Here is a 54,219-nt window from a genome sequence, read left to right as displayed (position 1 = left end):
TTCAGAACGTCGTGAGACAGTTCGGTCCCTATCTGCCGTGGGTGTAGGAGTATTGAGAGGATCTGTCCCTAGTACGAGAGGACCGGGATGGACATACCTCTGGTGGACCTGTTGTGGCGCCAGCCGCATTGCAGGGTAGCTAAGTATGGACTCGATAACCGCTGAAGGCATCTAAGCGGGAAACGAACCTCAAAACCAGTGCTCCCTATCAGAGCCGTGGTAGACCACCACGTTGATAGGCCGGGTGTGGAAGCGCAGCAATGCGTGAAGCTTACCGGTACTAATAGCTCGATCGGCTTTATCGCTCTCATTATCCCTGTCCATCCCAAAAGGATGAAACAAGGAACACACCAACACGATCCGGCCCTCAAAAGCCGCCAAAGACCATACATTCTTCGCTCATGACACAGCCCACAAAGCCGTGCCACGAGCTCTTGCCCTTCGCCGGCCTGGTGGTCATGGCGGGGAGAAATGCACCCGATCCCATCCCGAACTCGGCCGTGAAACTCCCCAGCGCCAATGGTACTCCGTCTTAAGACGCGGGAGAGTAGGTCGCTGCCAGGCCTGCAAAGTGCAAGACACAAGATACAAACCAAACCACACGATCAAAACCTCTTCACACAAGACAAACACGACAGACAACACAAAAGCCCTCACCGAGAAATCGATGAGGGCTTTGTTGTATTTGGACCGTGGAAAGGTGAGCCTGCTGGCGCTTTCGCGGCCGATCAAACGCTTCCCTCGGTCGTTCTGGTCGCCACGAAGGAAAGCAGCTCCTTTTCCCTGTAAGGCTTGAGAATGATGCGCGATCCCTCGAGGTCCGGCGGCAGAAGGTCAGGCGCTACCAGCCCCGTCATGAAGGCGTAGTCTATTCCCAGCCGCTTCAGTTCACGCGCCACGTCGAAGGATGTGCCGTTGAAGAGATAGATGTCGAGCAGCGCCGTATCGGGCTGCGTCTGAGCCAAGCTTTCAAGAGCGTCCGCTGCTGTGGAAAAAGGGCCTACGACCTGGTATCCCTTTGTGATCAATAGATCTTCAAGGTCCATGGCAATCAGCGGCTCGTCCTCAAGGACGAGGACTTGCGTCTCGCCTGTCATCTGGCACCTCGTGATCTCGTGATCGCTTGAAATCAACTTTACTTTGGGATTAAGGATACTACCGGCTCGGTTCGCTTCTGTATGTCCAAAACTGAACACAACTAAAGAACTTCTGCGATTTTTTACGCCCGTAGGAACACTCATGGCCGCCATTTCGACCTTCGAGGGCAAGACCGGCAACAATCTGATCGATGCGCTGCGTCCTCGTGAATGGGAACTTCTGGTCTCGCATCTGCAACCGTGGGCAGGGGAGGTTGGCCGGGCGATGCAGACGCCGGGCAGTCGGGTAGAATGGGCCTATTTTCCGATCGGCAAGGCCATGGCCTCTTATCGGGTGTCGTTCAGCGACGGCGGCGAGGTGGAAACGGCGCTGATCGGGCGCGAGGGAGCGGTCGGTGGCATCGTCAGCCGTGGCCATCTGCCGGCGTTCGCACTGGCCGTGGTGCTGTTCGGCGGAACCTTCGCGCGCATATCCCTCAACGACCTCGACGCTCTGAAGGCCGCGGAGCCGGCCATCGACTCGCTGTTCAACCGTTATGCCGACTGTCTGTTGGCGCAGGTATTCCAGGCGAGTGCCTGCAACGCCTCCCATTCCATTCAGCAGCGAGCCGCCCGCTGGCTGGTGGCCGCCAGCGAGCGAACGGGCTCCGACGAACTGACGCTGACCCAGGACCAGCTCGCCGGCATGCTTGGCGTCGGTCGCAGCTATACGACGCGCGTCATCGGTCACTTCAAGGCGGAGGGCGTGGTGGACACGCAAAGAGGGCGGCTTACCGTCCTCGACCATGCCAATCTCACGGCCATGGCCTGCAATTGCAACGATATCGTCCGTGGCCACTTCAATACGGTGCTGAAGGGCGTCTATCCCGAGCCCTAGGCGTCCGCCGTCGGAGCAAGCGACAGCCGGCCCGCGCGTCCAGCGAGGCATACTCCCTAGAGCACCCGCAGGCCGAGCTCCTTCAGGAGCGACGTTGCCTGGGCGCGGGAGATGATGGCGCCGCGAAAGTGCGCCGCGTCGTCGAGCCGGATGCCACCGAGATCGGCACCGCGCAGGTCGGCCCCCTCGAAGCGGGCGCGGATGAGCTGCGCATCGCGCAGGCTGCAATTCTCGAACACCACGTCGCGGAAATCGGCCCCCTCCAGCAAGGCGCCGGACAGATCGACCTGCGTCAGTGTCTGATCGCGGAAGGACACTTTCGGCAGGCGCGCATCGACCGCCAGCACTTCCTCCAGCTTGAGATCGACGGTGCGGGCATCGGTGAAATCGGCGCCCGTCAGCTTGGAGCGGCGGAAGGCGACGGAGGTGAGAATCGTCTGCCGGAATATCGCGTTGTTGAAATCCGACGCGACGATCTCGGCGTCGATGAGGTCGGCGCGGCCAAAGTCGGCGAAGGCACCCTTGCAGTTCGACCAGCGTGTTTCAGCGAGCCGGGTGCGGATGAGCTTGGCGTGACCGAAGGTGCAGGCTTCGAATTGCCAGCCGTTAAGGTCGGCCTCACCGAAGGAAAGGCCGCTGAAATCGGCGCCAACCAGACGACGCGGTGCATTGGCGGCAATGAGCTTGCTCAGACCGGCCTGATCGACGGCCTTGCCGGTGAGGTCGATGGTCGGAATGTCGCTCATCGCAGCCACCTTCGTGCCAGACGGAAACGACGCCACCGTGGCGGCTGTCGATCACTCGCCCTCGAAGGCGATCAGCGTGCGGACGTTGATGTCGAGTGCCCGGAGCTTGTCGGCACCGCCGAGCGCCGGCAGGTCGACGATGAAGCAGGCTGCTTCGAGTTCGCCTCCCATCTGGCGGATCAGGTTGGCGGCGGCGCTGGCCGTACCACCGGTGGCGATCAGGTCATCGACCAGCAGGACGCGCTCGCCGGGCAGGATGGCGTCCTTGTGCATCTCGATCTCGTCAACGCCGTATTCCAGGCTGTAGACCATCGACACCGTTTCGTGCGGCAGCTTGCCCTTCTTGCGGATCGGCACGAAGCCGGCGCTGAGCTGGTGGGCGACGGCGCCACCCAGGATGAAGCCACGCGCCTCGATGCCGGCCACCTTGTCGATCTTGCCGCCCGCCCAGGGCTGCACCAGCTCGTCGACGGCGCGCCGGAAGGCCCGGGCATTGCCCAAGAGGGTGGTGATGTCGCGGAAGATGATGCCCGGCTTGGGATAGTCGGGGATCGCGCGAATGGTGTCGGCCAGATTCATGGAAGGGCTTCCTGAAGAAGTTACGGCTCGTTCTAGACGGCTCGCCTTCGGGCCGCAACAGTTTCGGCCTTCCAACAGCCGTCTGACGGCGGCTTTCCCGGGTTTTGTCGGCAAACATGAAAAAGGGCCCGGTGAGGGGCCCTTTTCCGAGCATTCGCCGCGAGGCGGTCAGTGGGCAACGTCGCGCCAGACCTGCCGCTTCACGAAGTAGAGGATGCCGGCGAAGACGATCAGGAACAGCATCACCTTGAAGCCGAGCGCCTTGCGGGCGTCGAGATGCGGCTCGGCTGCCCACATCAGGAAGGCCGAGACGTCCTTGGCATACTGTTCCTTGGTCTGCGGCGTGCCGTCGGAATACTGGACAACGTCGTTGTCGAGCGGCGGCGGCATGCGCAGGGAGATGCCGTTGATGAAGTGCGGGTTGTAATAGGTGCCCTCGGGCACCGTCACGCCCTCCGGCGGGTCCTGATAGCCGGTGAGCAACGAGACGATGTAGTCCGGGCCCTGTTCCTGATAGGGCCAGAACATGTCGAACACGAACCAGGGGAAGCCGCGATGAACGGCGCGCGCCTTGGCCAAGAGCGACATGTCCGGCGGCAGGGCGCCACCGTTGGCGGCCCGCGCCGCGTTGTCGTTGGCAAACGGCGAGGGGAAGGCGTCGGACGGCAGGCGCGGCCGCTCGAACATCTCGCCGGCGTCGTTGGGGCCGTCCTGGATGGAATAGGTGGAGGCCAGCACCTTGACCGCGTCCTCGGTGAAGCCCGGCCCGCCCTCGTCGGCGAGGTTGCGGAACTTGACGAGCTTCATCGAGTGGCAGGCGGAGCAGACTTCTTTATAGACCTGATAGCCGCGCTGCAGCTGCGCCTGGTCGTAGTGGCCGAAGATACCGGCGAACGACCATTCCTGACGCGTGGGTTTCAAGAGCGGGTACTCGACCGCCGCTTCTTGGGCAACGGCGATCGAAGAGGTGAGGGCGATGCCGGCGGCAAAAGCGGCGGCGGCCCAACGGATCATCTTGGCAGTCATGATTTCTCTCCGTCGGGCGTCAGTGGACAGAACTGGGAGCCGATTTCGCCAGGATCGCGTCGTTGATCGACACGGGCAGCGGCTTCGGCTTCTCGATGTAGCCGAGCACCGGCAGGATCACCAGGAAGTAGAGGAAGTAGTAGAGCGTGCTGAGCTTTGCCCATACCACCGCCTGGAACCCCATGATGATGTCGTCGGTCTTCACCGAGCCGAGGAAACCGAGGAACAGGGCGTTGAGGCCGAACAGCCAGAAGGCGACCTTGAAGATCGGCCGGAAGCGGCCCGAGCGCACCTTCGACGTGTCGAGCCAGGGCAGGAAGGCCAGAACGGCGATGGCGCCGAACATGGCAAGCACGCCGCCGAGCTTTGAGTCGATCGGCCCGAGGTTGAAGTCGATGGCCCTGAGGATGGCGTAGAACGGCAGGAAGTACCATTCCGGCACGATGTGGGCCGGCGTCGCCAGCGGGTTCGCCTCGATGTAGTTGTCGGGGTGGCCGAGGAAGTTCGGCTGATAGAAGACGAACCAGCCGTAGAAGATCATGAACAGCACGATCCACATCAGGTCCTTGGACGTGGCGTAGGGCGTGAAGGGCACGGTGTCCTTGTCGCTCTTCACATCGATGCCGAGCGGGTTGTTCTGGCCAACCACGTGCAGCGCCCAGACGTGCAGCACCACGACGCCGGCGATCAGGAACGGCAAGAGGTAGTGCAGCGAGAAGAAGCGGTTGAGCGTGGCGTTGTCGACCGAGAAGCCGCCAATCAGCAGCGTCTGGATCGGCTGGCCGACGATGGGCAGCGCCGTGAAGAAGTTGGTGATGACGGTGGCGCCCCAGAAGGACATCTGGCCCCAGGGCAGCACGTAGCCCATGAAGGCGGCGGCCATCATCAAGAGGTAGATGATCACGCCGAGGATCCACAGGATCTCGCGCGGCGGCTTGTAGGAGCCGTAGTAGAGGCCGCGGAAGATGTGGACGTAGACGGCGATGAAGAACATCGACGCGCCGTTGGCGTGGAGATAGCGGATCAGCCAGCCCCAGTTGACGTCGCGCATGATGCTCTCGACGGAGCGGAAGGCGACGGTGCTGTCGGCGGCATAGTGCATGGCGAGCACGATGCCGGTGACGATCTGCACCACCAGCATCATCGCCAGGATGCCGCCGAAGGTCCAGAGAGCGTTGAGATTGCGCGGGGTCGGATAGGAAACGGCGGTGTCGTGCAGGAGGCGGACGACGGGAAGGCGCGCCTCAAACCACTTCCCGAGGGCCGTCTTCGGGACATAGGTCGAATGACCGGACATGGATAACCTCGTCGGGAAGGGCGATCAGCCGATGCGGATCTTGGAGTCGGAAATGAAGGCGTAGGGCGGGATCGGCAGGTTTTCCGGCGCCGGACCCTTGCGGATGCGACCGGCCGTATCATACTGCGAGCCGTGGCAGGGGCAGAACCAGCCGCCGAATTCGCCGGACTCGTCAAGCGGAATGCAGCCGAGATGGGTGCAGACCTTGGTCATGACGAGGATGTTCTCCTTGCCCGCCGCGGCACGGTTGGCGTCGGTTGCATCGGCATTGGCGTCGCCATTGGCGTTGCGGGCCAGCGGATCCTTGAGATCCTCGAGCTTGACCGCCTTGCCTTCCTCGACTTCCTTCTCGGTGCGGTTGCGGATCACCACCGGCTTGCCGCGCCACATGATGGTGACGGCCTGCCCGGGCTTTACACCGGAAATATCGACCTCGACAGACGCCAGCGCACGGGTGGAGGCGTCGGGATTCATCTGGTCGATGAAGGGCCAGGCCGCAGCCGCCACGCCGACTACGCCGAAAGCACCGGCAGCATGCAGGAGGAAATCGCGGCGCGTTGGTTCTGCCGGTGTATCACTCTCAGCCAAGATCGCTTCCTTTCGCGTGGGTAGCGGCCGCCACCGATCGGCATACGACCGCTTCAACATCCTCGCCGACGCCACCCCGTCCGTGACGGTCGAGGCGAGGTTGAAGAAAATGGTTTCAACAACTTGCGCGGCTTCCGAAGCGGGCATGACTACGCCTTGCTACGGATGCCTTTCCGGCCCCCTTTATGCATCAACGCCGGGCATTGTCCAGTTGGTCCGCTTGAGTTTTTGGTCTGATTTTTGGATTTGTTCCAAAAAGTTCGGGCGCCGTTACCGGCGCCCTACAGCTCGCTTATCAGTGGTTTTACTGCGGTCATGGCGACTGCCGTCGAGATCGAGGAAAATGCACCGCCATCGACGCAAGCGCCGACTTGGGTCGGGAGTGCGCAACAGAGCGCCGATCTCACTCAATCAGATCGAACGCCGCTCTATCTGGACGTAAATCGGTATCGACGCTGCATCCAGCCGCCGCGGCCGGCAATTAAAGCCGGTATGCCCCAGGTGTTCACAAGCCGAGTGAACGGCAAGACCAGCATGATCGTCATGCCATTGATCATGTGCAGCTTGAAAATGAATGGGATTTCGTTTGCGTAGCCGGCAGCCGCCCCCGGCTTCAGCGCCACGATGCTCTGCGCCCACCACATGAACGGCAGCGCACCACAGCCGCTGGGGTATTCGGCCACGGCATAGGCGATCGTGCCGAGACCCAGCCCGAGCTGGATCATGATGAGAAGCAGGATCGCAACGTCGCCAAGCGACCTCCTTGGCCGTTCCCGTGCCCCGCTCCGGCCATGGCGTACCATCAGAGCGAGACCGATCAGGGCGATGCCGCCGGCTGCGCCGCCGATCACATTCGCCATCGTTTGCTTCATCCCATGCGAGATGCCGATAGCCTCGAAGGCTTCGATGGGGGTGAGCAGACCGACAAGATGGCCGAGAAGGAGGGTCAGGATGCCGGCATGGAAAAGCGCTCCGCCCGATGCCAGCGGTCCGAAGCTCCAAAGCCGGCTCGGACTTTCATGCTGCCAGTGGGGGGCGCCATCGAAGCGCAGCCAGCCGCCGAGAAGAAAGATCGAAAGGCTGACGTAGGGATACCAGCCAAACACCAGGCTGTTGATCCAGACGTTCATCTGTAACTCCCTGACAAGAGGGGCGAGACCAAGCCCCCGCATCGCTTCGGTCTGTCAGATCCGGACCAACGGTCCGACATGGATTGGCCGGGCGTTCGCCCAAAGCGGCCGGCACGCCGGCCACTGAGGGACGCTCTTAGAGCCTGTTGTCGCATTGTTTTTGCGGAAAACCGGTTTCCACTTTTCCGCACAATGCTCTAGGTTCAGGAGGCACCTCTTGCTACGAGCCAGTCTCCATCGAGTTTTGAAAGCGACAGCTTCTGGCCCGGCGCGAGGCACTCGTGATCCATCATGGCATGGTTATGGATGACTTCGATCTCGCTTCCGTTGGCCAGGGTAATGATGTTGTTGCAGTGACTGATGCCCTGGGCGTCGGGCGTGCAATTGGAATCCGACTCGACGACACCGGACACTGAAAGGCTGCCCACCGGCAGGGCGCCTCGCACAAGCTGCACGACGCGTTCGCCGTCTTTGCCATTGTCGGCCCAGGATGAGAAATGGGCTCCGGCCGGAATCGGCAGCTGGGCTCCAATGGCTGACCCGGTCAGCGCGGACAATCCCACCTTGATACCGCCGCCGAGCACGACGGCGACGGCGGCAAACACCAACCACCGGCGGGAGCGAGATAGACGTGATTTCGAGTTCGGCGTGGTCTTCATTTCCTATTCTCCTATTTTCCAAGCTACGGGTTTCGAACCATCTCGATCGGGGCGCATCGCCGCGCGAATTGATGGCTTCTTGCCTTGGTCAGTGAACCTTGCTCCACCCGACGCCGGCGATGTCGTTCCAGGAGTTGGTAAGATGGCAGGCCTGGCAATCTTCCACCTTGGCGTCGGGGCGCCGCGCAATCTGCTGCGACATCATGGTGAAGTGTTCCATGTAATGGCTGGGTGGCGCCTGATGGCACTGGTTGCAATCGCGCGAGTTGGGCGAGGGGTGGACGAACTCGGGGATCGACCAGACCTTGGTGCTGTGGCAGGTGGCGCATTCGGAGCCGAACTGGTTCTGGTGAGGGTCCTGCTTGGCATGGCAGGACGAGCATTGCAGCACCTCGGCTTCCGGCGATCCGCCCGCCTTGCCGTGCTCGATGCCGGCGAGATAGGCCTTGAGGTCGGCAAGAAGAGGCGAGCTGTCGTGCGCTGCCGCCGCCGTCTTGTCGGGCGAGGCTTCGGAGAGCTTGTTCGACCAGGTGACGCCGGCCTTGGCCAGGACCTCGTGATCCATGTTGATCGGTCGGCGGTCTGCGCCCTGATGCTCGACATGGCAGCCCGAGCAGGTGCTGATGTTGGCGTGAAAGGCCGTGTTCTGCATTTCGAGCAGGCGCGGATTGTCGGCGTGGCAGCTCAGGCAGGCGGTCGGATCCGGCCCCTTGTAGGGCGTGTGGCAGCTCTCGCACTTGTCGGCCAGGAAGGCATGCGCCTTGGACAGAGGGGCGGGATTGACCCAGCCCTTCCACGGGATCGATGTCGCCTGGGGCGCGGCCGCCGGCTTGGTGCCATCAGGCACCGACTGGGCATAGGCCAGCTGACCCAGCCAGCTGCCGGCGAGAAACAGGGCGATGGTCAGGACCAGAACGAGCGTTCTCATAGCGGCAGCCACCTCAGTCCAAAATAGAGCACCTGCCAGACGTGCAGTCCCAGCAGGAGCATCAGGGCAATCGACAAGACGATGTGAACGACGAGCCAGCGCCTGAACGCGGCCCTGATGGTGCCATAGGCGACGATCGCCGATTTGACGTCGGCAATGGCAGCCGCTACCTGGCGCGGATGCGGCGGCTCCTCGGCATGGGATCGGTGCCAGGGAGTCAGCAGCCGGCCGAGATAGGCGGCGAAGCTGCGCGCCGCCGGTTCCGCCGGTGCTTCGTTCTCCAGGAGCTCGTCGAAATTCCGGCTTAGCCCGTGCAGCAGCTCCTTCTTGTCGCGCAACTGCTCGGCTATGCGGCTCAGGATGTAGCGGCCGACATAGCCGCTCAGCGCCGTTGCCAGCATCAGCGCCGTCAGGGCGATGCCGAGGCCATGTTCGAAGCGTCGTCCGGTGTGGATCAGCCCGAGGATCGGGCCGATCAGGCCGGCGTAGATATGGATGGTCAGGACGACGCGAAGGCCGCGTACACCGCCGAACAGGCGCTTGATGGCGCCTATTCTCCGCATGGGCGTGTAGAGCATCGCGACAAGCATCAACAGCGCACCGGCAATGCCGATCGCGCTGCCGCCGAGGCTGCCCGGGAAGCGCGGCTGCGGCTCGACGAAGAAGCCGAAAGCCAGCAGGACGAGCAGGACGATCAAACCCCAGGCCAGGATGCGTTCGCGGTCGCCCATCTCAAGCCCTCACGATGACCTTGCCGCGCGGATGGGACTGGCATGCCAGGACCGTACCGTCTTCGACGTGGTGAGCTTCCTGCTCGCCCTCGGTGACGACATCGCCCTTGATAACCGTGATCTTGCAGCCGCCACAGGTGCCGGTGAGGCAGCTGCCGGCGATCTCCACCTCGGCCCGCTCCGCCGCGTCATAAAGGGTTTCTCCCGGTTGCAGGATAACCGTCTTTCCAGATCGGGAAAACACGACTTCGGCCGTCTCCGGCGCTGTCGGCGCTGTTGGCATGGTCGCGGGTTTGGCTTGCGAGGTTGCGGCGCCCGCGGCCGGCTCTGCCGGTGAGGAGGCCGGTTGGGCAGGCGGCACAGCCGGTTCAGCCGGGGGCGGCGTGGAAGACCGGTGGGTGAGGTGCGGCAGGTGCGGCATGTGGGAGCTTATGCGGCGGACAAGCTGGGCAGCGGCACCCATGCGATAGACGTAGGTGGCCACCAGGGTGATCGAGGCGAGGATGAGCGCCAGCATCACGGTGAGATGGAACGGCGTCAGGCCGTAGATGACCCATTGATCGCCGGCTTCCACCAGGCTGGGCATGTTCATCTGGCGGCGAAACCAGCCAAGCGCGACCTGCTGGGGCGCTTCTCCGGTCAGCACGCGTTGCCCGGAAAGGCCGGCTTCGGTCAGGGATGCCCCCTGCTTGATTTGGTCGAGGGCGTTGCGGACCGCAACGGCATCGACGTCGGCCGTCCGACGCGACAGTTGGACCAGGCCATCCGTCATCAACGCGGCACCGGCCGATATCGACTGGTGGGATTGCATCTCAAGGGAGAGGCGCTGCTCCGGGCCGACCTGCGGCATCGCCATCAGGCTCGGGTAGAAAGCGGGCTGCGGCATGCCCATTTCGCCCATCATCGCCATCATCTGGCCGGCGCCGGGCGCCGACCCCATCGAGCCGCCGGACATCGGCGGGGCAGCCGGAGAGGGCGCCGGCATGGTGGCGAACGCCGTCTTGGGAATGTCGGACGGCGCCGCATATTGGCCAGCCGCATAGGCTGGAACGTAGGTGAGGCCCAGCGTTGCCATCGGTGTGGCTTGGGTCATCGTCGGGGCAGGATGATGGGCGGTGTGATCGGTCGGCGACAGGTCGGCCCAGGCCGGCGAAGCGCCGGACAGGACGAGCGCCAGCACGACCGGCAGCCAGCCGGCAGGCTTCGAGAAGAGGTGAGTTCGCTTGCTGTCGCAAGCAATCGGCGTCAGAGGCACAGGAGGATCCTCGATCGGAAGGGGAGCGAGAGTGGTCCGGAACCCGGCGCCGCGAAGGACGCCGGGTTCCGGTGCGCCGCTTACTTGATGACGTGGGTGGTGTGAGCGCTCTGGTCCGCCGACGGAACGGCGGCCGGATTGACCGTCTGGGCGGTAGCCTGACCCCAGGCCAGGGTCTTCAGGCTTTGAAGTTCGGCCTCATGCGAAGCGACCACCTGCTCGGCAATCTTCCGCACCTCCGGATCGGTGCCATGCAGCAGTTCGATCCGGGCAAGGTCGATACCGGCTTCGTGCTGGGCGACCATGCCCTGCAGGAAGTCCTTGTCCGGCGCGCCGGTCAGCGGCTGGTTCAGGTTGTTGACCAGGCGCGAGTAGGTCCAGGCCGTGGCCTGGGCGGCCGGCGTCGGCGGCACCTGAACCTGCGGTGCCGGATACTGAGCCGTCTGCGACCAGGCAGCACCCGGCGCTGCGTTGGACATCGGCTGGCCCATCGGCATCATGGGCTGGCCGGGCTGCATCGGCATGTTCTGCGGATTCATGCCCGGCATGGCCTGTTGCATCTGCTGCGGCGTCATCATCATGCCCTGCTGCGGCATGCCCTGCGGCTGCTGCTGAACTCCGGGCTGGGCCTGGCTCTGCTGCTGGTCGCCGGCCTGCGGCGTCTGCATGCCGGGCTGCTGCATGCCCTGCTGCGGCGTGTTGCCCATCTGGCCGCCGCTCGGCATCGGCATTTCCATCTGGTCCATCATCATGCCGCCCGAAGACGAGCCCGAGGGCATCGAAGAGCCACCGCCCATCGGCATCATCATGGCGAAGGACGGAACGGCGAAGGCGACAGTGGCAAGGGTGACGGTCGCAAAAAGCGTGGAACGAAGCTTAGTCATGGTTTTCCTCGGATTCTGAACGCAGAACGAGGCTCCCCTTTGGGGCTGCCGGTTTCGTCTGCGGGATTTCAGGATGTTTCGGCCGTGGCCGAAAAAGCTGATCTTGCGTCAATCCGCCGGATACTCGCGCCAAGGCGCGGCCATCCCGACGAATGGGAGGTGCAGGATCAGGACCGAGGGGGCTCCATGGGCGGTTCCGGCCCATAAAGTGCGATCGTCACCTCATCGGATGGGATGAGATGGCTGCCGAATGCCTTGGTCGCCGCCTTGGTGATCAGGGCGGCGGTGCCGGGTACGCATTTCGCCATGCAGCCGATTGCGCCGACGCAGGCGACCTTGCCGCATTCGGTGGTGCCGAACTGATGGGCGGCGCAGCAGGGATCGGAATCGGGAGCGGTCAAAACCGGGCCTTGCTGGGCCAGGTCGACAGTCGCCGTCCGGCCGTGGTCGGCAGCCATCGCCGTTGCCGCTGCCAGAGGCAACGACAGCATGCCCAGGATCGCAATCCAGGCAAACAGCCAGCGAAGGTGAGACAAACGGCGCATAGGCTATAACGTGGCATAGGCGCTGGCAGTCCGCCATTGATATAAAATACGTAGCAGCCGATCGATGTCGGTGGCGGCGCAGTGACTGAAAACCGGCTTGCGCTCGTTAGCTTCCGTCCGGAACGGCGCTGTGCTGTCAGATCGCACCCAGCGTGAGCGTCTTGACCAAGCGATTGCCGAACCACATAATTGCCACCTTGGACGTTCACTTAAGGCGTCGATGCCCTTGATACGCTCCTTCACAATGCTCATTGCCGTTCTTGCCCTGCTCCTGGCCGTCGCGCCGGGGCCGCGCGCCTATGCCGCCGGCATGGGGACGGATATGGGGGCGGCTTTCTCCGCGCAGCAGGACGCCGACGGCTGCGCCTCGGCGATGATGCTGCAAGGCCAGTCCGGCAAGCACGATGCCGGCGGCTGCGCCAAAATGAACTGCTGCCTGGGCGCGATCTGCACCTTTGCCGGCCTGCCGGTGACGGCGGCCGTGGCAAAACCGATGTCGGCCGCAACGCTCAGCCTTTTCGCCGCCACCGCCGCCCTGACGGGCCGCAACGTCGCCCCACCTCTCGATCCTCCCAGATCGTTCGCCTGATCGTTTCGCGGGTTTCCCGCCAAGGCTTTCACTCGAACACTCGCTTTTGGCGAGCAGCGCGCCGCTGGCCGCTGTAATTTATGGATCGATCATGAACCGCAGAACTCTCCTCAAGACTGCCCTCGGCGGTGCCGCCGTCCTTGCCATGCCGACTTTCCGCGCCTTTGCCGCGACGGGGAGAACCCTGACGCTGGCATCGCGGACCCTCGACGTGAACGGCCGCGCCGCCACCGTCTATTCGCTTACCGGTCCCGACGGAAAGCCGGGCCTGTCCTTCGATGCCGGCGCCGACTTCGACGTGGCGCTCGCCAATACGCTCGGCGAGGACACCATCATCCACTGGCACGGACTGACCCCGCCCTGGAACCAGGACGGGGTGCCCGATGCGCCGATGCCGCTGATCAAGGCCGGTGAAACCCGCGCCTTCCGCTTCCCGGTGGGGGGCGGCGGCACCCACTGGATGCATGCTCATACGCTGCAGGAGCAGAACTTGCTGGCGGCCCCGCTGATCGTGCGGCGCCCGGAAGAGAAGTCCGCCGACGAGCAGGAAGTCGTTGTGCTGCTGCACGACTTTTCCTTCACGCCGGCGGCCGAATTGCTGGCCAAGCTGAAGGGCGGCGCTTCGGGCGACCACGCCGCCCAATCCAGCATGAATATGTCCGGGATGAACATGTCCGGGATGAGCGGCAAGGGCCACGACATGGCGGCGATGCCCAGCATGCAGGGCATGACCGGGATGGACATGGGATCGATGCCGGGAATGGCCGGCATGGCCATGGATCTCAACGACATCGAATACGACGCCTATCTCGCCAACGACCGGACGCTCGACGATCCGGAGGTGGTCAAGGTGGAGAAGGGCGGCAACGTTCGCCTGCGCATCATCAACGGCGCCACGGCGACCGCCTTCACCATCGATCTCGGCGCCCTCAAGGGCCAGGTGGTGGCCGTCGACGGTCAGCCGATCCAGCCGGTCGAAGCCCAGCGGTTCCCGATGACCATGGGGCAGCGGCTCGATATCCGTCTGCGCGTTCCCGCCGAAGGCGGCGCCTTCCCCATCCTGGCCTTGCGCGAGGGCGGGCCGCAGCGAACCGGCATCGTCATCGGCACGGCCGGATCGACGGTGCCCAAGCTGTCGCCGGTCGGCGAGGCGGCGGGCCCTGTTCTCGACATCGCCTACGAGGTTGGTCTGCGTGCCGTCACGCCGCTCGCCGATCGGTCGGCCGATGTCCGCTACGCCATCGATCTGACCGGTGACATGGCGAGCTACAGCTGGGCGATGCCCGGCAGCGAGGCGATCAAGGTGAAGAAGGGCCAGCGGGTGGAAATCGACATGCGCAACGCGTCGATGATGGCCCACCCGATGCATCTGCACGGCCACCATTTCCAGGTGATCGGCCTCGACGGTGGGGCGCGCTTTGCCGGTGCGGTGCGCGACACCGTGCTGGTGCCGCCGGGCCGGACGGTCACCATCGCCATCGATGCGGAAAACCCCGGTCGCTGGGCCTTCCACTGCCATCACCTCTACCATATGGCAGCGGGCATGATGGCAACCTTCGCCTACGAAGGCGTGTGACGGCAGATCCGCATGGAGGCGCAGGGCAATCCTTTGCCTTGCGCCGCCACGCCGGGCGCCGATGCTTCAGCCTTCGGCGAACCGCAAGGACGCGGCGATGTCGGCGATCGGCCGGAACAACATCAGCGCATCGTCCCTCGAGGGCAGAAAGCCGTGCCGGCGCCAAAAGGTTGCGGCTTCGCCATCGATGGCGTTGACCAGCAAGGCGCGGCCGCCGATTAGGTTCGCGGCGGCGACGCAACGCGTCAGCGCATGCTTGAGCAAGCCCGATCCGATGCCTTGGCCGGCATAGGCAGTGTCGGTTGCCAACTGCCCGAGCAGCAAACATGGGATGGGATCGGGCGGCTGACCGGTGCGGATCGATCGGGGCATGACAGCCGGCACAACGGCGGTGGGGGCAAGACCGTAATAGCCGACCACCCGGCCCGCGTCGTGAACGACGATCACGGCGGTGAAGCCCTTTTGCTGGTTCGACAACGCCCGCGTTTTCAACCAGTTGTCGAGGGCGGGCTTGCAGCAGGCGAAGGCGGAAACGTCATGCTGGGCGGTGAGCGGTTCGGGAGCCGAGAGGAGCATTCGTCAGCGCTTATCGCTTTCGGACGTTTCCCACGGCGCCGGGCGCTTCAGCAGTTCGACCATTTCGGGAACTGGCCGTGCCGGCTCCGACAGCACCTCGACGAAGGCCTGAAAGCCTTCCGGACTCATGCGGATCGGGAGTGTCTGGAGAACGACCTCTTCAGCCGCCTGCATGGCGGCTTCGCGCACGAAATCGGTCCTGGACCGGCCGCGCAGCCTTGCGGCGCGATCGATCAAGGCGAGATCCGCCTCGGGGAGGCGCATTGATACCGGGTAGTCTTTCCGCTCGGTCGTGCTCGACATCATCGACTCCTTATCGGCTCCATGATAGTGAGTGTAGTGCAAATTGCAATACGACTGATTGAGGTCGAGCCTCGTTTCCGGCTTGACGTGTTCTAGAGCTCGCTGGCAACGGGCCGCTTTTCAGCCACCGGTTCGACATCGTCGATGTTCAGGAAGCCCCCGGTCTGGCGGGTCCAGAGGCCGGCATAAATACCACCTCGGGCGATGAGATCGGCGTGGCTGCCCATCTCGACAATGCGGCCGGCATCCATCACCACCAGCCGGTCCATGCGGGCGATGGTGGAAAGGCGATGGGCGATGGCGATCACCGTCTTGCCTTCCATCAGCACGCCGAGGCTGTCCTGGATGGCCGCCTCAACGTCGGAATCGAGCGCCGAGGTCGCTTCGTCCAGCACCAGGATCGGCGCGTTCTTCAGCAGCACGCGGGCGATGGCGATGCGCTGCCGCTGGCCGCCGGACAATTTGACACCGCGCTCGCCGACATAGGCGTCGAAGCCGATGCGGCCCCGGTTGTCGGTCAGCTCGGGAATGAACTCGTCGGCATGGGCCATGCGGGCGGCCGCCAGCATCTCCTCGTCGCTCGCCTCGGGCCGGCCGTATTTGATATTGTCGCGGATGGACCGATGCAGCAGCGAGGTGTCCTGTGTCACCACGCCGATCGTCGCGCGCAGCGAGTTCTGCGTGACGGCGGATATGTCCTGCCCGTCGATGCGGACCGAACCTTCGCTGATGTCGTAGAGACGGAGGAGCAGGCTGACCAGCGTTGACTTGCCGGCCCCGGAATGGCCGACGAGGCCGATGCGCTCGCCCGGTGCGATGCTGAGCGTCAGGTCGTCGATGGCCAGCCGGCCGGAGCCATAGCCGAAGCTGAGGTGATCGATGTCGATGCCGCCGCCCTTGACGATCAGCGGCTTGGCATGGGGGCGGTCGGTGATGAGCTGTGGCTTCGACAAGGAGCGCACCGTGTCGTCGAGCGTGCCGACGCTTTCGAACAGGTCGGACAGGCTCATGGTGGCCATGCGCGACAGCTGCTGGATTTGCAGCGTCATGGCAATCACCGAGGCGATATCGCCTGGTGTCGCCATGCCGCGGCTCCAGAGCGTCAGGCCGGCAAGGCCGCTCATGGCCAACAGCAGACCGTTGAGAAGCGTCAGCAGGCTGGAGAGGCCGGTGATCAGCCGCATCTGCTTGCCGGTGGCGGTGATGCCGCTTTCGAGCGCCTCGCGCACATAGGCATCCTCGCGCGTCGAGGCGGTGAACAGGCGCACCGTCATGTAGTTGGAATAGCCGTCGACGAGACGACCGGAGAACACGGACGCCGTATCGGCCACTTCGCGGGCGGCGGCGCGACTGCGCGGCACGTAGGAATAGACCAGGATGACGTAGGCCACCGTCCAGACGATCAGCGGCGCAGCGAACAGCGGATGCTTGAAGAGGAGGTAGCCGATGACGCCGACCATGTAGAGCACGACGAATAGCAATTGATCGGCGAACAGGCGGATCAGCGAACGGATCGCCTGGCCGGTCTGTGTCACCTTGGTGGCGATGCGACCGACGAAGTCGTTCTGAAAAAACGAGATATCGGCTTTGGCGACGAATTCATGGGTGCGCCAGCGCACCAGCGTGCCGATGTTGCGCGACAGCACCTGATTGCGAACGAGCTGGGAAAGGAAGGTGACCAGCGGCCGCGCGGCCAAGAGCAGCAGGATGAAAAGGGTGACGATGTGCCAGTCGATGACGCGGCTGCCAACCCGATCGGCCTCGGTCACCGCGTCGATCAGCCAGCCGATGGAAATCGGCAGCACCACTTCGGTCAGCGACAACATCAGCGTCAGCACCGCCATGGCCACCAACGGCCAGCCGGTTTCACCTAGGAAGAAGCGCAGGATGCGCCACTTGGTGGTGGGCGGCGTCAGCGGGTGGACGCCCGACGTCGGTTTGAACGGATCGATCCGGCTCTCGAACCAGGCGAACAGACGGGCGATGGGCGAGGGAAGCGACGGCATGCTCCGAATGTGGCCGTATCGCTGCGAGACACAAGTGAGAGCCGGCGGAATCCCGAGAAATTTCTTGTGATGCCGGCGATTCTTGCCGGTCAGTCGGATGGAACGTAGCGGAGTGTGCCGGCGCGGCGCGTTGGCGTGCCGGTGTCGTTGGTATGGTTGATGCCGTCCATCACGGGCACCTCGGGGAAATCGAACGGGCTCACTCCGTCGAGGCAGGCGACGTTCACGGCATGGAGGTTCGGGTCGGACCGCCGCTGATGATGGGTGTATATGCCGCAGACGGAGCAGAAGAAGTGCTGTGCCGTCTTGGTGTGAAAGCGATAGGTGGTGAGCTTGTCCTCGCCCTCGAGGATCTTCACCCCGCCCATCTCCGCCATGACGACGACGGCGCCGCGCATCCGGCAGTAGGAACAGTTGCAGCGGCGGATCGAATTGAAGCCGTCGCTGAGCGTCACCTCGAAACGGACGGCGCCGCAATGGCATTGGCCCGTCCGAATGGTCTTGTCACCCGGCATGCTTTGTCTCCTGTTCGGATCGCTGCGGCGTCCATCCTGGGGAGGGATCTGATTGGAGCGTTCGTCTGCATCCGCCTGGTTGACGAGGTGAAACGGATTCGGTTCCTCTCAAGCGTCCGCCGTTTTCGAAAGGCCTGCAACCTCTATCGCCTGACCGGCTAAGGTCAGCGGGGCCGAAGTGGGGCAGGGGTGTTATTGATGAGCGCCGCAGTGACTGGAGCTGCCTTATCCGGCGCTGCCATCGTGATCGTCGGGTCGCGACAGCACCATCAGCTCGGAGCGCAGCCGACCTGGATCTGACAGGCCCGTTTCGATTGCCGCATGAACGGCCTTCCAGATCGGCACGGCGTCGGTAAGAACCGCGCGGCCTGCCGGCGTCAACCGCAGCAGACGGGCGCGCTTGTCCGTCGGGTCGGCTTCGGTGGCGACGAGGCCACGGCGCTCCAGCGGCTTGAGGTTGGCGGTGAGCGTCGTTCTGTCCATGGCGAGCAACGCCGCCACGCTACCGACCTTGGGTGGATGCGGGCGGTTGAGCGACATCAGCAGCGAGAATTGGCCGCTGGTGATGCCGGCCGGCTTCAGCGCGATATCGAAGCGGCGGGCCAGCGCCCGCGCCGCCCGCTGCGCATGCAGGCACAGACAGGTGTCGCGCACCAGAATGGTCGTCTCAAAGCTCGGATTGACAGTCATTTGCATTTGGGGTTGACATCCGGGGTACTTTTACGTTGATATCAACGTAGATGATGACGCGTCAATGGATATCGCAGGCGATATCGGCGCGGCGAACAGGGCGCGGAGGGTAGGACCGCGTTCGCCGGGCGCGTTGCGCCCCGCCAAGGCAAATCCAGGGAAAGCAAATTCCGGTTTTGGAGAGGAGAGACCCATGAAGATCGTGACCAGCTTGAGTTTTCAGGGCCAGTGCCGCGAGGCATTCGAGTTTTACGCCAAGGTGCTTGGCGGCAAGATCAAGGCCGCCATGACCTATGCCGACGCCCCGCCGGGCATGCCGATTACCGACGAGAAGTACAAGACCTGGCTGATGCATTGCTGGCTCGATGTTGGCGATCAGTCGTTGATGGGCGCCGACATGGACGTTGAATGGGCCAAGAATATCGACAAGCCCAAGAACGGTTTCGACGTGACCCTGCACACCCAGGACAAAGCCGAGGCGCAGCGCTGGTACACCGAGCTTTCCGCGGGTGGCAAGGCAGTGATGCCGTTCCAGGAAACCTTCTGGTCGCCGGGCTTCGGCTCGCTGATCGACAAGTTCGGCATCCCCTGGATGATCAACGTCATGCCTTCACCCGACTGGAAGCCGCAGCAGGGCTGATCGGGAGATACCTGGGAAAATATCAGGCGCGCGCCGACGCATGACTGGCGTCGGGCGCTGCCGTTGGGGGAACGAATGAACCATTCCTATCGCTGGGTCATCGTCGCGGCGGGCGGTCTTCTGGGCTGCGTCGCCATCGGTGCCATGTTCTCGCTGCCCGTCTTCCTGCAGCCGATGTCGAAGGAGACCGGCTGGTCCGTCACCGGCATATCCACGGCGATGACTGTCGGCTTCCTGGCCATGGCGGTGGCCAGCATGGCGTGGGGCGGCCTGTCCGACCGGTTCGGGCCTCGGCCCGTCGTGCTCACGGGTTCGGTGGTGCTGGCCGGCAGCCTGGCGCTTGCCAGCCGGGCGACATCGCTGATCGAGTTTCAGTTCACCTTCGGCCTGCTGGTCGGCGCGGCCACAGCGGCGGTCTTCGCGCCGATGATGGCCTGCGTCACCGGCTGGTTCGATACGCAGCGCAGCCTTGCCGTGTCGCTCGTCTCCGCCGGCATGGGCATGGCGCCGCTGACCATGGCGCCGTTCGCGGCGTGGCTGGTCACACTCCACGACTGGCGCACCTCCATGCTGATCATCGCCGGCATCACCGCCGCGCTGATGATCCCCGTGTCGCTGCTGGTCCGCCGTCCGCCGGCGCTGGAGGGCACCCATCCCCAGATGGCGGCAAACGAGCCGCAAGCAGACATGACGGTGCGACAGGCGGTGCTGTCGCCGCAGTTCATCACGCTGATGCTGGCCAACTTCTTCTGCTGTGCCACTCACTCCGGCCCGATCTTCCACACGGTGAGCTATGCGGTGACCTGCGGCATCCCGATGATCGCCGCCGTATCGATCTACAGCGTCGAGGGTTTTGCCGGCATGTTCGGCCGCATCGGCTTCGGCCTGGCCGGCGACCGGTTCGGCGCCCAGCGCGTTCTCGTCCTGGGATTGCTGGCACAGGCCTTCGGCGTGCTCTCCTATGCCTTCGTCAGCCAGCTCGGCGGCTTCTATGCGGTGGCCATGTTCGTCGGCATGATGTACGCCGGCACCATGCCGCTCTACGCGGTGATCATCCGCGAGAACTTCCCGCTGAAGATGATGGGTACCATCATGGGCGGCACGGCGATGGCCGGCAGCCTCGGCATGTCCACCGGCCCGCTGGTGGGCGGCATGATCTACGACCACTTCAACGGCTACGCGCTGATGTACATCGCCTCCTGCGGCATGGGCCTCGCCGCCGCCCTGATCCTGCTCACCTTCCGGCCGTTCCCGACAAGGCAGGAAGGGGCGCTGGCGCCAGCGTAAAACGCCTAGGGGCGTCTTCGGCCGTCTCTTGTCCGCTTTTGCCACCCGCCCGGAAACGCTGGTTTTCCGGGCGGGTGGTTTGCTTTCACGCGTCCGCCTTGTCCAAGAAGTCCGCGACCTTTGGAGTGGAGGCTTCGCTTTCGTCGACCAGGAAACCGCCGGTCTGGCGGCTCCACAGGCCGGCGTAGAGGCCACCCTTGGCGACGAGGTCGGAGTGGCTGCCCATCTCGACGATGCGGCCGCCGTCCATCACCACCAGCCGGTCCATGCGGGCGATGGTGGAGAGGCGGTGGGCGATGGCAATCACCGTCTTGCCTTCCATCAACGCGCCGAGGCTTTCCTGGATCGCCGCCTCGACATCCGAGTCCAGCGCCGAGGTCGCCTCGTCGAGGACGAGGATCGGCGCGTTCTTCAGAAGCACGCGGGCGATGGCGACGCGCTGGCGCTGCCCGCCGGAGAGCTTGACGCCACGTTCGCCGACATGGGCATCGAAGCCGGCACGGCCCCGGTTGTCGACGAGGTCGGGGATGAAGCCGTCGGCGTGCGCCATGCGGGCGGCCGCCACCATCTCCTCGTCGCTCGCTTCGGGCCGGCCATACTTGATGTTATCGCGGATGGACCGGTGGAGAAGCGAGGTGTCCTGCGTGACCACACCGATTGCCGCGCGCAGCGAGTTCTGCGTGACGGCGGCGATGTTCTGGCCATCGATGCGGATGGCGCCACTTTCGATGTCGTAGAGACGCAGGAGCACGTTGACCAGCGTCGACTTGCCGGCGCCCGAGGGGCCGACGAGGCCGATCTTCTCGCCCGGCGCGATGGTCAGGCTGACGCCGTCGAGCGCACCCTTCGCCTTGCCGTAGTGGAAGGCGACGCGGTCGAACTCGATGCCGCCGCCGGTAACGACCAGCGGCTTGGCGTCCTTGCCATCGATCACCGTCTGCGGCTTCGAGATGGTGGCGATGCCGTCCTGGACGGTACCGATGTTCTCGAAGATGCCGGTCAGCTCCCACATGATCCAGCCGGACATGTTGATGATGCGGACGACCAGACCGCCGATCAGGGCGATGGCGCCGGTGGTGACCGCACCCTGCATGAACAGCCAGACCGCCAGGGCGCCGGTGATGACCATCAGCAGGCTGTTGATGCTCGTCAGCGACATGGTCATGGACGTGATCAGCCGCTGCTGGGCGTAGAAGACCGAGGTATGGTCCTGCAGCGCCTCGCGGGCGAAGTCGTCCTCACGTTCGGCATGGGCGAACAGCTTCACCGTGTGAACGTTGGTGTAGCTGTCGACCACGCGGCCGGTGAGCAGCGAGCGCGCCTCCGACATCTCCTCGGACTTGCGGGCGATGCGCGGAATGAACCGCCGGAGCACCAGGAGGTAGGCGGCGATCCAGATGATGAGCGGGATCGCAAGGCGCATGTCCGCCTCGGCGAACAGCACCAGCGCCGACACCGTGTAGATCAGCACGAACCACAGGGCATCCGCCGCCTGCGTGGTCGATTCACGCAAGGACGGGCCGGTCTGGATGATCTTGTTGGCGACGCGGCCGGCGAAGTCGTTGTTGAAGAAAGCGATCGACTGGCGAAGCACATAGCGGTGGTTCTGCCAGCGGATCAGGTTGGTGACGCCGGGCGCGATGGTCTGGTGGATCAGGAGATCGTGCAGGGTCTGAAACACCGGGCGCGCGATCAGGATCACCGCGCCCATGCCAAGGAATTCCCAGCCGTGGCGCGACATCACCTCGGCGGGCGGGGTGTTGCTGAGATAGTCGACAATGGCGCCGATGTAGCGGAAGATCGACACTTCGATCAGTGCGACAAAGAAGCCCACCACCATGACGGCGGCAAAGCTCGGCCAGACCTGCCGGAGATAGTGCCAGTAAAAGGGGATGAGGCGGTCGGGCGGTTGGCCGCCCGGCCCCTTGGCATAGGGGTCGATCAAACGTTCAAAGAAGGCAAACATAGTAGCACCGAATGGAGGCGATGAGCCGGCGGCCGGAATGACCGCGGCGGAGTGCTAGAGGTGGAATAGGGGGCGAAGGGGTTCGGGACGGCGCGCGCCGTGCGGGCGCGGTCCAAAACTGACATCGGGCGTGCAAGCCAGAAAAATCGGCTCGGCCGGGTCAGACTTTATAGAAGAGAACCACCATTCAACGCTCCTCCTTGTGACTGGAGCGCCGACACGGTAGCAGAAGAGACATTCAGTGCAACCAATTGGATGCCGGCGCCGTAAGACGATTCAAAGAGGGTGGCAGAAAAGCCACTCTCCATCACCTCAATCGATCGAAATCCATCGGAATCGTTGATGATCGACCTTGCTCTCTATCAGCCGGACATCGCCCAGAACACCGGAACGCTGATCCGGCTCGCCGCCTGCCTCGGCACGACGCTGCATGTCATCGGTCCCGCGGGCTTCGACATGTCCGACCGCAACCTCAAGCGGGCTGGCATGGATTATATCGAGCTGGCGACGGTGGTCCGGCATGTCGGCTGGGCGGATTTCGAGACCTTCGCCACGGGGGCAGGGCGCCGGCTGGTGTTGGCGACGACCCAGGGGTCGGTGCCCTATGCCGACTATTCTTTTCGGGATGGCGACATCGTGCTGATGGGACGGGAGTCGGCGGGCGTCCCGGAAGCGGTGCACACGCGGGCCGACGGCCGGATCGTCATCCCGATGCGGCCGGGCGTCCGGTCGATCAATGTGGCGCTATCGGCCGCCATGATCATGGGCGAAGCGCTCAGGCAAACGGGTGGTCTGCCGAAGCTGTAGCGGCGGTGATCGGCGACATCACTGAAATGCGTTGGACGGGACGGGCTTTCGCTCCGATCCTTGGGCGATCAATTCTGGAGAGATGACATGAAACTCCTCATTGCCAACAAGGGTTATTCGTCCTGGTCGCAGCGCGCCTGGCTGGTGCTCAGGCATTTCGGTATTCCCTTCGAGGAGATCGTGCAGCCGATGTATGTCGACGGCTGGAAGGAAGCCATTTTCAGGATATCGCCGACCGGCAAGGTACCCTGCCTGATCGACGGCGATATCACCGTCTGGGAAAGCCTCGCCATCATCGAATATGTCGCCGAGAAATTCCCCGACCGTGGCATCTGGCCGACGGACTCGGCGGCGCGGGCGCATGCGCGATCGGCGGCGGCCGAGATGCACGCCGGCTTTCAGAATCTTCGCCGCGACTACGGTGCCAACTGGCGCCGGACCTATGCGTGGAAGTTGCGCGGCGACGGCTCGGCGCTCGAGGACGCAAAGCGCATCTTTGCCCTGTGGAAGGAAGCGCGCCAGCGCTTCGGCCAGGATGGGCCTTTCCTCTATGGCGCCTTTTCGGCGGCGGACGCCATGTATGCGCCGGTGGTCGGCCGGTTCACCACCTATTCCTGGGTGGTCGATGCCGAGACTGAGGCCTATATGGACTCTATCAGGACATTGCCGGCCTATTCCGAATGGGTCGAGGCCGGTCGGGCCGAGCCGTGGACGATCGCCCAATACGAGTATGATGAATAGCTTATAGGCGATGGGGCGGAACCGGCCATAGGCGTGCCGCGTTTAACAGACATGAATAGCCGAGGAGGCCCCGTCATGATCAAGACAATCGCCGCCACAGCCCTTTCCGCCGTCATGGCAATTACCGCAGTGGCGCCTGTTCAGGCGTTTCCCATTCCGGCCATCGGCGGCGGTCAGCCCGCTCAAGTTGAAAAGGTGCAAGTGGTCTGCCTGGACGGCAACATGTGTCGTGACCGCCCCAGTTATCGGCACTATCGGGATTCCAGGGACAACTATCGCTATTGGCACGGCCACCGCGGCTACGATTATTACCGTCCCGGCTATCGCCGCGGTAATGATGGCTGGTGGTATCCACTGGCCGCTTTCGGCCTTGGCGCTGCGATCATCGGCGGTATGGCCGCCCAGCAGGCACCCCGGCCGCAGCCAAGCTATGCAATGCCGCCCGACCACGTGCGTTGGTGTCAGGCGCGCTATCGCTCCTACGACCCCTACAGCGATACGTTCCAGCCGAATCGCGGTCCGCGCCAGCGCTGCCGGTCGCCTTATTGACGAGAGGCTACAGACCGAGGAGGGGTGGCAGTGTGACTGTCGCCTCGCCTCGGCGCTTGGCAAGGCAGGGTGAAAGCGCCTAAATCACGCTCCGTGAAACCGGAGTGATCGTTCATGCCGACCAGCGCCGCCTCTCTCGCACCGACCGCGCTGCCGCCCGATATCGAGGGCAAGAAGGCGCTTGCCTCCGATTGGTTCGCAGAGCTTCGCGACCGCATCTGCGCCGTTTTCGAGGGCATCGAGGCCGAAGGCGCCGCTGCGGCCGGGGTGGAGCCGGGCCGTTTCGTGAGGACGCCTTGGCAGCGCACCGACCACACCGGTGCACCGGGTGGCGGCGGCGTCATGAGCCTGATGCGGGGCGGCGTCTTTGAAAAGGTCGGTGTCCACGTCTCCACCGTTCATGGCGAATTCGCCCCGGAATTTCGGGCGCAGATGCCCGGCGCCGAGGAAGATCCGCGTTTCTGGGCCGGCGGTATTTCGCTGATCGCCCATATGCAGAACCCGCATGTGCCGGCCGTCCACATGAACACCCGCATGGTGGTGACGACCCGCCAATGGTTCGGCGGCGGCGCCGATCTGACGCCGATGCTCGATGCCCGCCGCAGCCAGGAAGACCCCGATACCATAGCCTTTCACGCGGCGATGAAGGCGGCCACCGCCGCCCATCCCCATATCGACTATGCGGACTACAAGGCGTGGTGCGACGAGTATTTCTTCCTGAAGCACCGGGGTGAGACGCGCGGCGTCGGCGGCGTTTTCTACGACTATCTGCATTCCGATGCCGGCTGGGCAGCGGACTTCGCCTATACGCGCGATCTCGGCCTTGCCTTCCTCGATATCTATCCGCGCCTCGTCCGCGCCAACATGCGCACGCCCTGGACGGCCGCCGAGCGCGACGAACAACTGGTGCGGCGCGGCCGTTACGTCGAGTTCAACCTGCTCTACGATCGCGGCACGGTGTTCGGCCTGAAGACCGGCGGCAACGTCGACAGCATCCTGTCGTCGATGCCGCCGCTCGCCAAGTGGCCGTGAGAGCCAGACCCGAAACTCTACTGGGGCGGACATCTGGCTTAGTCTTCTGCACTTCCGGTGCTCACGGACGTTAAGTCCGCTCCGCTCCGGTTCTCGAACCCGTCGCCAGCTGCCTCGCTCCAGCGAGTTTCAGGTCTGGCTCTGACGCCTTACCACGGCGTGTCGCCGCTGGCCTCGACGAAGCGGCCGGACACCGCATCCTCGTCGAGTAGCGCATATTTGACCGGCAATCTCGCCCCTTCCTCGGGCGTCATGAAGCCGGTGTGGCCGGTGAGGTCGGTCTTCACATAGCCGGGACTGACCGAGTTGACGACGATCGCCGTGCCGCGCAGCTCCTGGGCGAGCTGCACCGTCAGCATGTTGAGCGCCGCCTTGGAGGCGTTGTAGCCGATGAGGCGCGCGGCATAATAAGGCGAGGTCAGATCGCCATTCACCGTCAGCGATCCCAGCGAGCTCGACAGGTTGACGATGCGCGCCGCCGGCGACAGGCGCAAGAGCGGCAGCATGGCCTGCGTCACCTGGAGTGTGCCGATAAAGTTGGTCTCCATGATCTGGCGCGCGGCGTCGGGCGATGCCGATGTCGGCGGCCCGTCCTCGGCGTGGACGATGCCGGCGTTGTTGACGAGAATATCGAGACGTCCGTGACGGGACCGGATCGCTTCAGCGGCGGCTCTGATGCTTGCGTTGTCGTTGAGATCGATGTGGACGGCCTCGGCTTTCAGGCCCTGGACAGCAAGCTCGGCCACGGCGGCGCTGGCACGATCGGCGTCGCGGGCGCCGATGAGGACGAAGACGCCCACCTCGGCCAACTGGCGGGCGATCTCCAGCCCGATGCCCTTGTTGGCGCCGGTGACGAGGGCAATGCGTGTGTCGGTCATGATCATCCTTCAAGGCTTGGGGTTTATTGGGCATCAGGATATGAAGGATCATTCAGTTTGAGGATTCGCTTTTGACCTTGAGCCCGCCGCCCCACCTAACCCCGCGGAAAAAGCCGCGTCAGGCGCGCGCGACGGTGACGCTCGACGCCATCTTCGAGGCGACCATTCAGGTTCTGGTGAGTGACGGACCGCGCCGCCTGACCACGACGCGGGTGGCCGAGCGGGCCGGTGTCTCCGTTGGGACGATGTACCAATATTTTCCGCACAAGCAGGCGCTGTTCTATGCGCTCAACGAGCGCTACCTCGACGCTTTGGCCGGCGAGGTGGAGGAAGCTTGCCGGGCGCAGCACGGCGCACCCATTGGCCGCATGGTTGAAGCGCTGGTGACCACCTATTGGGCTGCCAAGACGGAACGGGTCGAGGTCACCCATGCCCTTTATCGATCGGTGGCGGAGATCGACAACGAGCCGCTGATCGAGGCCTTTGCCCAGAGGGTCGATGCCGCCACGACCGCCATGTTCGCCAGCGCCTCTGATGCCGCCTTCGCCGATCTGTCGGCGGTGGTGCTGACGCTGTTGACCAGCATCTTCGGCACGGTCCGCAGCGTGTTCGAGCGCCATCTGCCGATTGCCGAAGCCGACGCGGTGATGCGGCAGCTCAAGCTGATGTGCACGGCCTATCTCGAAGCCGCCAAAGTTCAGGGAAAGGACGCTCCGGTCGCGGCGTAGCCGTCTGTTCAAGCCATGACCGTTGCAGAACCAGGACCGCCTTCTCGGCGTCGGTACTGTGTAACGATTCATAAAAACGGTTCATACTTGTTTGTGCGTGTTGTAATTCTTGTTTATGCACGATATAAGGCGGCATGACCGATGAACTGCCGCTTGCCCGCCGTGATCTGATTGCTGCCCGCCTTGCCGAGGGGCAGTCGGTAGCGTCTGTCCAGCTCGCCATAGAGTTCGGCGTGTCCGAGGATGCCATCCGCCGCGATCTTCGGGCGCTGGCCGCCGAGGGGCTATGCCGCCGCGTCTACGGTGGCGCCTTGCCGTTGCCGACGCGGCCGCTTTCGGTGCGGCTTGGCGAAGGGGTTGACGCCAAGCGGGCGCTGGCGGCGCGGGCGGTGGCGCTGGTCGGGCGGGGCGATCTGGTCTTTCTCGATGCCGGCAGCACGCACGTGGCACTGGTTGAGGCGCTGCCGGAAGATCTTGGACTGTCGGTGGCCACCAATTCGATCGACGTCGCCGCCGCCGTGCTGGCCCGGCAAGACATCGACCTGGTGATGATCGGCGGGGCGGTGGACGCCACCATCGGCGGCGCGGTCGATGCCGTCGCCATTGAGGCGGTGTCGCGCCTTGTCTTCGATTTCTCCTTTATCGGCGTCTGCGGTTTATCGGCCGCCGATGGTGTCGGCGCTCTCCATCACGCCGATGCCATCTTCAAGCGCGCGGTGATGGCGGTGAGCCGGCAGAGCGCCGTGCTCGTCACCAGCGACAAGTTCGGCGCGCGCGCGCCCTATCGCGTCGCGCCGGCCAACGCCTTTTCGCATTTCGTCGTGGAATGGGACGCGCCCGAGGCATTCGTCACCGACCTCAGGGAAACCACCGCCGAGATTCTGGTGGCCGATGACCCGTCATGAGATTTTCGGAGCTGACAGCATGATATCCTCAGATCGGCCAGCCACCCGGCTCGCCACGCGCCTCGCCTTTCTGGTGGCCGGTTTCGGCGTCGCCTGCTGGGCGCCGCTCATCCCCTATGCCAAGGCACGGCTCGCCGTCGACGACGGTGTGCTGGGGTTGCTGCTGCTCTGCCTCGGCATCGGTTCGGTGGTCGCCATGCTGATGACCGGCATGCTGAGCGCCCGCTATGGCAGCAAGCCGATCATCATCGGCGGCGCCGTGGGCATGGCGATCTTTCTGCCCCTGTTGGCGGTGGTGTCGACACCGCTGACGCTGGGCCTCACGCTGTTCGTGTTCGGCGGTTCGCTCGGTTCGCTCGACGTCGCCATGAACATTCATGCCATCGAGGTGGAGAAGGCGGCAAAAAGGCCGATGATGTCCGGCTTCCACGGCCTCTACAGCGTCGGCGGTTTCATCGGCTCGATGTTTGCCATCTTCCTGTTGTCGGTGCAGCTCGGGCCGCTGCCGACCATGCTCGTCGCCTCGGCTCTGATGTTGATCGCGACGCTCGCCATCACGCCGCGCCTTCTCACCACGACACCGGCCGAGGGCGGGCCGCTGTTCGCCGTGCCGCGTGGCTTCGTGCTGCTGCTGGCGGTGCTGACGGCGATTGTCTTCCTGGTCGAAGGGGCGGTGCTCGACTGGAGTGCGCTCTATCTCACGGGTGCCGGGCTGGTCGGGGCAGAGCAGGGCGGCATGGGCTACATGGTGTTTTCCATCGCCATGACGGCGATGCGGCTCGCCGGCGACAAGGTGGTCGGCCGCGTCGGCGACCGCGCCACGCTGATGTGGGGGAGCGTGATCGGCATCGCCGGCTTCGTCCTGACGCTGGTCGCGCCGGTCGCCATTCTTGCCATGGCCGGCTACCTGCTGGTCGGCATCGGTCTTGCCAACATCGTGCCGGTGCTGTTCCGGCAGGCCGGCAATCAATCGGTCATGCCGTCCGGTCTCGCCGTCACCGCTGTCACCACCGCCGGTTATGCCGGCGTGCTGCTCGGGCCTGCCGGCATCGGCTTCGTCGCCAAGCTGACCAGCCTTCCCGCTTCGCTGTGGATGCTGACGGCGCTCTTGGCACTTGTGACCCTGACGGCTGGCCGCGTGGCCGGTCGACCGCATTGAGGGGATCGATATGCGCCTTGCCCACGTGGCCTTGTGGACACACGATCTCGACGCGGCCGCCGCCTTCTGGACGCGCGCCTTCGATGCCGAGGTCGGCGAGGTCTACGAGAGCCGGAACCGGCCGGGCTTTCGCTCGCGCTTCGTCCGACTGAAGGATGGTGGTGGTGCCATCGAGCTGATGGCCGGGCCATGGGTCGAAACCGCAGCGCCCGCCGAGCGAGTGGGTTGGGACCACGTCGCGGTGTCGCTCGGCAGCGAGGCCGCCGTTGACGCGCTGGCCGATCGATGCCGAGCCGAAGGCTGCCTGTTGTCGGGGCCGCGTCGCACCGGTGACGGATATTATGAGGCGGTGATCGCCGCGCCCGACGGCACGCGGATCGAGATCACCAGCTAGGCTGTCACACCGGCGCCCAGACGACGTCTTCGATGGAGCGGGCGCCGCTGGCCAGCACCACCAGCCGCTCGAAGCCCAGCGCGATGCCCGAGGCTTGCGGCATATGGGCGAGGGCGGCGAGAAAATCCTCGTCGAGAGGATAGCGCTCGCCGTAGATGCGCTCCTTGATGTCCATCTCCTCGATGAAGCGGCGACGCTGCTCGGCCGGGTCGGTCAGCTCGCCGAAAGCGTTGGCGAGCTCGACGCCGCAGGCATAGAGCTCGAAGCGTTCGGCAAGGCGCGGGTCGCGGGCGACGGGGCGGGAGAGGGCGGCTTCGCAGACGGGATATTCGTAGAAGATGGTCGGCCTTCCCATGCCAAGGTTCGGCTCGATGCTCTCGACCAGAATGCGCGAGTAGATGTCGGTCCAGCTATCGTCGCCAACGACGCGATAGCCGCGCGCCTCGGCCTGGGCTGCAAGAGCGTCGCGGTCGGGCGCGCCGGGATCATCGGTGAGCGTTGCGAGGAGTTCGATGCCGGCGTAGCGCGAGAAGGCTTCGGCGACCGTGAGCTTTTCCGGCTCGGCAAAGGGATCGGCGGTGCGGCCGCGCCAGACGAACACGTCGCGGCCGAGCGTCGTCGCTGCGAGCCGCATCAGCGCCACGGCATCGTCCATCAACTGCTCATAGGGCTCGTTGGCCCTGTACCATTCGAGCAGGGTGAATTCCGAGGAATGCAGAGCGCCCTTCTCGCGATTGCGGAAGACGCGGGCAAAATCGAAAATGCGCGTCTCGCCGGCGGCAAGCAGCTTCTTGGCGGTGAATTCCGGCGAGGTGTGCAGATAGCGCGGCGTACGGCTGCCGTCGAGGCCGACCTTCTCAGTGGCGAAGGCATGCAGATGCGCCTCGTTGCCGGGCGACACCTGCAGGGCCGGGCATTCCACTTCGGTGAAGCCTTCACCTTCGAACCAGGATCTGATGGCGCGCTTGATGTTTCCCCTCGCTGCGAGGAATGGGCGGCGGGCCAGATGGCGCTCGGCCGACCACCAGGGCGACTCTTCGGCCGTTTCGTGCATTCCGCCTCTTCCTTTTCCGCTTCAAAAATGTCAGGAGAGACGCGATCCGCGCCCGGAGCCAGTGTTTCGAGGCCGCGCCACCCGTTTTCAGGATACCCGATACGTCATGGTCAAGGTCATCGCTAGCCAAATTCGCAAGGGCAACGTCGTCGAGCTGGATGACAAGCTCCACGTCGTCCTGCTGGCCGAGAGTTTCCATCCGGGCAAGGGCACGCCCACCACGCAGATCGACATGCGCCGCATCAACGACGGCGTGAAGGTGTCGGTGCGCTACAAGACCACCGAAATGGTCGAAAAGGCGATGATCGACGAACGCCCCTACACCTTCCTCTATGAGGAAGAGCATGGCTTTGCCTTCATGCAGATGGAGAGCTACGAGCAGATCTCCGTGCCGAAGGAAGTGGTCGGCGATCGCGCGCCCTTCCTGGCCGAGAATATGGAATGCCATATCGGCGTCTATAACGACATACCCGTGTCGATCGAGCTGCCGGCTCGCATGACGCTGGAAGTCACCGAGACCGAGCCGGCCGTGAAGGGTCAGACGGCCGCTTCGTCCTACAAGCCCGCCATCCTGTCGAACGGCGTGCGCACCATGGTGCCGCCCTTCGTCTCCGTCGGTACCCGCATCGTGGTGATGACCGAGGACGCCTCCTACGTCGAGCGCGCCAAGGACTGATTGGTTCTTGCCGCAGTCGCTTCGGGAGTTTTCCCGGGGGGCTTTCCCCGTTTAGGTAACCATCCAGCGCCCGGAAGCTCGTCTTCCGGGCATTTTTCTTTTTGGGGGTGGAACCGAAGCGCGCTCTGTGCGTCTTTAGAGTGGGCCCATCCGGCCACAGTTCAACAGGAAAGGATCTTCCATGTCCGTCAAGTCCATCCTCAGCATCGGTGTCGTTGCCCTTTTGGCTGTCGCTTTTAGTGGCTGTGCCAATACGATCCGTGGCGTCGGCCAGGATACCGCCAACACCGTGAATGCCACTCAGGCTGCCGGCAGCAAAATCGGCCACGCTGCGTCCCGCTGAGCCTCGGCATGGGATGACATGGGCGGGCCGACATTTCCGACCCGTTCGCTGCATCAAAGCTCCGCCGAGCCCTGGGGGGATGGCGGGGCTTTTTTTGTTTTTCGGGTGACTGAAAGTAGAGCCTGCATTTCGGTCGAGTGTTTTTCGAGCGAGCGCATTGGTTGCGCCGGGCAACCTCTCGAGGGCGAGCGCCTTCACCCGTCCTGCCATCACCCCGATCATTTTCCATGAGTGTTGCCGATTGTAACGGCTGAGAAGCGATCTCGGCGCGGTCGTCTCGGCTTGGTGAACGACTTGTTAAGCCTAACGCCTCATAAATGTGGAGAGCTGTCTTCAGGCAGTGCGTGCCGCTTGGCTTTCGTTGACGCCCCACATGATCCCATGCTATCCCAAATCATCCCGGCAAGCAGGTGATCCGAGCCAGACGTCTCGCGGATTTCGAGAGTCAGGTGGGCACACGAGGTCGGGTTCAGCCGCGGCGGGCTGTTGCAAAATGCAACGACCGTCTCGGCCGTCGGTTGTGTCCGCGTCATGCGAGCCGCCAGGTCGGATTGCTTCTGAAGAAGTGGTTTTTCGGCCAACGAAACGGGGAAACAGGCACCGCTCGCAGCGGGTTGCGGGGATCGATGAACGGCTTCGTATCGCGCGTCACCAACAAGATCGATCGGAAGGGGCGGGTGTCTATCCCGGCGCCTTTCCGTCAGGTCTTGTCGCGCGATGGCTTCGAGGGGCTTTACTGCTACCCGTCGATCGACATGGAAGCGGTGGACTGCGGTGGCAACCAGTTGCTCGCCGAAATCGAGCGCAACCTTGCCCGTTACGCGCCGTTTTCCGAAGATCACGATCTCCTGTCGACGGCCTTCTATGGCTCCTCGGATCGCCTGACGATCGACAGCGAAGGCCGTATCGGGCTGACACCGGCCCTCCTGGAAATCACCGGCATTACCACCGAGGTCACTTTCGTCGGCCAGGGCTACAAGTTCCAGATCTGGGAGCCGACACGCTTCGCAGCCTACGAGCTGGCGGCGCGCGAACGGGCGCGGGCGCTGCGGCGTGCCCCAATGCCGGCCCAGAAGCCGGAGGTCGGCACATGACCGCGCTCGAAGCCGGCACCGCGCCGCACATTCCCGTTCTCATCGCCGAGGTACTGTCGGCGCTGTCGCCGCTCGACGGCGCGGTGGCCATCGACGGCACGTTCGGCGCCGGCGGCTACAGCCGCGCCATGCTGAACGCCGGGGCCGGGCGCGTCATCGCCATCGACCGCGATCCCACGGCGATCGAGGCGGGCGCCGCCCTGGTCGAAGCCAGCGCCGGCCGCCTGATGCTGGTGCCCGGCACCTTCTCCGAACTCGATCGGCTGGCCAACGAGGCCGGCGCGGCTTCCGTCGATGCCGTCGTGCTCGACATCGGCGTTTCCTCCATGCAGCTCGACCGGGCCGAGCGCGGCTTTTCCTTCCGCGCCGACGGGCCGCTCGACATGCGCATGAGCCTCTCGGGACCAACGGCGGCGGATGTCGTCAACACGCTCGAGCCCAAGGAACTCGCCCGTCTCTTTTGGATTTATGGCGAAGAGAAGCAGTCGATGCGCATCGCCAAGGCGATTGTGGCGCGACGCGACAGCCAACCGTTCAGCCGGACGTCGGAGCTGGTCTCGGTCATCGAAAGCGTGCTGGGCGGCAAGCGCTTTGGCGAAATGCATCCGGCGACGCGCGCCTTCCAGGCGCTGCGCATCCATGTCAACGGCGAACTCGATCAGCTGTCCGACGCTCTCGCCGCTGCCGAGCGCGTGTTGAAGCCGGGCGGTCGCCTCGTCGTCGTTACCTTCCACTCACTCGAGGATCGCATCGTCAAGCGCTTCTTCGCCGATCGCTCGCGCGAACGGGCCGGCGGATCGCGCCATCTGCCGGAGGCGTCGGTGCCGCCTGCCACCTTCAGCCTGCAAGGCCGGCAGCCGATCGAGGCCGGCGAAGCGGAACTCGCCGTCAATCCGCGCGCCCGCTCGGCCAAGCTCCGGTTCGGTATCCGCACTGACGCGCCGGCCCGTCCGATCGACCGTGCCGCGCTCGGCGTGCCCAGCCTTTTCAGGGAGAGGCCATGACCCGCTATATCAACGCTCTCCTGGTGTTCCTGATGGTGCTGTCGGCAGCGGCCGTCTACGACATGAAATACGAAGCGGAAATCGCCGCCGAGAACATCAACAAGAAGCAGACTGAAATCGCTCAGGCGCGAGAGGATATCTCGCTGCTCAAGGCGGAATGGGCGCTGCTGACACGCCCGGCCCGCATGCGCGATCTGCTCGACCGGCATCACGACATCCTCAACCTGACGCCAATGTCCTCCGATCACATCGGCACGCTGGCCGACATTCCGGCCAAACCCGTGGTGCCGGCACCCGGCACGCCGGTCGAACAGTCGGCCGACGGCTCGGCGGTCCTGCCACGCATTCAAGACGAAACGAGACGGGTGCAATGAATTTCCGGTTTGGTCCGTTCCGAAAGCCCGCTGAGCCGACGGCTGCCACCGCCGGCCAGGATTTCCGTGCATCGTCACGGCGTGGCACGGGCGATACCATGCGCGGCCGGCTTTTCCTGACGTCGGCCTGTTTCGTGCTGGTCTATGGCTCTATCATTGGTCGCCTAGTGCAGATGGGCGTCAGCATGCCGCAGGAATCGGTGACGCTGGGCAATGCTCAAGCGGCAGTGTCCGCTGCCCGCCCCGACATCGTCGACCGCAACGGTGAAATTCTCGCGACCGATATCAAGTTCGCGTCTCTCTATGCCGAGCCGCGCCGGGTGGTCGACCCGGATGAGGCGACCGAGCAGCTCGCCACCGTGTTCCCCGACCTCGGGACCGACGCGGTGCGCCAGCGCCTCGCCTCCAAGCAGGGCTTCATCTGGCTGAAGCGCGAGATCACGCCGGCCCAGCAGGCGGCGATTCATGCCCTCGGCCTTCCCGGCATCGGCTTCCTCACCGAGAACAAGCGCTTCTATCCGTCGGGCCGGACGGTTGCCTTCGTCACCGGCCACGTCAACATCGACAACCAGGGCATCGCCGGTATCGAGAAATACATCGACGATCAGTGGCTTGGCGATCTTCAGAAGGCGGGCATGACCTCGACGAACCTCGAGCCGGTCAAGCTGTCGGTCGACCTGCGCGTGCAGCAGGTGCTGCATGACGAGATCACGGCGGCGATGCAGCGCTATACGGCCAAGTCGTCGGCGGCGGTGGTGCTCAATGTCAAGACCGGCGAAGTCATCGGCATGACCTCGGCGCCGGACTACGATCCGATGAACCCGGCCGAGGCGCTCGATCCCAACAACATGAACCGCGCTTCGGCGTCGGTCTACGAGATGGGGTCGACCTTCAAGCTGTTCGCCACCTCGATGGCCCTCGATTCGGGCAAGGTGAAAATCACCGACAGCTTCGATGCGACCCAGAGCCTCAACATTGGCGGCTTCACCATCCACGACTTCCACGGCAAGCACCGGGTGCTGACCGTCCCCGAGATCTTCATCTACTCGTCCAACGTCGGCACCGGCCGCGAGGCGCTGAAGGTCGGCTCCGAAGGGCAGCAGGAGTTCCTGAAGCGCCTGGGGCTGATGGACAAGGTGCCGACCGAGCTGCCGGAAATCGCCCGGCCGATCCTGCCCAAGCGCTGGTCGGACCTCGTTACCGTCACCGTGTCCTTCGGTCACGGCATGGCGGTGTCGCCGCTTGCCACGGCCATGGCGGCAAGCGCGGTGATGAACGGCGGCATCCTCATTCCGCCGACCTTCTTTCCGCGCACCGAAGAAGCGGCGCGTCTCATCGGCAAGCGGGTGATGAAGCAGTCGACCTCCGATCAGATGCGCTATCTGATGCGCCTCAACGTGCTGGCGCCTGGCGGTTCCGGCAAATCGGCCGATATTCCCGGCTACCGCATCGGCGGCAAGACGGGCACCGCCGAGAAGGTGGTGAACGGCCGCTATTCCAGCGACAAGCGCTTCAACGCCTTTGTCGCCACCTTCCCGATCGACGACCCGCAGTACCTGTTGCTGGTGGTCTTCGATGAGCCGAACCCCGAGCGGCCCGGCCTGCCGGCCACCGCCGGCATGAATGCCGCGCCGACGGCCGGCAACATCGTCGGTCGCATCGCGCCGATGCTGAACGTCGAACCGCGCTTCGACGATGTCGACGTGCCGCTGATGGCCGCTTACTGACGACGCCGTCCCTCGCGCGAGGGAGGCTGAGGGCGGTGTGGAAAGAGTGAGTTGTCCTCATTTCGATCGCAAATCGAGGACAGTGTGCGCGTCCCGCGATTAATTAATGGACCGACAGATGAAGCTCGCCGAACTTGCGCCCGACATCCTCACGCTCGATCCGGCCCTGCGCCGGATATCGATCACCGGCGTCACCGCCGACAGCCGTGAAGTGGTTCCCGGTTCGCTGTTCGTCGCCTTGCCCGGCACCCGCGCCAAGGGCACCGATTTCATCCCCCAGGCGATCGAGAAGGGCGCGGCGGTGGTGCTGGCCGACGCTCAGGACGATTTGCCCGACAGCCTCAGCGTGCCGGTGCTGCGCGACATCGACCCCGCCCGGCGCTTTGCCCGCATGCTCGCCCGCTTCTACGGCCCGCAGCCGAAAACCGTGGTGGCGGTGACCGGTACCAACGGCAAGACCTCGGTCGCCGCTTTCGTTCGCCAGATCTGGCTGGCCGCCGGTTATGAGGCGGCATCGATCGGCACGGTGGGCGTGACCACCAAAGCCGGCAATGCCTATGGCAACATGACGACGCCGGACGCGGCGACGCTGCACCGGACGCTGCACGATCTCGCCGCCGACGGCATCGATCATGTGGCGATGGAAGCCTCCTCGCATGGCCTCATCCAGCGCCGGCTCGACGGCGTCGAGGTGGCAGCGGGCGCCTTCACCAACCTGTCGCGCGATCATCTCGACTATCACGGCACGATGGAAGGCTATATGGCCGCCAAGATGCGGCTGTTCGACACCATCCTGCATCCCGGTTCACCTGCCATCGTCAATCTCGACGACGTCTACGGCGAGGCCTTCGCCTCGGCCGCCCGCATCTCCGCCCTCGATCTTCAGACCGTGGGTGTCGCCGGCAGCCGCATCCGCGTTCTCGACGTCACGCGCGACGGCTGGGCGCAGATTGCCACCGTCGATATCGGCGACGGGCCGCGCCCGGTTCGCATTCCGCTGGTCGGCGCCTTCCAGGTGTCGAATGCGCTGGTTGCCGCGGCGCTCGCCGCCGCCGATGGGTCGGTGTCGCTCGCCGATGCGCTCGACGCGCTCGATGGCATCAAGGGCGCCAAGGGGCGGCTGGAGCTGGTCGGCTACGCGCCGTCGGACGCGCCGGTGTTCGTTGACTTTGCCCATACGCCGGCCGCCCTGGAAGTGGCGCTGCAAACGCTGCGTCCCTTCACCGCCGGTCGCCTCGTGGTTGCCTTTGGCGCCGGTGGCGACCGCGACAAGGGCAAGCGGCCGCAGATGGGCGAGGTTTGCGCCCGCCTTGCCGATGTTGCCATCGTCACCGACGACAACCCGCGTACCGAGGACGCCGCCACCATCCGCAAGGAAGTGCTGGCCGGCTGCCCCGGCGGCATCGAGATCGGCGATCGGGCGACGGCGGTGCATCAGGGCATTGCCATGCTCGGCCCGGACGACGTGTTCCTGATCGCCGGCAAGGGCCACGAAACCGGCCAGATCATCGGCCGCGAGACGGTGCATTATTCCGACCACGAGGCGGTGCTGGCGACGCCGGGCGTCACGCCGGCCGACCGCTCGCTGTGGCCGGCCGATGATTTCATCAAGGCGCTTCATGGCCGCTCCGAAGGCACGGTGCCGCCGGTCGACAGCATTTCCATCGATAGCCGCACGGTCGAGCGCGGCGGCGCCTTCTTCGCCATCGCCGGCGACCGCTTCGACGGCCACGACTTCGTGGAGACGGCGCTTCAGAAGGGCGCGGCGGTGGCCGTGGTGTCGGAAGCCAAGCGCGGCGCCTTGCCGGCCGAATTCGGCCCGCTGGTGGTGGTGGACGACGTGCTCGCCAGCCTCGGCCGCCTCGGCGTCCGGGCACGCGAGCGTACCGCCGCCAAGGTGATCGCCATCACGGGTTCGGTCGGCAAGACGTCGACCAAGGAGGCGCTGCGCGAGGCTCTGTCGTCGTCGGGTCCGGTGCACGCCTCGGCCGCCTCGTTCAACAATCACTGGGGCGTGCCGCTGACGCTCGCCCGCATGCCGTCGGCCACCCGCTATGGCGTGTTCGAGATCGGCATGAACCACCCCGGCGAGATCACGCCGCTGGTCAAAATGGTGCGGCCGCATGTGGCCATCATCACCACGGTGGCGCCGGTGCATCTCGAACATTTCCCGTCGGTCAAGGCGATCGCCGAGGCCAAGGCCGAGATCTTCAACGGGCTGGAACCGGGCGGCACCGCCATCCTCAACCGTGACGGCGAATTCTCCGTTCTGCTGGCCGAGCGTGCCCGGGCGCACGGCGCCAAGGTCGTGTTCTTTGGCGAGCACGCCGATGCCGAGGCGCGGCTCATCAAATGCTCGCTGCATGAGGATTGCACCACGGTCACCGCCGACATTCTCGGCGAGAGCGTCACCTACAAGCTCGGGGCGCCCGGCCGTCACATCGCTCAGAACTCGCTCGCCGTGCTGGCTGCCGTGAAGATCGTCGGCGGCGATTTGGTGCGGGCGATGCTGTCGCTGCAAGGCCATCAGCAGCCCAAGGGGCGCGGCAAGCGGCACGTGCTGCCAGTGTTCGGCGGTACGGCGCGGCTGATCGACGAGAGCTACAACGCCAACCCCACCTCGATGCGGGCGGCGATTGCGCTGCTCGGGTCGGCAACGGTGGAAGGGCAGGGCCGCCGCGTCGCCGTGCTCGGCGACATGCTGGAGCTCGGGCCGGATTCGCCGAAGCTGCATGCCGGCCTGATCGAGCCGCTGCAGGCGGCCAAGGTGGACACGGTGTTCTGCGCCGGTCCGCTGATGCACAACCTCTGGCAGGAGCTGCCGCGCGGCATGCGGGGCGCCTATGCCGAGACGTCGAAGGCGCTGACCGAGACGCTGCTCGACGATGTCAGGGCCGGCGATGTGCTGATGGTCAAGGGTTCGCTCGGCAGCGCCATGGGGCCGCTAGTGGAGGCGCTGATCGCGCGCTTTGGCAGCGAAGGCAATGGCTGAGTTGTCGTGCCATCGCGGGTAGGCAACGCGGGGCAGAGAGACTAATACGGGGCCGCGTTGCCGGCCAAGAGGGCGAACAGGCCCCGACGGCGACGCAAAAATGAATCTCCGGCCGATTGCTTGGCAATGCCGGAGGGGGATTTTTCGAAAGTTCGCGGCGCAGGGGCGAATTCTTCGAAATGCGGACTTGCGAATTCCGGCCGGGCGGTCGGGTTTCGCATCATGGAGAGCTTGGGAAAATGCTGGTCTATTTGGCCGATTTGGCGGGGCAGTTGTCGGTTCTGAATGTGTTTCGCTACATCACCTTCCGCACCGGCGGCGCGGTGATCACGGCACTGCTGTTCGTCTTCCTGTTCGGGCCGGCCATCATTTCCTCACTGCGCATTCGCCAGGGCAAGGGTCAGCCGATCCGCGTCGATGGGCCGCAGAGCCACCTCGCCAAGAAGGGCACGCCGACCATGGGCGGCCTGATGATCCTCTCGGGCATCCTGGTGGCAACGCTGCTCTGGGCCGATCTCAAGAGCCCCTATGTCTGGACCGTGCTGCTGGTCACCGTCGCCTTCGGCACCATCGGCTTCTACGACGACTATCTCAAGGTGACCAAGCAGTCGCACAAGGGCCTCTCCGGCCGCGCCCGGCTGGTGCTGGAAGCGGTGATCGCCATGCTGGCCTGCCTGGTCATCATGTCGGCCGGTCAGGCCAGCTCCGTGCCAACGGAAGAGCATCTCGCGACGTCGTTGACCTTTCCCTTCGTCAAGACGCTGATGATCAACCTCTGGTACTTCTATGTGCCATTCGGCGCCTTCGTGATCGTGTCGGCCGGCAACGCGGTGAACCTCACCGACGGCCTCGACGGTCTCGCCATCGTGCCGGTGATGATCGCGGCGGCCAGCTTCGCGCTGATCGCCTACCTCGCCGGCAACTCGGTCTTCTCGAACTACCTGCAGATTCACTACGTGGTCGGCACGGGCGAACTCGCCGTCATCTGCGGCGCGGTGATCGGCGCCGGCATCGGCTTCCTGTGGTTCAACGCGCCGCCGGCCGCCATCTTCATGGGCGACACCGGTTCGCTGGCGCTCGGCGGCCTGATCGGTACGGTGGCGGTGGCGGTCAAGCACGAGATCGTGCTGGCCATCATCGGCGGCCTGTTCGTGCTCGAAGCCGTGTCGGTGATCATTCAGGTCGGTTCCTACAAGCTCACGGGCAAGCGCGTCTTCAAGATGGCGCCCATCCATCATCATTTCGAACAGCTCGGCTGGACCGAATCGCAGGTGGTGATCCGCTTCTGGATCATCGCCGTCGTGTTGGCGCTGATCGGTCTGTCATCCCTCAAGCTGCGCTGACGGAGACCTGGCGATGATCCCTATCACCTCGATGAAAGGCAAACGCGTCGCGGTGTTCGGCCTCGGCGGTTCCGGCCTGATCACCGCGGAAGCGCTGGTGGCCGGCGGGGCGGAGGTCATCGCCTGGGACGACAACGAGGATGCCCGCGCCGCCGCCGAGGCGCGCGAGATTCCGATCACCGACTGGCGAGGCACCGAGTTCGGCGCCTATACAGCGCTGGTGCTGGCGCCCGGCGTGCCGCTCACCCATCCCGAGCCGCACTGGTCGGTGAAGATCGCCCGCGAGGCCGGCGTCGAGATCATCGGCGACATCTGCCTGTTCGCCCGCGAGCGGAAATTCCGCATGCCGACGGCACCCTTCGTCGCCATCACCGGCACCAACGGCAAATCGACGACCACGGCGCTGATCCATCACATTCTGAAGTCGGCCGGTAAGGACGTGGAGATCGGCGGCAACTTCGGTCCGGCGGTGCTCGGCCTTCAGGATCTGGCGCCCGACCGCTTCTATGTCATCGAGTGCTCGTCCTTCCAGATCGATCTGTCGCCCGGCATCGATCCCACCGTCGGCATCCAGCTCAACCTCACCGAGGACCATATCGACCGCCACGGTTCGATCGAGGGCTATGCGGCGGTGAAGGAGAAGCTGGTGCAGGGCGCCAAGGTGGCCGTGGTCGGTACCGACGACGCGCTCAGCGCCGCCATGGCGACACGCCGGGAATCCAAGGGCTTGGAGACGTTGCGCATCTCGACGCGCGGCTCGGTGGCGCAGGGCGTCTGGGCGGTGTCGGGCCGTATCATCGAGCCGAGGGGGCTGTCGCAGACGGTGGTCTACGATCTGCACGGCCATCCGATCCTGAAGGGCGTCCACAATGCCCAGAACGTCGCGGCGGCGGTGGCGGCGACGCGCCGACTCGGCCTCGGCCTCGACGAAGTTCGCAAGGGCATCGAAACCTTCCCCGGCCTTGCCCACCGCATGGAGCCGATCGGCCGCTCCGGCTCGGTGATCCTGGTCAACGACAGCAAGGCGACCAACGCCGACGCGGCTGCCAAGGCGCTGGCCAGCTACGACAACATCTACTGGATTGCCGGCGGCAAGCCGAAGAGCGGTGGCATCGCGCCGCTCAGCAGCTTCTTCCCGAAGATCGCCAAGGCCTATCTGATCGGCGTTGCCGCCGAGGAGTTTGCCGCCACCATCGGCGATGCGGCGCCGCATGCGATCGTCGAGACGCTCGACCGCGCTGTGTCCGAAGCGCTGTCCGACGCGCTGGCGGCCACCGAACAGAATGGCGGCGAGGCGGTGGTGCTGCTGTCGCCGGCCTGCGCTTCCTACGACCAGTTCAAGAACTTCGAGGTGCGCGGTGATCATTTCCGCGAACTCGTGCTTACCGATCCCCGCGTCAAGCCGTTCCAGGAGAAGACCTGATGGTCTCGCGTGCCGAACGAAACCCGGTTGCCGACTGGTGGTTCACCGTCGATAAGCTTTTGCTCATCGCCTTCCTGGCGCTGATCTTCGGCGGCATCGTGCTGTCGCTGGCCGCCAGCCCCGCCGTCGCCGAGCGCATCGGCATCGCCGACAGCTATTATTTCGTCAAGCGCCAGGCGATGTTCGCCATCCCCGGCGTCATCACGCTGATCGGCGTTTCCTTCCTGAGCCCCAAGCAGATCCGCCGGGCGGCTCTGGTGGGCTTCATCGTCTGCGTCGGCCTGTTGATCCTGACGCTGCTGATCGGACCGGAAGTGAAGGGCTCGCGTCGCTGGATCACCATCCTGGGCGTGTCGGTGCAGCCGTCGGAATTCATGAAGCCGATGTTTGCCGTGCTGGTCGGATTCCTACTGGCCGAAGGCCAGAAGCGGCCCGAGCTGCCCGGTCGCAGCTTTTCCATGCTGTTACTCGGCATCGTGGCGGCGCTGTTCGTCGCCCAGCCCGACTTCGGCCAGACCATGCTGATCTGCCTCACCTGGGCGGGCCTGTTCTTCATTTCCGGCATGAGCTGGATGTGGATCGTGGTGTTCGCCGGCGCCGGCGCCGGCGGCATCCTCAGCGCCTACACGCTGGTGCCGCACGTGCGCTCACGCATCGAGCGCTTCATGAACCCCGAAGTGGGCGATACCTTCCAGGTGCAGACGGCACAGGAAGCCTTCGTCAACGGCGGCTGGTGGGGTCAGGGGCCGGGCGAAGGCACGTTCAAGCGCATCCTGCCCGACAGCCATACCGACTTCGTGTTCGCCGTGCTGGGCGAGGAGTTCGGCCTGGTGCTCTGCATGTGCCTGGTGCTGGTGTTCGCCTTCGTGGTGCTGCGTGGCATGAGCCACGCGCTCAAGGAAAACGACGGCTACGTCCGCCTGGCGGCGACCGGCCTGATCATGCAGTTCGGCCTGCAGTCCTGCATCAATATGGCGGTGAACCTGCACCTGATGCCGGCCAAGGGCATGACGCTGCCCTTCATCTCCTACGGCGGCTCGTCGCTGGTGGCGGTGGCGCTTTCCATGGGCATGCTGCTGGCACTGACCCGCAAGCGGCCCGACCAGACCCGGTTCGTGGCGCCTATCGAATTTTCGCCGCTGCCCAGCCGAGGCTGACCCCAATGACGCGTACCATCCTGATTGCCGCCGGCGGAACCGGCGGCCATCTCTTCCCCGCCGAGTCGCTTGCCTACGCGCTCGCCCCGCGCGGTTTCGATATTCATCTCGCCACCGATCACCGCGCCAACAACTACGGTTCGGAATTCCCGGCCAAGGAGATCCACATCATCGCCTCGGCGACCTTCGGCGATCGCTCGCCAGTCGGCATGATGAAATCGGCGTTGAACCTCGCCCAGGGCGAACTGCAGTCGCTGTCGCTGGTGCGTCGGCTTGATCCCAAGGTGACCATCGGCTTCGGCGGCTATCCGACGATGCCGCCGCTGATCGCCGCCTGGCTGACCAAGCGCCCGAGCATCGTCCATGAATCCAACGCGGTGATGGGGCGGGCCAACCGCTTTCTGGCCTCGCGCGTCACCGCCATCGCCACCACCTTCAAGGATACCGGCCTGATGGGCGCCGGCGCGTCGCGCGCCGTGGTCACCGGCAACCCGGTGCGGCCGAAGGTGCTGGCCGCCGTGGCGCCCTATCGTCAGCCGACCGAGGACGGCAAGATCGATCTTCTGGTGTTCGGTGGCAGCCAGGGCGCCCGGGTGTTCGGCGAGATCATGCCGCCGGCGCTGGAAAAGCTGCCGGCCGACGTGGCGGCCCGGCTGCGCCTCGTGCAGCAGGTGCGGCCCGAGGATCTCGATCGGGTCGGCGCCATTTACGCCCGGCTCGGCATCGATCATGAGATCGCTCCCTTCTTCACCGACCTACCGGCCCGCATCGCCAACGCCCACCTCGTCGTCTGCCGGTCCGGCGCGTCGTCGGTGGCCGAACTCACGGTCATCGGCCGGCCGTCGATCCTGGTGCCGCTGCCGCACGCGCTCGACAACGACCAGAAGACCAATGCCATCGGTCTTGAGAAGGCCGGCGGCGCCATCATGGCCGAGCAGGCGTCATTGACGCCGGAAAAGCTGGCCGACCTCATTGCCGGTCTGGTGCGGGCGCCCGAGCGTCTCACCGCCATGGCCACTGCTGCCAAGGGTGAAGGCCGCCCTGATGCGGTGGAGCGCCTCGCCGATCTCGTTGAATTCATCGCCTCCGGCGGCAAGCCCGCCGATTTTGCTTCTAGGGAACTACGTCCATGAAAATGCCCCGCGACATCGGGCCGGTTCATTTCGTCGGCATCGGCGGCATCGGCATGAGCGGCATCGCCGAAGTCTTGCAGGATCTCGGCTACCGCGTGCAAGGGTCCGATCAAGCCGAGAGCGGCAACGTCGAACGCCTCAGGGCCTCCGGCATTCCGGTGATGATCGGCCACAAGGCGGAGAACCTCGGCGCCGCCGAGGTGCTGGTGGTCTCCTCTGCCATCAAGCGCGACAATCCGGAACTGGTGGCGGCCCGCGAGCGGCACCTGCCGATCGTCCGCCGTGCCGAGATGCTGGCCGAGCTGATGCGCTTCAAGCAGGCGATCGCCATCGGTGGCACCCATGGCAAGACGACCACCACCTCGCTGGTGGCGGCCCTGCTCGATGCCGGCGGTTTCGATCCGACGGTGATCAACGGCGGCATCATCAACGCCTATGGCACCAACGCTCGCATGGGCGCCGGCGACTGGATGGTGGTGGAGGCCGACGAGAGCGACGGCACCTTCGTGAAATTGCCGGCCGATATCGCCATCGTCACCAACATCGACCCTGAGCATCTCGATCATTACGGCACCTTCGACGCTGCCCGCGCCGCCTTCCGCCAGTTCATCGAGAACGTGCCCTTCTACGGCTTCGCGGTGATGTGCCTCGACCATCCGGAAGTGCAGGCGCTGGTGTCCAAGATCGAGGACCGGCGCATCATCACCTACGGGCAGAACCCACAGGCCGACGCCCGCTTCACCGATCTGCGCATCGAGGGCGGCCATTCGCGCTTCTCGGTGGAGATCCGCGACCGTGTCAGCGGCGAGGAGACGATCATTCCGGCGCTGGAGCTGCCGATGCCCGGCCGGCACAACGTCTCCAACGCCACGGCGGCGGTGGCCGTCGCCCACCGGTTAGGCATTCCGGCCGAGGCGATCCGCAAGGGGCTCGGCGGCTTCGGCGGCGTCAAGCGCCGCTTCACCCGCACCGGCGACTTCAACGGCGTCACCATCTACGACGACTACGGCCATCATCCGGTGGAGATCATGGCCGTGCTCAGGGCAGCGCGCGAGGGCGCGGCCGGCAAGGTCGTGGCGGTGATGCAGCCGCATCGCTACAGCCGCCTGCACTCGCTGTTCCCCGATTTCTGCAAGGCGTTCAACGACGCCGATACGGTGCTGATCGCCGACGTCTATCCGGCTGGCGAGCAGCCGATCGAGGGCGCTGACAAGGAACACCTCGTCTCCGGCATCAAGGCGGCCGGCCATCGCGACGCCCGCGCCCTTGCGAGCCCTGCCAGCCTCGCCGGCGCCATTGCCTCGATCGCCCGGCCGGGCGATATGGTTGTCTGTCTCGGCGCCGGCAACATCACCCAGTGGGCTTATGCGCTGCCGGGGCAGCTCAAGGCGCTGGCGGAGGAGGCGTGATGGCTCTTCGCGACCGCCTCGGCGATACCTCGCATATTCGCGGCCCGATCGAAGAGAACCGGTCGCTGAAGGACCTCGTGTGGTTCAGGGTCGGCGGCTCGGCGGAAATCCTGTTCCAGCCGGCCGACGAGGCCGACCTCCAGGCCTTCCTGAAACTGGTGCCGCTGGATGTGCCGATCACCGTCATCGGGCTCGGCTCCAACCTGTTGATCCGCGACGGCGGTGTCGGCGGCGTGGTGATCCGCCTGTCGGTGCGTGGCTTCGGCGGTACCGAAGTGCTGTCGCCGACCCGTATTCGGGCGGGCGCCGCCATTCCCGACAAGTTTCTGGCCGCCAAGGCGCTGGAGCTCGGCCTTTCGGGCTTCGCCTTCTACCACGGCATTCCCGGCGGCCTCGGTGGGGCGCTGACCATGAACGCTGGTGCCCATGGTTCGGAGACCGCCGAGCGGGTGGTCGAGGTGCATGGCGTCACCCGTGCGGGCGAAGCGGTGACGCTGCCGGTGGGCGAGCTCGGCTATTCCTACCGCCATTCGGCGCCGCCGGCCGGTTTCATTTTCACGTCGGCGGTGCTGGAAGGCGTCCCGGCCGACAAGGAGAGCATTGCCGCGGCGATGAAGGCGGTTACCGAGCACCGCGAGGCGGCGCAGCCGATCAAGGCGCGCACCGGCGGCTCCACCTTCAAGAACCCAACGGGCCATTCGGCCTGGAAGCTGATCGACGCGGCCGGCTGCCGTGGCCTCAAGATCGGCGACGCTCAGGTCAGCGAAATGCACTGCAACTTCCTGATCAACACTGGCGAAGCGACGGCGCATGACGTCGAGCTCCTGGGCGAGACGGTGCGGGCGCGGGTGCTGGAGACCCAAGGCATCCGCCTCGACTGGGAGATCAAGCGGCTCGGCGTGTTCGCGCCGGGTGCCGAGGTCGAGCCGTTTCTCGGCAAGTGATTTGCGCTGTTGAATCCGGGCGGTAACGCCAGCAAGGGGACAGAGCTCATGGCCAAGCACGTGGCGGTACTGATGGGCGGATGGTCGTCGGAGCGACCGGTCAGCCTCAATTCGGGCAAGGCCTGCGCCGACGCACTGGAAGCGCGCGGCTATCGCGTCACCCGTGTCGACGTCGACCGCACGATCGCCGCCGTGCTGGAAGAGCTGCGCCCCGACGTCTGCTTCAATGCGCTGCATGGCATCTACGGCGAGGATGGCACCGTCCAGGGCATCCTCGAAGTGATGGACATTCCCTATACGCATTCGGGCGTTCTGGCCTCGGCGCTGGCCATGAACAAGCCCAAGGCGAAGCATGTGATGAAGGCGGCGGGCATCCCGGTGGCCGAACACAAGCTGGTCCACAGGCTCGAAGTGGTTAACGCCCACGTGCTCGAACCGCCCTATGTGGTTAAACCACCGGCAGAGGGATCGAGCTTCGGCGTGATCATCGTTCCGGCCGATGCGGCCCATCCGCCGCAGGAACTGGCCAGCCCGGACTGGCGGTTCGGCGACCTGGTCATGGTGGAAAAATACATTCCAGGACGGGAACTTACCTGTGGTGTGATGGGCGAGCGCGCCCTCGACGTCATCGAGGTGTTTCCGCAAGGGGAAGCCTTCTACGATTATGACGCAAAGTATCGCCCAGGTGGATCTAAGCATGTACTTCCGGCGAAACTTTCACCCTTTATTTACCAAAATATTCAAACATTAGCCCTCGAAGCGCACCGTTCGCTCGGCTGCCGTGGCGTCAGCCGGGCCGATTTCCGCTTCGACGATCAAGGTGATGGGCAGATCATCTGCCTGGAAGTGAATACCCAGCCGGGAATGACGGCAACCTCGCTAGTTCCAGAGATGGCCGCCCATGCGGGCATCGGTTTCGGCGAGCTGGTCAGTTGGATGGTGGAGGACGCAAGTTGCAGGCGATGACGACGGGCATGGCGAAGCCGGCAGGGCGCAAGAGGTTCATCCTCTTCGGCCGTCGCGGTGTTTCGCGCCTGCGTCGCAAGCCCGTCTGGCGTCCAGCCGGCCTCTTCGCGGCGCTGCCGCGCGGCGCCGGCGTCGCTCTGTCCGTTGCCTATCTCTGTGCCTGGGGCGCCTACGGCATGGTGCTGTCGGGCCGTACCGTTGAAGTTCTGAACGACACCACGGCCGAGCTCGGCTTCCGCGTCGCCGCCGTCCGCATCACTGGTCAGCGTGAGATCGACGAGGGCGACGTGCTCGACACGCTGTCGATCCATTCGGGCCAGTCGCTGTTCTTCTATGACGCCGCCGCCGCCCGCGAGCGCCTGCAATCCATTCCCTGGGTGCAGGATGTCTCGGTGATGAAGCTCTATCCGGGCACGCTCAGGGTGATCATCGAAGAGCGCGTTCCCGCCGCTCTCTGGCAGCCGACCATCGACGCGCCCGTGGTGGTGGTCGACAGCGCCGGCAAGATCATTACCGATCGGCTCGAAACCCGTTATGCCCGCCTGCCGCGCGTGGTCGGCCAGGGCGCCCAGCTCAAGGTCGCCGAGATCACCTCGCTGCTCGACGACGTACCGGACCTGCAGAAGAAGGTGCGTGCCTCGATGCTGGTATCCGACCGTCGCTGGGATCTGTTCCTCGACAACGGCGTGCAGGTGATGCTGCCGGAAGTCGGCGCCGACAAGGCGGTGACCGAGCTGGAGAAGACCGACAAGGAATCCGGCCTGCTCGATCGCGATATCACCGTGGTCGATCTGCGCCTGCCCGATCGGTTGGTTGTTCGCCTCACCGATGAAGCGCGCAAGGCGCGCGACGAGTTGGTGACGGCCCGTAACAAGGCCCTCAAGAAGCGGGAGCAGGGCGCATGACCCACGCATCCGACGCCCGCGTTCAGCGTATGCGGCCACTGCCGCCCAAGCGGCCGGTCATCGTCTCGGTCCTCGATGTCGGCACCTCCAAAATCTGCTGCGTCATCGCCCGGTTGACGCCGCGCCCGCTTGGCGACGTGCTGCCCGGCCGCACGCATCTCATCGAAGTGCTCGGCTTCGGCTACCAGCGCTCGCGCGGCATCAAGGCCGGCGCGGTGGTCGATCTTGAGCAGGCCGAGAAGGCCATCCGTCTCGCCGTCGACGCGGCCGAGCGCATGGCCGGTTTGACCGTCGAGTCCCTGATCGTGTCGATCTCCTGCGGCCGGCTCGGCTCGGAGACCTTCTCGGTCAAGTACGACCTGTCCGGTTCGGAGGTATCCGAGAACGACATCCAGCGGGTGCTGGAAATCGGCGCCTCCTACAAGGTCAAGGACGGCCGCACCATCGTTCACGCGCTGCCGATCGGCTACGCGCTCGACAACAACCGCGGCATCCGCGATCCGCGCGGCATGATCGGCTCGTCGCTGTCCGTCGACACGCATCTGGTGTCGGCCGACGCCGTGCCGCTCAGGAACCTCGAGATCTCGGTCAACCGGGCGCATCTCGAAGTCGAAACCATGGTGGCGACGCCTTACGCCTCGGGTCTTTCCACGCTGGTCGACGACGAGACGCAGATGGGCGTCGCCTGCGTCGACATCGGCGGCGGCACCACCAAGATTTCCGTCTTTGCCGACGGCCAGTGCGTGCATGTCGACGCCTTCGGTCTCGGCGGCCATCACGTCACCATGGATCTGGCCAGGGCGCTGTCGGCCCGCCTCGTTGATGCCGAGCGCATCAAGGCGCTCTACGGCTCGGTGATCGCCACCGACAGCGACGAGCGCGACATGGTCACCGTCGAGCCGGTGGGCGACGACGACGTTGCCCATCAGGTGACACGCGCCCAACTGGTCGAGATCATTCGTCCGCGTGTCGAAGAGACTCTTGAGGTGGTGCGCGATCGGTTGCATGCTTCGGGATTCGCGGGTCGCGTCGGTCGGCGCGTCGTTTTGACCGGTGGCGCCAGCCAGCTCACTGGCCTGCCGGAACTTGCCCGCAAGGTGCTCGGCCGCAACGTCCGGCTCGGTCGGCCGGTCGGTGTCGCCGGCTTGCCGGAAGCGGCGCGCGGCGCAGCCTTCGCCACGGCGGTGGGTCTGATGATCTACCCGCAGGTGGCGCAGATCGAACAGTTTTCCGGCCGCCGGAAATCGATGGCACTGGTGGCCAACGGCGGTTTCGTCTCCCGCATGGGGGCGTGGTTCAGAGAGAGTTTCTGATCCGTCCGGCAACGGACGGGTCGGTGCGTAACAGGCGTAAGTAGCGTGCGGTTGCAGCGGCGGCCGCTGATCTAGGACAGAGGACGTATCGGCGAGAGCCGCTTGCAGAATAACGAGGCAACCATGACGATTAACCTAAAGATGCCCGACCTCACGGAGCTCAAGCCGAGGATCACCGTCTTCGGCGTCGGCGGTGCCGGTGGCAACGCCGTCAACAACATGATCCAGTCCGGCCTGCAGGGCGTCGAGTTCGTCGTGGCGAACACGGATGCTCAGGCCTTGGCCTCCTCTCGCGCCGAACGCATCATTCAGATGGGCGTCGCGGTGACCGAGGGCCTCGGTGCCGGCTCGCAGCCGGAAGTCGGCCGCGCGGCCGCCGAGGAAGTGATCGACGAGATCAACGACCATCTCGCCGGCAGCCACATGGTGTTCATCACCTGCGGCATGGGCGGCGGCACCGGCACCGGCGCAGCGCCGGTGATCGCTCGCGCGGCTCGCGAGCACGGCATCCTCACCGTCGGCGTCACCACCAAGCCCTTCCAGTTCGAAGGTGCCCGGCGCATGAAGATCGCCGACGCCGGCATTCAGGAGCTGCAGAATTCGGTCGACACGCTGATCTGCATCCCCAACCAGAACCTGTTCCGCATTGCCAATGAGCGCACCACCTTCGCCGACGCCTTCGCGATGGCCGACCAGGTGCTCTATTCGGGCGTTGCCTGCATCACCGACCTGATGGTCAAGGAAGGCCTGATCAACCTCGACTTCGCCGACGTCCGCTCGATCATGCGCGGCATGGGCAAGGCGATGATGGGCACCGGCGAAGCCTCCGGCGAGAAGCGCGCCATCCAGGCTGCTGAAGCCGCGATCGCCAACCCGCTGCTCGACGAAGTGTCGATGCAGGGCGCTCAGGGCCTCCTGATCTCGATCACCGGCGGCAAGGACCTGACGCTGTTCGAAGTGGACGAGGCGGCAACCCGCATCCGCGAGGAAGTGGATGCCGAAGCCAACATCATCCTCGGCGCCACCTTCGATGACAGCATGGAAGGCATGATCCGCGTTTCTGTCGTCGCCACCGGCATCGAGCCGGAACTGGTTCGTCAGGAATCGGTCGTCCGCAACAACAGCGCCGACGCCATCGGCCGGGCCGCCCCGCGGCCGGCCCAGGTGACCACCTCCGCTGCCGCCGCCGTCGCGGCACAGGAGGTGCGGCAGCCTTTTAGCCAGCCGGCCGTGCGCCCGGCGGTGATCCGCGAGGCCGCTCCGGCCGCGTCGATCGCCCCTGCGTCCGTGCCGGTTCCGAGCTACACCCAGGCCGCCGCTGCCGCTGCGCAGGTTTCCGTCGAGGCCATCGAAGCAGCGCTGGCGCTGCCGGAAGCGTCCATCGAGCCCGAACCGATGCGCTCGGTCACCACGCCGCATGATCCGCGCGTGTCGATCGAGCCCTACGAGCCGGCGATGAACCACTACGACGCCCCGGCTCCGGCTCCCCAGCCGCAGCAGATGCGCGTCGCCGAGCCGGCGCCCGTGCAGCAGCCCTACGTGCCACCGGTCGCCGAGCGTCCGTCGGCCGCCGTCCAGCGCAGCCGCGTGCCGTCGATCGACGAGTTCCCGCCGATCGCCCAGCGTCAGGCTGCCGCCTCGGTGCAGGTGCATCCGGAAGACCATGATGGCGAGCGTCGTCCGCTCGGCCTGCTGCGTCGCCTGGCCACCGTCGGTCTCGGCCGTCGCGAGGACGAAGCGCAGGCCGAAGCGCCGCGCGCTCCTGCCCCGCAGCCGGCCGTGCGTCCGTCGGCCGCCAGCGAGTTCGTCAAGCAGCGTCCGGCCGCCGCGCCGGTCCAGGGTGCTGCCGGCCGCCTCGACCAGCAGGGCCGCATGGCGCCGCAGCCGGCGCCGCGCGCTGCCGACGACGACATGGAGATCCCGGCCTTCCTGCGCCGCAAGTGATCTTCAGGCGATCGTAAAAGATAACGGGCCCGCGAAGGTAACTTCGCGGGCCCGCTGCTTTTTGAAAGCCTGGCAGAAACTCTACTGGGGTGGGCATTTAGCTTTGAGTTCTGCGCTTCCGGTGCTCACGGACTTCAACGTCCGCTCCGCTCCGGTTCTCAAACTCTTCGCTAACTGCTCCGCCCCAGCGAGTTTCAAACCAGGCTCGCTAGAGGAAAGCCAGCCGCAGCAGCGCGGCGACGCCGACGCCGACGACGACGGTGGCCATCAATGGCAGCCGCAGCGCCAGAAGCAGGACCGCCAGGCCGGCCACCGCCTCGATGGGGCCGGATAGGACGATCGGCGCCACGACAGCGACCAGCACGGCGGGGGGCAGGGCGTCCAGCGCAACCCGCACCGGGCCGGATTTCGGCAGCCGGTCGGCGATCAGGAAGCCGAGGATGCGCGTCATATAGGTCAGGACGCCCATGGCCAGGATGGCCGTGAAATTGACGGGATCGATGGTCATGGCGCCGTCTCCTCGGCAATGGCGGACACCTCGCGCGGCGCGGTGACCACGGCGGCGGTGATGCCGGCGAGTGCGCCAGCGATCACGTACCAGGCGCCGGGCACCGTGGCGTGGACGGCCACCGCGACGACGGCGCTGGCCGCCAGCACCGGCCCGGTGCGGCGGGCCCCTTTCCAGAACCCAAGCGCCAGGGCGATGAAGATGGCGGGGAAGGTGAAATCGAGCCCATAGGTTTCGGGATGTTCCAGGTAGGCGCCGAACAGCGCGCCGAGCACCGAGGAAACTTGCCAGAAAAAGAAGAGCGACAGTGCCACCGTGAAATAGAAGGTACGGCTGACCGGCTTGTCGACGGCCCGGCGCTCGCTGAGTGCCCAGCTCTCGTCGGTCATCAGATAGGCCGCGAGATAGCGCAGGCGTCCGAAATGGGCGATCTTGCCGGACAGCGAGGCGCCCATCAGCACGTGCCTCAGGTTGACCAGGAGCGCCATCAGCGCCAGGGCGGCGACCGGTGCCGGCATGCTCCACAAGCCGACGGCGATCAGCTGCGAGGAGCCGGCAAAGACGATGGAGGACATGGCCAGTATTTCGGCCACCGTCAGCCCTTTGACCGTCGCCTGCTGGCCGAGAATGAGGCCGAAGGGGATGACGGCGACGACGGTGGGAAAGACCGCGACCAGGCCGGCCCGGAAGTCAGCAAGAGGTGTTGTCATATCCAGCTTTCCCTAGATCGTCATGCGTCCTGACGGCCGCAACGATCTAGTTCTATTTTCAGCATCGGATTTTCCGAAAACCGGATTCCACTTTTCGGTCCGACGCTGTAGGTCAGTATGGCTGACCTTTATAGGTCAGTGCTTATGACCTAACTTATGAAGGCTGTCCACCCGAAAACCGTAATATCCGAAAAAACAATCGGAACCAGCCGCAACAATCCTAAACGATCTGGTGGCTCATCGCCCGCGTCACCCCAGCCACGAGCATGTCTTCCCAGGCGCGTTTCAGCGAGCCGGAGAGGTCGATGGCGCGGCAGGCATCGTCGATCACCGAGACGCGGAAACCGGCGCCGGCGGCATCGAGGGCCGTCCAGGCGACGCAATAGTCGGTGGCAAGGCCAACGACGTGCACTTCCTCGACGCCACGCTCCCGGAGATAACCGGTGAGGCCGGTCAATGTCTTGCGGTCGGCCTCACGGAAGGCGGAGTAGCTGTCGACACCCTGGTGCCAGCCCTTGCGGATGACGAGCTGGGCGGAGGTCACCTGAAGATCGGGGTGGAGCTCGGCGCCGGGCGTGCCCCGCACGCAATGATCCGGCCACAGCACCTGCATGCCGTAGGGCATTTCGGTGGTATCGAAGGGCTCGCGGCCGTGATGGGCGGAAGCAAAGGAGGCGTGCCCCTTGGGGTGCCAGTCCTGGGTGACGACAACCTGCTCGTAGCGCGGCACCAGTTCGTTGATCACCGGCACGATGGCATGGCCGCCGCCCACCGCCAGCGCGCCACCGGGGCAGAAGTCGTTCTGAACGTCGACGACGATGAGGGCGGTGGCGGGCGACGGCATAACGCGACTCCGAGCAAGTGTTCGGAGCCGATTTATTGCATTGGCCGAGGGAGGCGGCAAGCCGGCGCCACCTCCTTCTGGCTGTCAATCTGGGAAATAAGTTGCGCTGTCGAGATCTTCGATGAGGCCGATTTCCGTCGGCTGCCAGCCGAGCTCGCGGCGGGTCTGCTCGCTGGACGCCGGACTGTCCATGGAGGCGAATCTGGCGAACCAGCCGAAATGGCTCGGCGCTTCATCGGCGGAGATGCTTTTCACCGGCAGGCCGAGGCGATGGCCGATGATCTCGGCGATGGTCTTGAGGGGCACGCCTTGGTCGGCGACGGCATGGTAGCGGGCGCCGGCCACGCCTTTCTCTAGATGTGAGCTTTCAGGAGGTTGTCCATTCGGAGCGGATTTTGGAGACTGGAGTTACCACACCTCAGTTTTCCAGGATCGCCCCGAATGAACATCCACAAGAATGCCCGCCTGACGCCGTTGCGTCGAGAGGAAATGGCCGTCGCGGTGATCGAAGGCCGTCTGTCGAAGGCGGAAGCGGCCCGCCGTTATGGCGTTTGCGTGAAGAGTGTGTCGCGTTGGGTTGAGCGCTTTCGTGTCGAAGGATCGGTCGGAATGGTCGATCGTTCGTCTCGTCCAAAGACCAGCCCCAGGCAACTCGCGACGGACGTGTGCGTCC

Annotated in this window: 56 protein-coding genes and 2 rRNA genes; 33 read left to right on the top strand and 25 right to left on the bottom strand. The window is 64.9% G+C overall.

Features of this window, described 5'->3' with window-relative positions:
• Together G522_RS0123200 and rrf are read left to right on the top strand one after the other, a co-directional pair.
• Positions 1 to 305, top strand: a 23S ribosomal RNA gene (locus tag G522_RS0123200); the annotation flags it as partial.
• Positions 306 to 448: 143 nt separating this feature from the next.
• A 5S ribosomal RNA gene (rrf, locus tag G522_RS0123195) occupies positions 449 to 564 on the top strand.
• 164 nt (positions 565 to 728) lie between these two features.
• Here the strand turns inward: rrf and G522_RS28385 are convergent.
• Positions 729 to 1,097, bottom strand: a complete 369-nt coding sequence (locus tag G522_RS28385; RefSeq protein WP_051229152.1) for a response regulator — start codon at positions 1,095 to 1,097, stop codon at positions 729 to 731.
• Positions 1,098 to 1,239: 142 nt separating this feature from the next.
• Here G522_RS28385 and G522_RS0123185 point away from each other — a divergent pair, with 142 nt between their 5' ends.
• Positions 1,240 to 1,974 (top strand): Crp/Fnr family transcriptional regulator, encoded by a 735-nt coding sequence (locus tag G522_RS0123185; RefSeq protein WP_036840676.1) that lies wholly within the window; start codon positions 1,240 to 1,242, stop codon positions 1,972 to 1,974.
• A 56-nt stretch (positions 1,975 to 2,030) separates the two neighbouring features.
• On the opposite strand, the gene G522_RS0123180 is transcribed toward G522_RS0123185, so the two are convergent.
• From G522_RS0123180 to G522_RS0123125, 12 genes are all read right to left on the bottom strand, one after another.
• Positions 2,031 to 2,720 carry a pentapeptide repeat-containing protein gene (locus G522_RS0123180; RefSeq protein ID WP_026793069.1) on the bottom strand — a complete coding sequence of 230 codons (690 nt, stop codon included), beginning with the start codon at positions 2,718 to 2,720 and terminating at the stop codon, positions 2,031 to 2,033.
• Between the two features lie 51 nt (positions 2,721 to 2,771).
• Positions 2,772 to 3,299: an adenine phosphoribosyltransferase gene (locus G522_RS0123175; RefSeq protein ID WP_026793068.1), complete on the bottom strand. Its 528-nt coding sequence runs from the start codon at positions 3,297 to 3,299 to the stop codon at positions 2,772 to 2,774.
• Between the two features lie 168 nt (positions 3,300 to 3,467).
• A complete protein-coding gene (locus tag G522_RS0123170) occupies positions 3,468 to 4,325 on the bottom strand; it encodes a cytochrome c1 (protein ID WP_026793067.1) in 858 nt (285 codons plus the stop codon).
• 19 nt (positions 4,326 to 4,344) lie between these two features.
• On the bottom strand, positions 4,345 to 5,622 hold the full coding sequence (locus G522_RS0123165) for a cytochrome b (RefSeq protein WP_026793066.1): 1,278 nt from the start codon (positions 5,620 to 5,622) through the stop codon (positions 4,345 to 4,347).
• Positions 5,623 to 5,646: 24 nt separating this feature from the next.
• Positions 5,647 to 6,210, bottom strand: a complete 564-nt coding sequence (petA, locus tag G522_RS0123160; protein WP_026793065.1) for a ubiquinol-cytochrome c reductase iron-sulfur subunit — start codon at positions 6,208 to 6,210, stop codon at positions 5,647 to 5,649.
• Positions 6,211 to 6,638: 428 nt separating this feature from the next.
• Positions 6,639 to 7,340: a respiratory nitrate reductase subunit gamma gene (gene narI / locus G522_RS0123155; RefSeq protein ID WP_026793064.1), complete on the bottom strand. Its 702-nt coding sequence runs from the start codon at positions 7,338 to 7,340 to the stop codon at positions 6,639 to 6,641.
• Positions 7,341 to 7,543: 203 nt separating this feature from the next.
• Complete coding sequence (locus G522_RS0123150) at positions 7,544 to 7,999, bottom strand: hypothetical protein (protein ID WP_026793063.1); 456 nt, start codon at positions 7,997 to 7,999, stop codon at positions 7,544 to 7,546.
• 88 nt (positions 8,000 to 8,087) lie between these two features.
• Positions 8,088 to 8,927 carry a cytochrome c3 family protein gene (locus G522_RS0123145; protein WP_051229150.1) on the bottom strand — a complete coding sequence of 280 codons (840 nt, stop codon included), beginning with the start codon at positions 8,925 to 8,927 and terminating at the stop codon, positions 8,088 to 8,090.
• Positions 8,924 to 9,658, bottom strand: coding sequence for a hypothetical protein (locus G522_RS0123140; protein ID WP_026793061.1), 735 nt, complete (start codon positions 9,656 to 9,658; stop codon positions 8,924 to 8,926). Before G522_RS0123140 ends, G522_RS0123145 begins: the two co-directional genes overlap by 4 nt.
• Position 9,659: 1 nt before the next feature.
• Positions 9,660 to 10,913, bottom strand: a complete 1,254-nt coding sequence (locus tag G522_RS0123135; protein ID WP_026793060.1) for a 2Fe-2S iron-sulfur cluster-binding protein — start codon at positions 10,911 to 10,913, stop codon at positions 9,660 to 9,662.
• 80 nt (positions 10,914 to 10,993) lie between these two features.
• Entirely contained in the window at positions 10,994 to 11,797 is an 804-nt protein-coding gene (locus G522_RS29285; RefSeq protein ID WP_051229148.1) for a DUF305 domain-containing protein, read from the bottom strand.
• Positions 11,798 to 11,964: 167 nt separating this feature from the next.
• The gene (locus G522_RS0123125) at positions 11,965 to 12,342 is read right to left on the bottom strand and encodes a hypothetical protein (RefSeq protein WP_026793059.1); all 378 of its coding nucleotides are present in this window, start codon (positions 12,340 to 12,342) and stop codon (positions 11,965 to 11,967) included.
• 244 nt (positions 12,343 to 12,586) lie between these two features.
• Between G522_RS0123125 and G522_RS0123120 the strand changes: the two genes are divergently transcribed.
• Together G522_RS0123120 and G522_RS0123115 are read left to right on the top strand one after the other, a co-directional pair.
• Positions 12,587 to 12,931: a hypothetical protein gene (locus G522_RS0123120; RefSeq protein WP_026793058.1), complete on the top strand. Its 345-nt coding sequence runs from the start codon at positions 12,587 to 12,589 to the stop codon at positions 12,929 to 12,931.
• A gap of 91 nt (positions 12,932 to 13,022) precedes the next feature.
• The gene (locus G522_RS0123115; RefSeq protein WP_026793057.1) at positions 13,023 to 14,507 is read left to right on the top strand and encodes a multicopper oxidase family protein; all 1,485 of its coding nucleotides are present in this window, start codon (positions 13,023 to 13,025) and stop codon (positions 14,505 to 14,507) included.
• A gap of 66 nt (positions 14,508 to 14,573) precedes the next feature.
• Here G522_RS0123115 and G522_RS0123110 read toward each other — a convergent pair whose 3' ends face one another.
• The 5 genes from G522_RS0123110 to G522_RS0123090 all read right to left on the bottom strand — a co-directional run bounded on the left by G522_RS0123110 (position 14,574) and on the right by G522_RS0123090 (position 18,603).
• Positions 14,574 to 15,083, bottom strand: coding sequence for a GNAT family N-acetyltransferase (locus G522_RS0123110; protein WP_026793056.1), 510 nt, complete (start codon positions 15,081 to 15,083; stop codon positions 14,574 to 14,576).
• Between the two features lie 3 nt (positions 15,084 to 15,086).
• Positions 15,087 to 15,389: a type II toxin-antitoxin system TacA family antitoxin gene (locus G522_RS0123105; RefSeq protein WP_425414092.1), complete on the bottom strand. Its 303-nt coding sequence runs from the start codon at positions 15,387 to 15,389 to the stop codon at positions 15,087 to 15,089.
• Positions 15,390 to 15,478: 89 nt separating this feature from the next.
• Positions 15,479 to 17,392, bottom strand: coding sequence for an ABC transporter ATP-binding protein (locus tag G522_RS0123100; RefSeq protein ID WP_036840673.1), 1,914 nt, complete (start codon positions 17,390 to 17,392; stop codon positions 15,479 to 15,481).
• A gap of 89 nt (positions 17,393 to 17,481) precedes the next feature.
• Positions 17,482 to 17,907 carry a GFA family protein gene (locus G522_RS0123095; RefSeq protein ID WP_026793053.1) on the bottom strand — a complete coding sequence of 142 codons (426 nt, stop codon included), beginning with the start codon at positions 17,905 to 17,907 and terminating at the stop codon, positions 17,482 to 17,484.
• Between the two features lie 225 nt (positions 17,908 to 18,132).
• Positions 18,133 to 18,603, bottom strand: a complete 471-nt coding sequence (locus G522_RS0123090; RefSeq protein ID WP_026793052.1) for a MarR family winged helix-turn-helix transcriptional regulator — start codon at positions 18,601 to 18,603, stop codon at positions 18,133 to 18,135.
• A 187-nt stretch (positions 18,604 to 18,790) separates the two neighbouring features.
• Between G522_RS0123090 and G522_RS0123085 the strand changes: the two genes are divergently transcribed.
• Entirely contained in the window at positions 18,791 to 19,237 is a 447-nt protein-coding gene (locus G522_RS0123085; protein ID WP_026793051.1) for a VOC family protein, read from the top strand.
• A 75-nt stretch (positions 19,238 to 19,312) separates the two neighbouring features.
• Positions 19,313 to 20,524: an MFS transporter gene (locus tag G522_RS0123080; protein WP_026793050.1), complete on the top strand. Its 1,212-nt coding sequence runs from the start codon at positions 19,313 to 19,315 to the stop codon at positions 20,522 to 20,524.
• Between the two features lie 85 nt (positions 20,525 to 20,609).
• Here the strand turns inward: G522_RS0123080 and G522_RS28375 are convergent, their stop codons facing one another.
• Complete coding sequence (locus G522_RS28375) at positions 20,610 to 22,490, bottom strand: ABC transporter ATP-binding protein (protein WP_051229146.1); 1,881 nt, start codon at positions 22,488 to 22,490, stop codon at positions 20,610 to 20,612.
• A 342-nt stretch (positions 22,491 to 22,832) separates the two neighbouring features.
• On the opposite strand from G522_RS28375, the gene G522_RS0123070 reads away from it, so the two are divergent.
• The 4 genes from G522_RS0123070 (at position 22,833) to hemF (ending at position 25,619) form a co-directional block, all read left to right on the top strand.
• A complete protein-coding gene (locus tag G522_RS0123070; RefSeq protein WP_026793049.1) occupies positions 22,833 to 23,297 on the top strand; it encodes a tRNA (cytidine(34)-2'-O)-methyltransferase in 465 nt (154 codons plus the stop codon).
• A gap of 87 nt (positions 23,298 to 23,384) precedes the next feature.
• Complete coding sequence (locus G522_RS0123065) at positions 23,385 to 24,038, top strand: glutathione S-transferase family protein (RefSeq protein ID WP_026793048.1); 654 nt, start codon at positions 23,385 to 23,387, stop codon at positions 24,036 to 24,038.
• A gap of 75 nt (positions 24,039 to 24,113) precedes the next feature.
• A complete protein-coding gene (locus G522_RS0123060) occupies positions 24,114 to 24,587 on the top strand; it encodes a BA14K family protein (protein WP_026793047.1) in 474 nt (157 codons plus the stop codon).
• Between the two features lie 114 nt (positions 24,588 to 24,701).
• A complete protein-coding gene (hemF, locus tag G522_RS0123055; protein WP_051229144.1) occupies positions 24,702 to 25,619 on the top strand; it encodes an oxygen-dependent coproporphyrinogen oxidase in 918 nt (305 codons plus the stop codon).
• Positions 25,620 to 25,768: 149 nt separating this feature from the next.
• On the opposite strand, the gene G522_RS0123050 is transcribed toward hemF, so the two are convergent.
• Complete coding sequence (locus G522_RS0123050; protein ID WP_026793045.1) at positions 25,769 to 26,497, bottom strand: SDR family oxidoreductase; 729 nt, start codon at positions 26,495 to 26,497, stop codon at positions 25,769 to 25,771.
• A 77-nt stretch (positions 26,498 to 26,574) separates the two neighbouring features.
• Here G522_RS0123050 and G522_RS0123045 point away from each other — a divergent pair, with 77 nt between their 5' ends.
• From G522_RS0123045 to G522_RS0123030, 4 genes are all read left to right on the top strand, one after another.
• Complete coding sequence (locus tag G522_RS0123045; protein WP_342663917.1) at positions 26,575 to 27,225, top strand: TetR/AcrR family transcriptional regulator; 651 nt, start codon at positions 26,575 to 26,577, stop codon at positions 27,223 to 27,225.
• A gap of 134 nt (positions 27,226 to 27,359) precedes the next feature.
• Positions 27,360 to 28,130, top strand: coding sequence for a DeoR/GlpR family DNA-binding transcription regulator (locus G522_RS0123040; protein ID WP_026793043.1), 771 nt, complete (start codon positions 27,360 to 27,362; stop codon positions 28,128 to 28,130).
• Between the two features lie 19 nt (positions 28,131 to 28,149).
• Positions 28,150 to 29,289, top strand: a complete 1,140-nt coding sequence (locus tag G522_RS0123035) for an MFS transporter (RefSeq protein ID WP_026793042.1) — start codon at positions 28,150 to 28,152, stop codon at positions 29,287 to 29,289.
• Positions 29,290 to 29,299: 10 nt separating this feature from the next.
• Positions 29,300 to 29,683 carry a VOC family protein gene (locus G522_RS0123030; protein WP_026793041.1) on the top strand — a complete coding sequence of 128 codons (384 nt, stop codon included), beginning with the start codon at positions 29,300 to 29,302 and terminating at the stop codon, positions 29,681 to 29,683.
• 4 nt (positions 29,684 to 29,687) lie between these two features.
• On the opposite strand, the gene epmA is transcribed toward G522_RS0123030, so the two are convergent.
• The gene (epmA, locus tag G522_RS0123025; protein WP_026793040.1) at positions 29,688 to 30,737 is read right to left on the bottom strand and encodes an EF-P lysine aminoacylase EpmA; all 1,050 of its coding nucleotides are present in this window, start codon (positions 30,735 to 30,737) and stop codon (positions 29,688 to 29,690) included.
• A 106-nt stretch (positions 30,738 to 30,843) separates the two neighbouring features.
• Here epmA and efp point away from each other — a divergent pair, with 106 nt between their 5' ends.
• The 17 genes from efp to ftsZ all read left to right on the top strand — a co-directional run bounded on the left by efp (position 30,844) and on the right by ftsZ (position 51,484).
• Complete coding sequence (efp, locus tag G522_RS0123020; protein WP_026793039.1) at positions 30,844 to 31,413, top strand: elongation factor P; 570 nt, start codon at positions 30,844 to 30,846, stop codon at positions 31,411 to 31,413.
• Positions 31,414 to 31,594: 181 nt separating this feature from the next.
• Positions 31,595 to 31,756, top strand: coding sequence for an entericidin domain-containing protein (locus G522_RS0123015; protein WP_026793038.1), 162 nt, complete (start codon positions 31,595 to 31,597; stop codon positions 31,754 to 31,756).
• 626 nt (positions 31,757 to 32,382) lie between these two features.
• Complete coding sequence (mraZ, locus tag G522_RS0123010) at positions 32,383 to 32,850, top strand: division/cell wall cluster transcriptional repressor MraZ (RefSeq protein ID WP_026793037.1); 468 nt, start codon at positions 32,383 to 32,385, stop codon at positions 32,848 to 32,850.
• On the top strand, positions 32,847 to 33,854 hold the full coding sequence (rsmH, locus tag G522_RS0123005; RefSeq protein WP_026793036.1) for a 16S rRNA (cytosine(1402)-N(4))-methyltransferase RsmH: 1,008 nt from the start codon (positions 32,847 to 32,849) through the stop codon (positions 33,852 to 33,854). Before mraZ ends, rsmH begins: the two co-directional genes overlap by 4 nt.
• Positions 33,851 to 34,228 (top strand): cell division protein FtsL, encoded by a 378-nt coding sequence (ftsL, locus tag G522_RS28370; protein ID WP_051229142.1) that lies wholly within the window; start codon positions 33,851 to 33,853, stop codon positions 34,226 to 34,228. The genes rsmH and ftsL overlap by 4 nt, the downstream gene beginning before the upstream one ends.
• Positions 34,225 to 35,955: a peptidoglycan D,D-transpeptidase FtsI family protein gene (locus tag G522_RS28365; RefSeq protein ID WP_084633364.1), complete on the top strand. Its 1,731-nt coding sequence runs from the start codon at positions 34,225 to 34,227 to the stop codon at positions 35,953 to 35,955. The genes ftsL and G522_RS28365 overlap by 4 nt, the downstream gene beginning before the upstream one ends.
• Positions 35,956 to 36,073: 118 nt before the next feature.
• Positions 36,074 to 38,947, top strand: coding sequence for a UDP-N-acetylmuramoylalanyl-D-glutamyl-2,6-diaminopimelate--D-alanyl-D-alanine ligase (locus G522_RS30710; protein WP_084633367.1), 2,874 nt, complete (start codon positions 36,074 to 36,076; stop codon positions 38,945 to 38,947).
• Positions 38,948 to 39,186: 239 nt separating this feature from the next.
• A complete protein-coding gene (gene mraY, locus G522_RS0122985; RefSeq protein ID WP_026793034.1) occupies positions 39,187 to 40,290 on the top strand; it encodes a phospho-N-acetylmuramoyl-pentapeptide-transferase in 1,104 nt (367 codons plus the stop codon).
• A gap of 13 nt (positions 40,291 to 40,303) precedes the next feature.
• Positions 40,304 to 41,713, top strand: coding sequence for a UDP-N-acetylmuramoyl-L-alanine--D-glutamate ligase (gene murD, locus G522_RS0122980; protein WP_026793033.1), 1,410 nt, complete (start codon positions 40,304 to 40,306; stop codon positions 41,711 to 41,713).
• Entirely contained in the window at positions 41,713 to 42,870 is a 1,158-nt protein-coding gene (locus tag G522_RS0122975) for an FtsW/RodA/SpoVE family cell cycle protein (protein WP_026793032.1), read from the top strand. The genes murD and G522_RS0122975 overlap by 1 nt, the downstream gene beginning before the upstream one ends.
• A 5-nt stretch (positions 42,871 to 42,875) precedes the next feature.
• A complete protein-coding gene (gene murG, locus G522_RS0122970; RefSeq protein ID WP_026793031.1) occupies positions 42,876 to 44,003 on the top strand; it encodes an undecaprenyldiphospho-muramoylpentapeptide beta-N-acetylglucosaminyltransferase in 1,128 nt (375 codons plus the stop codon).
• Complete coding sequence (gene murC, locus G522_RS0122965; protein ID WP_026793030.1) at positions 44,000 to 45,412, top strand: UDP-N-acetylmuramate--L-alanine ligase; 1,413 nt, start codon at positions 44,000 to 44,002, stop codon at positions 45,410 to 45,412. The genes murG and murC overlap by 4 nt, the downstream gene beginning before the upstream one ends.
• Positions 45,412 to 46,356 carry a UDP-N-acetylmuramate dehydrogenase gene (gene murB / locus G522_RS0122960; RefSeq protein WP_156887033.1) on the top strand — a complete coding sequence of 315 codons (945 nt, stop codon included), beginning with the start codon at positions 45,412 to 45,414 and terminating at the stop codon, positions 46,354 to 46,356. The genes murC and murB overlap by 1 nt, the downstream gene beginning before the upstream one ends.
• 48 nt (positions 46,357 to 46,404) lie before the next feature.
• On the top strand, positions 46,405 to 47,322 hold the full coding sequence (locus G522_RS0122955; protein ID WP_026793028.1) for a D-alanine--D-alanine ligase: 918 nt from the start codon (positions 46,405 to 46,407) through the stop codon (positions 47,320 to 47,322).
• Positions 47,319 to 48,227 (top strand): cell division protein FtsQ/DivIB, encoded by a 909-nt coding sequence (locus G522_RS28360; RefSeq protein ID WP_245586724.1) that lies wholly within the window; start codon positions 47,319 to 47,321, stop codon positions 48,225 to 48,227. Before G522_RS0122955 ends, G522_RS28360 begins: the two co-directional genes overlap by 4 nt.
• A gap of 29 nt (positions 48,228 to 48,256) precedes the next feature.
• The gene (gene ftsA / locus G522_RS0122945) at positions 48,257 to 49,540 is read left to right on the top strand and encodes a cell division protein FtsA (RefSeq protein ID WP_026793027.1); all 1,284 of its coding nucleotides are present in this window, start codon (positions 48,257 to 48,259) and stop codon (positions 49,538 to 49,540) included.
• 123 nt (positions 49,541 to 49,663) lie between these two features.
• Positions 49,664 to 51,484 (top strand): cell division protein FtsZ, encoded by a 1,821-nt coding sequence (gene ftsZ / locus G522_RS0122940; protein WP_026793026.1) that lies wholly within the window; start codon positions 49,664 to 49,666, stop codon positions 51,482 to 51,484.
• A gap of 208 nt (positions 51,485 to 51,692) precedes the next feature.
• Here ftsZ and G522_RS0122935 read toward each other — a convergent pair whose 3' ends face one another.
• The 4 genes from G522_RS0122935 to G522_RS0122920 all read right to left on the bottom strand — a co-directional run bounded on the left by G522_RS0122935 (position 51,693) and on the right by G522_RS0122920 (position 53,891).
• Positions 51,693 to 51,992: an AzlD family protein gene (locus tag G522_RS0122935; protein ID WP_026793025.1), complete on the bottom strand. Its 300-nt coding sequence runs from the start codon at positions 51,990 to 51,992 to the stop codon at positions 51,693 to 51,695.
• A complete protein-coding gene (locus G522_RS0122930; RefSeq protein ID WP_036840665.1) occupies positions 51,989 to 52,702 on the bottom strand; it encodes an AzlC family ABC transporter permease in 714 nt (237 codons plus the stop codon). The genes G522_RS0122935 and G522_RS0122930 overlap by 4 nt, the downstream gene beginning before the upstream one ends.
• A gap of 220 nt (positions 52,703 to 52,922) precedes the next feature.
• Entirely contained in the window at positions 52,923 to 53,546 is a 624-nt protein-coding gene (gene pncA, locus G522_RS0122925) for a bifunctional nicotinamidase/pyrazinamidase (RefSeq protein ID WP_026793023.1), read from the bottom strand.
• An 84-nt stretch (positions 53,547 to 53,630) separates the two neighbouring features.
• Positions 53,631 to 53,891, bottom strand: a complete 261-nt coding sequence (locus G522_RS0122920; protein ID WP_026793022.1) for a Rossmann-fold NAD(P)-binding domain-containing protein — start codon at positions 53,889 to 53,891, stop codon at positions 53,631 to 53,633.
• A gap of 96 nt (positions 53,892 to 53,987) precedes the next feature.
• Here G522_RS0122920 and G522_RS0122915 point away from each other — a divergent pair.
• Positions 53,988 to 54,219 (top strand): leucine zipper domain-containing protein (locus G522_RS0122915; RefSeq protein ID WP_026793021.1); only part of this gene is annotated, 232 nt, incomplete at its 3' end.

The sequence above is a fragment of the Pleomorphomonas oryzae DSM 16300 genome (assembly GCF_000422965.1).
Taxonomy (GTDB): Bacteria; Pseudomonadota; Alphaproteobacteria; order Rhizobiales; family Pleomorphomonadaceae; genus Pleomorphomonas; species Pleomorphomonas oryzae.
The sequence above is the reverse complement of the archived record's forward strand: the minus strand, read 5'-3'. Positions and strand labels throughout refer to the sequence as shown.

Bases quoted from the DNA above. Each gene is read 5' to 3' on its own strand.
- G522_RS28385 (WP_051229152.1), bottom strand. From the start codon at position 1,097: ATGACAGGCGAGACGCAAGTCCTCGTCCTTGAGGACGAGCCGCTGATT.
- G522_RS0123185 (WP_036840676.1), top strand. From the start codon at position 1,240: ATGGCCGCCATTTCGACCTTCGAGGGCAAGACCGGCAACAATCTGATC.
- G522_RS0123180 (WP_026793069.1), bottom strand. From the start codon at position 2,720: ATGAGCGACATTCCGACCATCGACCTCACCGGCAAGGCCGTCGATCAG.
- G522_RS0123175 (WP_026793068.1), bottom strand. From the start codon at position 3,299: ATGAATCTGGCCGACACCATTCGCGCGATCCCCGACTATCCCAAGCCG.
- G522_RS0123170 (WP_026793067.1), bottom strand. From the start codon at position 4,325: ATGACTGCCAAGATGATCCGTTGGGCCGCCGCCGCTTTTGCCGCCGGC.
- G522_RS0123165 (WP_026793066.1), bottom strand. From the start codon at position 5,622: ATGTCCGGTCATTCGACCTATGTCCCGAAGACGGCCCTCGGGAAGTGG.
- narI (WP_026793064.1), bottom strand. From the start codon at position 7,340: ATGAACGTCTGGATCAACAGCCTGGTGTTTGGCTGGTATCCCTACGTC.
- G522_RS0123150 (WP_026793063.1), bottom strand. From the start codon at position 7,999: ATGAAGACCACGCCGAACTCGAAATCACGTCTATCTCGCTCCCGCCGG.
- G522_RS0123145 (WP_051229150.1), bottom strand. From the start codon at position 8,927: ATGAGAACGCTCGTTCTGGTCCTGACCATCGCCCTGTTTCTCGCCGGC.
- G522_RS0123140 (WP_026793061.1), bottom strand. From the start codon at position 9,658: ATGGGCGACCGCGAACGCATCCTGGCCTGGGGTTTGATCGTCCTGCTC.
- G522_RS29285 (WP_051229148.1), bottom strand. From the start codon at position 11,797: ATGACTAAGCTTCGTTCCACGCTTTTTGCGACCGTCACCCTTGCCACT.
- G522_RS0123125 (WP_026793059.1), bottom strand. From the start codon at position 12,342: ATGCGCCGTTTGTCTCACCTTCGCTGGCTGTTTGCCTGGATTGCGATC.
- G522_RS0123120 (WP_026793058.1), top strand. From the start codon at position 12,587: ATGCTCATTGCCGTTCTTGCCCTGCTCCTGGCCGTCGCGCCGGGGCCG.
- G522_RS0123115 (WP_026793057.1), top strand. From the start codon at position 13,023: ATGAACCGCAGAACTCTCCTCAAGACTGCCCTCGGCGGTGCCGCCGTC.
- G522_RS0123110 (WP_026793056.1), bottom strand. From the start codon at position 15,083: ATGCTCCTCTCGGCTCCCGAACCGCTCACCGCCCAGCATGACGTTTCC.
- G522_RS0123105 (WP_425414092.1), bottom strand. From the start codon at position 15,389: ATGATGTCGAGCACGACCGAGCGGAAAGACTACCCGGTATCAATGCGC.
- G522_RS0123100 (WP_036840673.1), bottom strand. From the start codon at position 17,392: ATGCCGTCGCTTCCCTCGCCCATCGCCCGTCTGTTCGCCTGGTTCGAG.
- G522_RS0123095 (WP_026793053.1), bottom strand. From the start codon at position 17,907: ATGCCGGGTGACAAGACCATTCGGACGGGCCAATGCCATTGCGGCGCC.
- G522_RS0123090 (WP_026793052.1), bottom strand. From the start codon at position 18,603: ATGCAAATGACTGTCAATCCGAGCTTTGAGACGACCATTCTGGTGCGC.
- G522_RS0123085 (WP_026793051.1), top strand. From the start codon at position 18,791: ATGAAGATCGTGACCAGCTTGAGTTTTCAGGGCCAGTGCCGCGAGGCA.
- G522_RS0123080 (WP_026793050.1), top strand. From the start codon at position 19,313: ATGAACCATTCCTATCGCTGGGTCATCGTCGCGGCGGGCGGTCTTCTG.
- G522_RS28375 (WP_051229146.1), bottom strand. From the start codon at position 22,490: ATGTTTGCCTTCTTTGAACGTTTGATCGACCCCTATGCCAAGGGGCCG.
- G522_RS0123070 (WP_026793049.1), top strand. From the start codon at position 22,833: ATGATCGACCTTGCTCTCTATCAGCCGGACATCGCCCAGAACACCGGA.
- G522_RS0123065 (WP_026793048.1), top strand. From the start codon at position 23,385: ATGAAACTCCTCATTGCCAACAAGGGTTATTCGTCCTGGTCGCAGCGC.
- G522_RS0123060 (WP_026793047.1), top strand. From the start codon at position 24,114: ATGATCAAGACAATCGCCGCCACAGCCCTTTCCGCCGTCATGGCAATT.
- hemF (WP_051229144.1), top strand. From the start codon at position 24,702: ATGCCGACCAGCGCCGCCTCTCTCGCACCGACCGCGCTGCCGCCCGAT.
- G522_RS0123050 (WP_026793045.1), bottom strand. From the start codon at position 26,497: ATGACCGACACACGCATTGCCCTCGTCACCGGCGCCAACAAGGGCATC.
- G522_RS0123040 (WP_026793043.1), top strand. From the start codon at position 27,360: ATGACCGATGAACTGCCGCTTGCCCGCCGTGATCTGATTGCTGCCCGC.
- G522_RS0123035 (WP_026793042.1), top strand. From the start codon at position 28,150: ATGATATCCTCAGATCGGCCAGCCACCCGGCTCGCCACGCGCCTCGCC.
- G522_RS0123030 (WP_026793041.1), top strand. From the start codon at position 29,300: ATGCGCCTTGCCCACGTGGCCTTGTGGACACACGATCTCGACGCGGCC.
- epmA (WP_026793040.1), bottom strand. From the start codon at position 30,737: ATGCACGAAACGGCCGAAGAGTCGCCCTGGTGGTCGGCCGAGCGCCAT.
- efp (WP_026793039.1), top strand. From the start codon at position 30,844: ATGGTCAAGGTCATCGCTAGCCAAATTCGCAAGGGCAACGTCGTCGAG.
- G522_RS0123015 (WP_026793038.1), top strand. From the start codon at position 31,595: ATGTCCGTCAAGTCCATCCTCAGCATCGGTGTCGTTGCCCTTTTGGCT.
- mraZ (WP_026793037.1), top strand. From the start codon at position 32,383: ATGAACGGCTTCGTATCGCGCGTCACCAACAAGATCGATCGGAAGGGG.
- rsmH (WP_026793036.1), top strand. From the start codon at position 32,847: ATGACCGCGCTCGAAGCCGGCACCGCGCCGCACATTCCCGTTCTCATC.
- ftsL (WP_051229142.1), top strand. From the start codon at position 33,851: ATGACCCGCTATATCAACGCTCTCCTGGTGTTCCTGATGGTGCTGTCG.
- G522_RS28365 (WP_084633364.1), top strand. From the start codon at position 34,225: ATGAATTTCCGGTTTGGTCCGTTCCGAAAGCCCGCTGAGCCGACGGCT.
- G522_RS30710 (WP_084633367.1), top strand. From the start codon at position 36,074: ATGAAGCTCGCCGAACTTGCGCCCGACATCCTCACGCTCGATCCGGCC.
- mraY (WP_026793034.1), top strand. From the start codon at position 39,187: ATGCTGGTCTATTTGGCCGATTTGGCGGGGCAGTTGTCGGTTCTGAAT.
- murD (WP_026793033.1), top strand. From the start codon at position 40,304: ATGATCCCTATCACCTCGATGAAAGGCAAACGCGTCGCGGTGTTCGGC.
- G522_RS0122975 (WP_026793032.1), top strand. From the start codon at position 41,713: ATGGTCTCGCGTGCCGAACGAAACCCGGTTGCCGACTGGTGGTTCACC.
- murG (WP_026793031.1), top strand. From the start codon at position 42,876: ATGACGCGTACCATCCTGATTGCCGCCGGCGGAACCGGCGGCCATCTC.
- murC (WP_026793030.1), top strand. From the start codon at position 44,000: ATGAAAATGCCCCGCGACATCGGGCCGGTTCATTTCGTCGGCATCGGC.
- murB (WP_156887033.1), top strand. From the start codon at position 45,412: ATGGCTCTTCGCGACCGCCTCGGCGATACCTCGCATATTCGCGGCCCG.
- G522_RS0122955 (WP_026793028.1), top strand. From the start codon at position 46,405: ATGGCCAAGCACGTGGCGGTACTGATGGGCGGATGGTCGTCGGAGCGA.
- G522_RS28360 (WP_245586724.1), top strand. From the start codon at position 47,319: ATGACGACGGGCATGGCGAAGCCGGCAGGGCGCAAGAGGTTCATCCTC.
- ftsA (WP_026793027.1), top strand. From the start codon at position 48,257: ATGCGGCCACTGCCGCCCAAGCGGCCGGTCATCGTCTCGGTCCTCGAT.
- ftsZ (WP_026793026.1), top strand. From the start codon at position 49,664: ATGACGATTAACCTAAAGATGCCCGACCTCACGGAGCTCAAGCCGAGG.
- G522_RS0122935 (WP_026793025.1), bottom strand. From the start codon at position 51,992: ATGACCATCGATCCCGTCAATTTCACGGCCATCCTGGCCATGGGCGTC.
- G522_RS0122930 (WP_036840665.1), bottom strand. From the start codon at position 52,702: ATGACAACACCTCTTGCTGACTTCCGGGCCGGCCTGGTCGCGGTCTTT.
- pncA (WP_026793023.1), bottom strand. From the start codon at position 53,546: ATGCCGTCGCCCGCCACCGCCCTCATCGTCGTCGACGTTCAGAACGAC.